General features: G+C 67.6%; 48 protein-coding genes and 1 pseudogene (1 of these 49 only partly in view). 23 read left to right on the top strand and 26 right to left on the bottom strand.

Annotated features, from left to right (window positions below; genetic code table 11):
- Nucleotides 1-527: 527 nt before the first annotated feature.
- The 6 genes from C1924_RS00690 to glnA all read right to left on the bottom strand — a co-directional run bounded on the left by C1924_RS00690 (nucleotide 528) and on the right by glnA (nucleotide 6626).
- The gene (locus tag C1924_RS00690; protein WP_108745661.1) at nucleotides 528-821 is read right to left on the bottom strand and encodes a hypothetical protein; all 294 of its coding nucleotides are present in this window, start codon (nucleotides 819-821) and stop codon (nucleotides 528-530) included.
- A gap of 120 nt (nucleotides 822-941) precedes the next feature.
- Entirely contained in the window at nucleotides 942-2099 is a 1158-nt protein-coding gene (locus C1924_RS00685) for an MltA domain-containing protein (protein ID WP_108763627.1), read from the bottom strand.
- Nucleotides 2100-2180: 81 nt separating this feature from the next.
- Nucleotides 2181-2927: an N-acetylmuramoyl-L-alanine amidase gene (locus tag C1924_RS00680; RefSeq protein ID WP_108763626.1), complete on the bottom strand. Its 747-nt coding sequence runs from the start codon at nucleotides 2925-2927 to the stop codon at nucleotides 2181-2183.
- Between the two features lie 102 nt (nucleotides 2928-3029).
- Nucleotides 3030-4457 (bottom strand): ammonium transporter, encoded by a 1428-nt coding sequence (amt, locus tag C1924_RS00675; RefSeq protein WP_108763625.1) that lies wholly within the window; start codon nucleotides 4455-4457, stop codon nucleotides 3030-3032.
- A 22-nt stretch (nucleotides 4458-4479) separates the two neighbouring features.
- Nucleotides 4480-4818 carry a P-II family nitrogen regulator gene (locus C1924_RS00670; protein ID WP_004134334.1) on the bottom strand — a complete coding sequence of 113 codons (339 nt, stop codon included), beginning with the start codon at nucleotides 4816-4818 and terminating at the stop codon, nucleotides 4480-4482.
- Nucleotides 4819-5216: 398 nt separating this feature from the next.
- Nucleotides 5217-6626, bottom strand: coding sequence for a type I glutamate--ammonia ligase (gene glnA / locus C1924_RS00665; protein ID WP_108763624.1), 1410 nt, complete (start codon nucleotides 6624-6626; stop codon nucleotides 5217-5219).
- Between the two features lie 223 nt (nucleotides 6627-6849).
- Here glnA and C1924_RS00660 point away from each other — a divergent pair, with 223 nt between their 5' ends.
- Nucleotides 6850-7644, top strand: a complete 795-nt coding sequence (locus C1924_RS00660) for an undecaprenyl-diphosphate phosphatase (RefSeq protein ID WP_108763623.1) — start codon at nucleotides 6850-6852, stop codon at nucleotides 7642-7644.
- Between the two features lie 74 nt (nucleotides 7645-7718).
- Nucleotides 7719-8543, top strand: coding sequence for an META and DUF4377 domain-containing protein (locus C1924_RS00655; protein ID WP_108763622.1), 825 nt, complete (start codon nucleotides 7719-7721; stop codon nucleotides 8541-8543).
- Nucleotides 8544-8787: 244 nt separating this feature from the next.
- On the opposite strand, the gene C1924_RS00650 is transcribed toward C1924_RS00655, so the two are convergent.
- The 9 genes from C1924_RS00650 to C1924_RS00610 all read right to left on the bottom strand — a co-directional run bounded on the left by C1924_RS00650 (nucleotide 8788) and on the right by C1924_RS00610 (nucleotide 18006).
- Nucleotides 8788-9396 (bottom strand): YbhB/YbcL family Raf kinase inhibitor-like protein, encoded by a 609-nt coding sequence (locus C1924_RS00650; RefSeq protein WP_108763621.1) that lies wholly within the window; start codon nucleotides 9394-9396, stop codon nucleotides 8788-8790.
- Between the two features lie 11 nt (nucleotides 9397-9407).
- A complete protein-coding gene (locus tag C1924_RS00645) occupies nucleotides 9408-11480 on the bottom strand; it encodes a tetratricopeptide repeat protein (protein WP_108763620.1) in 2073 nt (690 codons plus the stop codon).
- Nucleotides 11481-11536: 56 nt separating this feature from the next.
- Nucleotides 11537-12526 carry an alpha/beta fold hydrolase gene (locus tag C1924_RS00640; protein ID WP_174208980.1) on the bottom strand — a complete coding sequence of 330 codons (990 nt, stop codon included), beginning with the start codon at nucleotides 12524-12526 and terminating at the stop codon, nucleotides 11537-11539.
- A gap of 52 nt (nucleotides 12527-12578) precedes the next feature.
- Nucleotides 12579-13370 (bottom strand): lysophospholipid acyltransferase family protein, encoded by a 792-nt coding sequence (locus C1924_RS00635; RefSeq protein WP_108763618.1) that lies wholly within the window; start codon nucleotides 13368-13370, stop codon nucleotides 12579-12581.
- 327 nt (nucleotides 13371-13697) lie between these two features.
- Nucleotides 13698-14132: a hotdog fold thioesterase gene (locus C1924_RS00630; protein WP_108763617.1), complete on the bottom strand. Its 435-nt coding sequence runs from the start codon at nucleotides 14130-14132 to the stop codon at nucleotides 13698-13700.
- A 10-nt stretch (nucleotides 14133-14142) separates the two neighbouring features.
- Nucleotides 14143-16221 (bottom strand): phospholipase D family protein, encoded by a 2079-nt coding sequence (locus C1924_RS00625; protein WP_108763616.1) that lies wholly within the window; start codon nucleotides 16219-16221, stop codon nucleotides 14143-14145.
- Nucleotides 16218-16847 carry a YceI family protein gene (locus C1924_RS00620; protein WP_108763615.1) on the bottom strand — a complete coding sequence of 210 codons (630 nt, stop codon included), beginning with the start codon at nucleotides 16845-16847 and terminating at the stop codon, nucleotides 16218-16220. The genes C1924_RS00625 and C1924_RS00620 overlap by 4 nt, the downstream gene beginning before the upstream one ends.
- Nucleotides 16848-16851: 4 nt before the next feature.
- Nucleotides 16852-17328, bottom strand: coding sequence for a histidine phosphatase family protein (locus C1924_RS00615; RefSeq protein WP_108763614.1), 477 nt, complete (start codon nucleotides 17326-17328; stop codon nucleotides 16852-16854).
- A gap of 48 nt (nucleotides 17329-17376) precedes the next feature.
- On the bottom strand, nucleotides 17377-18006 hold the full coding sequence (locus C1924_RS00610) for a ParA family protein (RefSeq protein ID WP_108763613.1): 630 nt from the start codon (nucleotides 18004-18006) through the stop codon (nucleotides 17377-17379).
- Between the two features lie 123 nt (nucleotides 18007-18129).
- Between C1924_RS00610 and C1924_RS00605 the strand changes: the two genes are divergently transcribed.
- Nucleotides 18130-19614, top strand: coding sequence for an AAA family ATPase (locus C1924_RS00605; protein WP_108763612.1), 1485 nt, complete (start codon nucleotides 18130-18132; stop codon nucleotides 19612-19614).
- 202 nt (nucleotides 19615-19816) lie between these two features.
- On the opposite strand, the gene C1924_RS00600 is transcribed toward C1924_RS00605, so the two are convergent.
- Together C1924_RS00600 and C1924_RS00595 are read right to left on the bottom strand one after the other, a co-directional pair.
- Entirely contained in the window at nucleotides 19817-20722 is a 906-nt protein-coding gene (locus C1924_RS00600) for an AEC family transporter (RefSeq protein ID WP_108763611.1), read from the bottom strand.
- Between the two features lie 85 nt (nucleotides 20723-20807).
- Nucleotides 20808-21443, bottom strand: a complete 636-nt coding sequence (locus C1924_RS00595; protein WP_108763610.1) for a hypothetical protein — start codon at nucleotides 21441-21443, stop codon at nucleotides 20808-20810.
- A gap of 170 nt (nucleotides 21444-21613) precedes the next feature.
- Between C1924_RS00595 and C1924_RS00590 the strand changes: the two genes are divergently transcribed.
- Nucleotides 21614-25300, top strand: a complete 3687-nt coding sequence (locus tag C1924_RS00590) for an indolepyruvate ferredoxin oxidoreductase family protein (protein ID WP_108763609.1) — start codon at nucleotides 21614-21616, stop codon at nucleotides 25298-25300.
- A gap of 72 nt (nucleotides 25301-25372) precedes the next feature.
- Here C1924_RS00590 and C1924_RS00585 read toward each other — a convergent pair whose 3' ends face one another.
- The gene (locus C1924_RS00585; RefSeq protein ID WP_108763608.1) at nucleotides 25373-25987 is read right to left on the bottom strand and encodes a DUF938 domain-containing protein; all 615 of its coding nucleotides are present in this window, start codon (nucleotides 25985-25987) and stop codon (nucleotides 25373-25375) included.
- Between the two features lie 669 nt (nucleotides 25988-26656).
- Here C1924_RS00585 and C1924_RS00580 point away from each other — a divergent pair.
- The 9 genes from C1924_RS00580 to C1924_RS00540 are packed head-to-tail and all read left to right on the top strand — an operon-like array spanning nucleotide 26657 to nucleotide 38973.
- Complete coding sequence (locus tag C1924_RS00580; RefSeq protein ID WP_174208923.1) at nucleotides 26657-28288, top strand: TldD/PmbA family protein; 1632 nt, start codon at nucleotides 26657-26659, stop codon at nucleotides 28286-28288.
- A gap of 31 nt (nucleotides 28289-28319) precedes the next feature.
- Nucleotides 28320-29954 (top strand): TldD/PmbA family protein, encoded by a 1635-nt coding sequence (locus tag C1924_RS00575; protein ID WP_108763607.1) that lies wholly within the window; start codon nucleotides 28320-28322, stop codon nucleotides 29952-29954.
- A gap of 21 nt (nucleotides 29955-29975) precedes the next feature.
- Complete coding sequence (locus C1924_RS00570; RefSeq protein ID WP_108763606.1) at nucleotides 29976-31310, top strand: TldD/PmbA family protein; 1335 nt, start codon at nucleotides 29976-29978, stop codon at nucleotides 31308-31310.
- The gene (locus tag C1924_RS00565; protein WP_108763605.1) at nucleotides 31310-32017 is read left to right on the top strand and encodes a DUF4159 domain-containing protein; all 708 of its coding nucleotides are present in this window, start codon (nucleotides 31310-31312) and stop codon (nucleotides 32015-32017) included. The genes C1924_RS00570 and C1924_RS00565 overlap by 1 nt, the downstream gene beginning before the upstream one ends.
- A 13-nt stretch (nucleotides 32018-32030) precedes the next feature.
- Nucleotides 32031-33014 carry a MoxR family ATPase gene (locus C1924_RS00560; RefSeq protein WP_108763604.1) on the top strand — a complete coding sequence of 328 codons (984 nt, stop codon included), beginning with the start codon at nucleotides 32031-32033 and terminating at the stop codon, nucleotides 33012-33014.
- Nucleotides 33015-33021: 7 nt separating this feature from the next.
- Nucleotides 33022-33918: a DUF58 domain-containing protein gene (locus tag C1924_RS00555; protein ID WP_108763603.1), complete on the top strand. Its 897-nt coding sequence runs from the start codon at nucleotides 33022-33024 to the stop codon at nucleotides 33916-33918.
- Nucleotides 33915-35030, top strand: coding sequence for a BatA domain-containing protein (locus C1924_RS00550; RefSeq protein WP_108763602.1), 1116 nt, complete (start codon nucleotides 33915-33917; stop codon nucleotides 35028-35030). The genes C1924_RS00555 and C1924_RS00550 overlap by 4 nt, the downstream gene beginning before the upstream one ends.
- Nucleotides 35027-37168: a hypothetical protein gene (locus tag C1924_RS00545; protein WP_108763601.1), complete on the top strand. Its 2142-nt coding sequence runs from the start codon at nucleotides 35027-35029 to the stop codon at nucleotides 37166-37168. The genes C1924_RS00550 and C1924_RS00545 overlap by 4 nt, the downstream gene beginning before the upstream one ends.
- Complete coding sequence (locus tag C1924_RS00540; protein WP_108763600.1) at nucleotides 37165-38973, top strand: hypothetical protein; 1809 nt, start codon at nucleotides 37165-37167, stop codon at nucleotides 38971-38973. Before C1924_RS00545 ends, C1924_RS00540 begins: the two co-directional genes overlap by 4 nt.
- 143 nt (nucleotides 38974-39116) lie before the next feature.
- On the opposite strand, the gene C1924_RS00535 is transcribed toward C1924_RS00540, so the two are convergent.
- Together C1924_RS00535 and C1924_RS00530 are read right to left on the bottom strand one after the other, a co-directional pair.
- A complete protein-coding gene (locus C1924_RS00535) occupies nucleotides 39117-39791 on the bottom strand; it encodes a hypothetical protein (protein ID WP_108763599.1) in 675 nt (224 codons plus the stop codon).
- 37 nt (nucleotides 39792-39828) lie between these two features.
- Nucleotides 39829-40299 carry a hypothetical protein gene (locus tag C1924_RS00530; RefSeq protein ID WP_108763598.1) on the bottom strand — a complete coding sequence of 157 codons (471 nt, stop codon included), beginning with the start codon at nucleotides 40297-40299 and terminating at the stop codon, nucleotides 39829-39831.
- Between the two features lie 264 nt (nucleotides 40300-40563).
- Here C1924_RS00530 and C1924_RS00525 point away from each other — a divergent pair, with 264 nt between their 5' ends.
- From C1924_RS00525 to C1924_RS00515, 3 genes are all read left to right on the top strand, one after another.
- Nucleotides 40564-43053, top strand: coding sequence for a DEAD/DEAH box helicase (locus C1924_RS00525; RefSeq protein WP_108763597.1), 2490 nt, complete (start codon nucleotides 40564-40566; stop codon nucleotides 43051-43053).
- Nucleotides 43050-44072 (top strand): ribonuclease H-like domain-containing protein, encoded by a 1023-nt coding sequence (locus tag C1924_RS00520; RefSeq protein ID WP_108763596.1) that lies wholly within the window; start codon nucleotides 43050-43052, stop codon nucleotides 44070-44072. The genes C1924_RS00525 and C1924_RS00520 overlap by 4 nt, the downstream gene beginning before the upstream one ends.
- A gap of 84 nt (nucleotides 44073-44156) precedes the next feature.
- On the top strand, nucleotides 44157-44480 hold the full coding sequence (locus C1924_RS00515) for an I78 family peptidase inhibitor (RefSeq protein WP_108763595.1): 324 nt from the start codon (nucleotides 44157-44159) through the stop codon (nucleotides 44478-44480).
- Nucleotides 44481-44546: 66 nt separating this feature from the next.
- On the opposite strand, the gene C1924_RS00510 is transcribed toward C1924_RS00515, so the two are convergent.
- The 3 genes from C1924_RS00510 to C1924_RS00500 form a co-directional block, all read right to left on the bottom strand.
- Complete coding sequence (locus tag C1924_RS00510) at nucleotides 44547-46463, bottom strand: M56 family metallopeptidase (protein WP_108763594.1); 1917 nt, start codon at nucleotides 46461-46463, stop codon at nucleotides 44547-44549.
- Nucleotides 46464-46466: 3 nt separating this feature from the next.
- Entirely contained in the window at nucleotides 46467-46853 is a 387-nt protein-coding gene (locus tag C1924_RS00505) for a BlaI/MecI/CopY family transcriptional regulator (protein ID WP_108763593.1), read from the bottom strand.
- 381 nt (nucleotides 46854-47234) lie between these two features.
- Nucleotides 47235-48140: a LysR family transcriptional regulator gene (locus tag C1924_RS00500; RefSeq protein WP_108763592.1), complete on the bottom strand. Its 906-nt coding sequence runs from the start codon at nucleotides 48138-48140 to the stop codon at nucleotides 47235-47237.
- Nucleotides 48141-48380: 240 nt separating this feature from the next.
- Between C1924_RS00500 and C1924_RS00495 the strand changes: the two genes are divergently transcribed.
- The 3 genes from C1924_RS00495 (at nucleotide 48381) to C1924_RS00485 (ending at nucleotide 51816) form a co-directional block, all read left to right on the top strand.
- Nucleotides 48381-49565 carry an MFS transporter gene (locus C1924_RS00495; RefSeq protein WP_174208922.1) on the top strand — a complete coding sequence of 395 codons (1185 nt, stop codon included), beginning with the start codon at nucleotides 48381-48383 and terminating at the stop codon, nucleotides 49563-49565.
- A gap of 89 nt (nucleotides 49566-49654) precedes the next feature.
- The gene (locus C1924_RS00490; RefSeq protein ID WP_216821568.1) at nucleotides 49655-50491 is read left to right on the top strand and encodes an SDR family oxidoreductase; all 837 of its coding nucleotides are present in this window, start codon (nucleotides 49655-49657) and stop codon (nucleotides 50489-50491) included.
- A gap of 173 nt (nucleotides 50492-50664) precedes the next feature.
- Nucleotides 50665-51816 carry a metallophosphoesterase gene (locus C1924_RS00485; RefSeq protein WP_108763589.1) on the top strand — a complete coding sequence of 384 codons (1152 nt, stop codon included), beginning with the start codon at nucleotides 50665-50667 and terminating at the stop codon, nucleotides 51814-51816.
- 66 nt (nucleotides 51817-51882) lie between these two features.
- Here the strand turns inward: C1924_RS00485 and C1924_RS00480 are convergent, their stop codons facing one another.
- The gene (locus C1924_RS00480; RefSeq protein ID WP_108763588.1) at nucleotides 51883-52089 is read right to left on the bottom strand and encodes a hypothetical protein; all 207 of its coding nucleotides are present in this window, start codon (nucleotides 52087-52089) and stop codon (nucleotides 51883-51885) included.
- On the opposite strand from C1924_RS00480, the pseudogene C1924_RS20480 reads away from it, so the two are divergent.
- Nucleotides 52073-52204, top strand: a pseudogene (locus C1924_RS20480) (serine hydrolase); the annotation flags it as partial. The gene C1924_RS00480 and the pseudogene C1924_RS20480 sit on opposite strands and share 17 nt — an antisense overlap.
- Before the next feature lie 77 nt (nucleotides 52205-52281).
- Here the strand turns inward: C1924_RS20480 and C1924_RS00470 are convergent.
- Nucleotides 52282-53388 carry an SDR family oxidoreductase gene (locus tag C1924_RS00470; RefSeq protein ID WP_108763587.1) on the bottom strand — a complete coding sequence of 369 codons (1107 nt, stop codon included), beginning with the start codon at nucleotides 53386-53388 and terminating at the stop codon, nucleotides 52282-52284.
- A 196-nt stretch (nucleotides 53389-53584) separates the two neighbouring features.
- Here C1924_RS00470 and C1924_RS00465 point away from each other — a divergent pair, with 196 nt between their 5' ends.
- Entirely contained in the window at nucleotides 53585-53929 is a 345-nt protein-coding gene (locus C1924_RS00465) for a hypothetical protein (protein ID WP_108763586.1), read from the top strand.
- A 33-nt stretch (nucleotides 53930-53962) separates the two neighbouring features.
- On the opposite strand, the gene C1924_RS00460 is transcribed toward C1924_RS00465, so the two are convergent.
- Nucleotides 53963-55015 carry a DNA topoisomerase IB gene (locus tag C1924_RS00460; protein ID WP_108763585.1) on the bottom strand — a complete coding sequence of 351 codons (1053 nt, stop codon included), beginning with the start codon at nucleotides 55013-55015 and terminating at the stop codon, nucleotides 53963-53965.
- A 116-nt stretch (nucleotides 55016-55131) separates the two neighbouring features.
- Here C1924_RS00460 and C1924_RS00455 point away from each other — a divergent pair, with 116 nt between their 5' ends.
- Both C1924_RS00455 and gltB read left to right on the top strand, forming a co-directional pair.
- On the top strand, nucleotides 55132-55521 hold the full coding sequence (locus C1924_RS00455) for an I78 family peptidase inhibitor (protein ID WP_108763584.1): 390 nt from the start codon (nucleotides 55132-55134) through the stop codon (nucleotides 55519-55521).
- A 173-nt stretch (nucleotides 55522-55694) separates the two neighbouring features.
- Nucleotides 55695-56873 carry the 5' end (the start) of a glutamate synthase large subunit gene (gene gltB, locus C1924_RS00450; protein WP_108763583.1) on the top strand. The gene runs 3276 nt beyond the window's last position, so only the first 1179 of its 4455 coding nucleotides appear in the window; its start codon is at nucleotides 55695-55697; its stop codon lies off the right edge, out of view.

Below are 56873 nucleotides of genomic sequence, written 5' to 3'. Positions count from 1 at the left end.
GAGCCATCTGGCGATGCCAGCCTTGGTGTTCGGGATTCTGTCACCCGCCTTGCAGTCGGCCACCGCTGGCACGAGCTCCTTGGAGTCAACGTCCAGGCCAATATCAAGAGAATCGGACATTTGCACTGCTCCCAGCTATCCTTAAGGGGCTGGGGTGGTACCGCACCGACGTTAGCTTGCCTACATCGACGATCCCCTTTTGGGGGCCGTACGATCCTTTATCGACGTTCGTGTGCGGGATGGGGATCGCTCGACTCGTCTGTCGGCTCGATTCCGCAGATGCTTGCTTGACGGTCCCTCCACCCTGGCTCCTACATACCTCGTAGGAGCCGGCGGGAACATACAAGCTTGCTCGACTGCTGTTGCCAAGAGCAGTCGAGCAAGCTCGACTCTACGAGAGCGGTGAAGCAGTCGAGCAAGCTCGACTCTACGAGAGCGGTGAAGCAGTCGAGCAAGCTCGACTCTACGAGAGCGGTGAAGCAGTCGAGCAGGGCTCGACTCTACAAAGGCAGGTGTTGCGCGGGGGCTTACACCGGGTAGCCGGTGGCTTCCCTGGCCTTCTTCCAGGCGCTTTCAAATTCGCGGGCGGAGATTTCGTCGTCCTCGTCGAAATCCAGGAACGAGACCGGCTGGTCGGCCAGCAGGAAGCGGTCATCGCTCTGGCCGTGCTCATCGGCCCAGACCAGCTTGGTGCCGTAGATTTCAACCTGCCGCACGATCTTCTCGCCGCGGGCTTCCATCAGCACGTTGCCCTTGCCCAGGCCCGATTCGGCCCAGTGCTTGTAGTACTTCTTGGCGGTGTTGTTCTTGATGTTCTTCATTACTGCGGCCGGAAGGTTCGGAATGGCGCCATTATCAGGCATTTGGGGTCAGAGCCCTTTCCTGCGGGGCATATGGGGTCAGAGCCCTTTCCTGCGGAAAGGGATCCGACCCCTGCCGGTTCAGTTCGGCAGGGGGGCGCCCTTCGGCCACAGCATCCAGATATTGCCCTTCTGCTTCATGTCGCCGGCCAGCTTGCCGGCGGCATCGCCACTGCCCCAGTACAGATCGGCGCGCACTTCGCCGGCAATGGCACCACCGGTGTCCTGTGCGGCCACCGGGCGCACCACCGGGCTGCCATCCGGGCGCGTGGTGGACAGCCACAGCAGGCTGCCCAGCGGCACCACGCTGCGGTCCACCGCGACGCTGTAGCCGGCGGTGAGCGGCACATTCAGGGAACCGCGCGGGCCTTCCGGGCTGTCGGCGCTGCGCACGAAGAACACGTAGCTGGGGTTGCTGCGCAGCAGCTCCGGCACGCGCGCGGGGTGCGCCTTCGCCCAGGCGCGGATCGCATCCATGGTGACGTCTTCCTTCTTCAGCTCGCCCTGGTCCACCAGCCAGCGGCCGATGGCGCGGTAGGGGTGGCCGTTCTGTTCGGCATAGGCCAGCCGCACCTGCGTGCCGTCGGCCAGGCGCACCCGGCCCGAACCCTGGATCTGCAGCAGCTGCAGGTCCATCGGGTCGGTCAGCCAGGCCAGCACGGGCGCCTTGGCACCCTTGCCGGCAATGGTGCCTGCATCGTCATAGGGCTTGAGGACCTTGCCATCGAGGCGGCCGCGCAGGCGCTTGCCCTTCAGTTCCGGGTAGAGACTGTCCAGCTGCACCACGATCAGATCGTCGGGCGTGCCATACACCGGCACGGTGGCGGTCGCGGTGCGGGTGAGGCTGCCGGAGTAGATGGGTTCGTAGTAGCCGGTGATCAGGCCATCGGCCTGGTGGCCCCCGGCGCGCAATGCGTACACGTCGAGGTCGCGCTGCAGGAACTGGCGGATCGCCGCCGAATCCTTGTCGGACACCGTGGCTGCAGTCGCGCAGGGCTGGGCCCAGACCGCATCGCTCTTCAGGCGGGTGCAGCTGCTGCGCCAGGCGCTGAAGCCGGCCAGCAGGTCGACATCGGCGACGGCCGGCAGCGCCTTCCAGTCCACCCTGGCGTAGGTGGCGGCAGCGGGCTTGGACTGGGCGGGTGATCCAGGACGGGTGCCCGTGGTGGCGCAGCCCGCGAGCGCGGCGACGGCCAGGAGGGTGAGGAGCGCGCGCGGCGACGACGGAAAAGTGATCATCGTCGCAATGTAGTGGGGCCGATGGTGGCGGGGCAACCGTGCGCGTGGGTCGCGCCGAGGGTTGCGCGACGGGTGTTCAGGCTACGGCGTCTGCAGCAGCAGCGAATGCAGGATGCGGGCGTCTTCAGCGTCCAGTGTCTTTGGCAGATCGTCGCTGCCCCGGAAGCGGCGATGGAACGCGGCGACGGCCGCGTCGCGATCTTCCAGCGGATAACCGAAACGCGCCATCGCATTCCAGGCGTCGAAGCCTTCCGGCGCGGGACCATCGCTGGCACGCGGCCACACGCCGAAACCTGCTTCGGCCAGCTGCTGCCACGGGAAGAAACGGCTGGGGTCGGCCTTGCGCGTCGGCGCGAGATCGGCATGGCCGATCACCTGCCGTGGCGGGATGTTCAGACGCTCGGTAAGGTCACGCAGCAGCAGGATCAGCGAAGCGATCTGCGCGGGCGCGAACGGCGTGCTGCCGTTGTTGTCCAGTTCGATGCCGATGGAGGCTGAGTTGAGATCGGTGAGCGTACCCCAGCGGCCGGAGCCGGCATGCCAGGCGCGGCGCTCGTCGCTGACCAGCTGGTAGCGATGGCCATCGGCACCGATGAGGTAATGCGCGCTGACCCGGCCACCGCTGTTGGCGGTCCGCAGGGTATGCAGGCTCTGCTGCACCGAATCCTGTTCGGTGTGGTGGATGACGATGATGACCGGCCCGCGCGCGTTCTGGTTCGGCGATGGCACCCAGGTGGCCAGAGGGTTGCGGCTTGGCTGCGGCGCAGAAGCGCAGGCGGCCAGCAGCAGGCAGGCCGAGAGCATCAGGGAGGTGCGGATCGGGTGCATGTGCCCGATTGTGCGCGATCACGCGCGATGATGCATGCCCATGGAGCAGATCCACGCCATGCGTGGATGGCGGGCGACCTTCGCAGGCCGCCCGCCGTTGAATCAGGCCTCGTAGGCCGATTCGCCGTGCGAGGTGACATCCAGGCCAGTGCGTTCGGCCTCTTCGGTCACGCGCAGGCCGACCACCACCTTCACCAGCAGCAGGATGGCCGCGGTGACCACCGCCGACCACACCACGGTGAGGCCGACGCTGACCACCTGCACCCACACCTGGTGGCCGATATCCAGATCGGCCTTGGTGCCGCCCAGCGACTGCGCGCTGAACACACCGGTGAGGATGGCGCCGACGATGCCGCCCACGCCGTGCACACCGAACACGTCGGCGGTGTCATCCACCTTCAGCAGGCGCTTCAGGCCGGTCACACCCCACACGCAGACCACGCCGGCCACGAAACCAATGACGATCGCACCGAGCGGGCCGACGGTACCGCAGGCCGGAGTAATGCCGACCAGACCGGCCACCGCACCCGACGCTGCACCCAGCGCCGACGGCTTGCCCTTGGTGATGGCTTCCACCAGGGTCCAGCCCAGCACCGCCGCAGCGGTGGCCAGCACGGTGTTGAGGAAGGCCAGCGAGGCGACGGTATCAGCGGCAGCGGCGGAGCCGGCGTTGAAGCCGAACCAGCCGACCCACAGCAGCATCGCGCCGATGTAGGTGAACGGTACGTTGTGCGGCTTCAGCGCGGTCTGGCCATAGCCCAGGCGCTTGCCCAGGAACCAGGCGCCGACCAGGCCGGCCACACCGGCGTTGATGTGCACCACGGTGCCGCCGGCGAAGTCGATGGCTCCCATTTCACCCAGGTAGCCACCACCCCAGACGATGTGTGCCATCGGGATGTAGCTGAAGGTGAACCACAGTGCCGAGAACAGCAGCACCGCGCGGAACTTGATGCGTTCGGCGAAGGCGCCGACGATCAGTGCGGTGGTGATGCCGGCAAAGGTCGACTGGAAGGCTACGAACAGGTAATCCGGCAGGCCCGCGATGGGCGTGTTGCCGACCGAATCAGGCGTGAAGCCCTTGAGGAATGCGAACTCGGTGAACGAACCGAAGAACGGATTGCCGGCGCTGAACACCGCGCTGTAGCCGTAGGACACCCACAGCAGCAGCACCAGCGAGAACACCACCAGGATCTGGCTGAGCACCGACAGTACATTCTTCGAGCGCACCAGACCGCCATAGAACAGGGCCAGGCCCGGCACCACCATCAGCAGCACCAGCAGGGTGGACGTGAGCATCCAGGCCACGTCGCCGTGGTCGAAGGCCGGGGCCGCGGCTTCAGCTGCGGCGGGAGCCGCCGCTGCCGGGGCCTGCAGCGGCTCGACCGCAACCGGTTCGGTGGGCAGCGGCGAAACCTGGGCCTGGGCGTGGGCCGTGCCCGGCCAGGCACCTGCAGCCAGGGCACTGAGCAGCATCAGCAGGCACACCAGATGGAACCGGGCTTGCCACCCGGTGAAAAGGCGCATCTTCATTTGGGGGAGTCTCCGGAAGGGGTTACAGCGCGTCAGCACCGATTTCGCCGGTGCGGATACGGATGACCTGCTCGACGGCAGTGACGAAGATCTTGCCGTCGCCGATCTTGCCGGTGCCTGCAGACGACTGGATCGCTTCGATCACCGCGTCGGCACGCTCGTCGGTGACCACGGTTTCGATCTTGATCTTGGGCAGGAAATCGACGACGTACTCGGCGCCGCGATACAGCTCGGTGTGGCCCTTCTGGCGACCGAAACCTTTCACTTCGGTCACGGTGATGCCCGACACGCCAGCGTCGGAAAGGGCCTCGCGGACCTCGTCGAGCTTGAACGGTCGGATGATTGCGGAGATCAGTTTCATGCGCATGTCCCGATGGTGGATGGGGCCAACGCGCGAATGCGCGATGGCATCAGGCAACCACGGGCCATCGTGATGATGGCCGTGGCTGTTGCACCGGACACGAACCGGGCCGGGACAGCCGTGCCTCTCTCCTTGCACGGCCGACGCGGGAGGGAGGGCGGCCCATGTCGCGTATCCGGTCTCTCTTGCCCCTGGATCAGCGGACTGACAGTCCGCTCTACCAAAGCGGACCAACCGTCCGCTCTGCCAAAACGGACCAATGGCCCGCGTTCCCAATGCAGCGGACCAACGGTCCGCTCTACCAAGGCGGGCACAGGCCCGCCATGCGGCTCCCCAGCCGCAGAGAAAGGAGGTGATGGCGGCGGGTGGGAGGGGTACCCACCGCCATCACCGTCCGATCAGCTTGCGTAGTACAACTGGTATTCCAGCGGGTGGGTCGCCGCGCGGAACTTGGTCACTTCCTGCATCTTCAGTGCGATGTAGCCGTCGATGAAGTCATCGCTCATCACGCCACCGGCCTTGAGGAACTCGCGGTCCTTGTCCAGTGCTTCCAGGGCCTGGTCCAGCGAGGAGCAGACCTGCGGGATCAGCTTCTCTTCTTCCGGCGGCAGGTCGTACAGATCCTTGTCGCTCGGTGCGCCCGGGTCGATCTGGTTCTTGATGCCGTCCAGGCCGGCCATCATCAGCGCGGTGAAGGTCAGGTAGCCCGACTGGATCGGATCGGGGAAGCGCATTTCGATGCGGCGCGCCTTCGGGTTGGACACCCACGGAATGCGGCAGGAGGCCGAACGGTTACGGGCCGAGTAGGCCAGCATGACCGGGGCTTCAAAGCCCGGCACCAGGCGCTTGTAGCTGTTGGTGCCCGAGTTGGCGAAGGCGTTGATGGCCTTGGCGTGCTTGAAGATGCCGCCGATGTACCACAGCGCCAGCTGGCTCAGGCCGCCGTAGCCATCACCGGAGAACAGGTTGGTGCCGCCCTTGGACAGCGACTGGTGCACGTGCATGCCGCTGCCGTTGTCGCCGACGATCGGCTTGGGCATGAAGGTGACGGTCTTGCCGTTGCGGTGCGCCACGTTCTTGATGACGTACTTCATGCGCAGCAGTTCGTCGGCCTTCTGCACCAGGGTGCTGAACTTGGTGCCGATCTCGCACTGGCCGGCGGTGGCCACTTCGTGGTGCTGCACTTCAACTTCAATGCCGACCTGTTCCAGGGTCTTGCACATTTCAGCGCGCAGGTCATGCAGGGTGTCGGTCGGCGGAACCGGGAAGTAGCCGCCCTTCACCGCCGGACGGTAGCCGCTGTTGGCGCCGTCATACTTGGCGCCGGTGTTCCAGGCCGCTTCTTCCGAATCGACCTTGAAGAAGGTGTTGCCCATTTCGTTGGCGAAACGGACCGAATCGAAGATGAAGAATTCCGGCTCCGGGCCGAAGAACGCGGCTTCGGCGATGCCGGAGGACTTCAGGTAGGCCTCGGCGCGCTTGGCGATGCCGCGCGGGCAGCGGCCGTACGGCTGCATGGTGGCCGGGTCGAGGATGTCGCAGCTGATCACGATGGTCGGATCGGCATAGAACGGATCGACGTAGGCGCTGGTGGTGTCGGGCAGCAGGACCATGTCCGATTCATTGATGCCCTTCCAGCCGGCGATCGAGCTGCCGTCGAACATCTTGCCTTCTTCAAACAGCGACGGTTCGATGATGCTGACCGGGAAGGTGACGTGCTGTTCGACGCCACGCATATCCACGAAACGCAGATCGACGAACTCGATCTGGTTGTCCTTGATCAGCTTCTCAACGGTTTCCACGGACATCGGTACGACCTCGGATGGGGATGAATGCCTACTGAGGTAGAGCAATGACCGTGCCAACTTTTATGGATACGCAAGTTGTTGATTTGAAACAGCGCGCTCCGTCACGGTGCACGGCGGTGCGCACCAAAGGGGTGCATGGGTGGCATCGCGCACCCGATTGGTGCGGCAGGGATCGTCTATCCTCTCGACCTTCTTCCTTCCGCTGCCGGCGCCCATTTCCTCCATGTCCGATCTGCTCTCCGCCCTGTTGCTGGGCATCCTTGAAGGCCTCACCGAATTCCTGCCGATCTCCAGCACCGGCCATCTGCTGATCGCCCAGCATTGGCTGGGCGCGCGTTCGGACTTCTTCAACATCATCATCCAGGCCGGCGCGATCCTGGCCGTGGTGCTGGTGTTCCGCCAGCGCCTGCTGCAGCTGGCCACCGGCTTTGGCCAGCGCGAGAACCGCGAGTACGTGTTCAAGCTGGGCGCCGCCTTCCTGGTGACCGCGGTGGTCGGCCTGGTGGTGCGCAAGGCCGGCTGGTCGCTGCCGGAAACCGTGGGCCCGGTGGCCTGGGCGCTGATCATCGGTGGCGTCTGGATGCTGCTGGTGGAGGCCTATACCGCACGCCTGCCCGACCGTGACCAGGTGACCTGGACGGTAGCCATCGGCGTCGGCCTGGCGCAGGTGGTGGCCGGCGTGTTCCCCGGCACCTCGCGCTCGGCCTCAGCGATCTTCCTGGCCATGCTGCTGGGCCTGAGCCGCCGCGCGGCCGCCGCCGAGTTCGTGTTCCTGCTGGGCATCCCCACCATGTTCGCCGCCAGCGCCTACACCTTCCTGGAACTGGCCAAGGACGGAAACCTGGCCAGCGAGAACTGGGCCGACGTGGGCGTGGCCTTCGTTGCCGCCGCCATCACCGGCTTCGTCGTAGTGAAGTGGCTGATGGGTTACATCAAGTCGCACCGGTTCACTGCCTTTGCGGTCTACCGCATCGCCCTCGGCGCGGCGCTGCTGCTGTGGTTGCCCGCCGGCAGCTGAACAACGCCGGGACCGGGCAACCCCATTCCCGGTCCCGACCCGTTTTTCCAGGTTCCTCAAGGAGACTCACCACCATGAACCGCACGCTCACCCTGCTCCTCCCGCTGGCCCTGCTGGCCGCCTGCAGCCAGACCCCGGCACCCGCCGGCACCGGCGGCGACGATGTGGCCCCGGCCGCGACCAAGGCCGCGGACCAGCAGACGATGGCGCACCTGGATGTGCAGCGCCTGCAGAGCCAGCACTGGTTGCTGAAGCAGGCCACCGCGGCCGACGGCACGCGCATCGATGCGCTGTTCGCCCGCGCTGACAAGCCGGTCACGCTGGACTTCGCCGATGGCCGCCTGTCGGTGAGCAATACCTGCAACCGCTTGGGCGGCGGTTACACGCTGGACGGCGGCACGTTGAAGGTAAGCGCGCTGGCATCGACCCTGATGGCCTGCACCGACAAGGCGCTGATGGCGCTGGACGAAGCGGTATCCAGCCGCCTGCAGGGCGAGCTGAAGGCCGCGCAGGGTGCCGATGGCGCACTGACCCTGACCACCGCCCAGGGCGACGTGCTGGTGTTTGCGGCGGAGCCGACGGCTGAAACCCGTTACGGTGGACCGGGCGAAACCGTGTTCCTGGAAGTGGCCGCGAAGACCGCGAAGTGCTCGCACCCGCTGATTCCGGATTACCAGTGCCTGCAGGTGCGTGAAGTGAAGTTCGACGACAAGGGCCTGAAGCAGGGTGAGCCGGGCGCGTTCGAGAACTTCTACGGCAACATCGAGGGTTACACCCACGAAGACGGCGTGCGCAATGTGGTGCGCGTGAAGCGCTTCGCAGTGAAGAACCCGCCGGCCGACGCGCCCTCGCAGGCGTACGTGCTGGACATGGTGGTCGAGTCGGCCACCGAGAAGTAACGCCGGCCAACGCGCGGTAGAGCCGACTGTCAGTCGGCTTGCTCGACGGGGTTTTGTGGCGTCGAGCTTGCTCGACTGTCTGGAAAGCAGCCGAGCATGGCTCGGCTCTACAAAGAGCGAAGCCGGCCAACGGCCGGCTCTACCAGAAGCGAAGCCGGCCAGCGGCCGGCTCTACCAGAAGCGAAGCCGGCCAACGGCCGGCTCTACCGGAAGCGAAGCCGGCCAGCGGCCGGCTCTACCAGGGTTACAGCGCGGGGTTCAGCGTGTAGGTGCCGTGCAGCGCCGCTTCGGCCAGCACGTGGCCGTGCATGGCGCGGTAGGCATCGGCGGCGGTGAAACGTGGCGGCAGGTCCAGCGTCGCCACGTCCAGCGCAAACACGCGGAAGAAATAACGGTGCACGCGCTCGTCGTTGAACGGCGGGTACGGGCCGTCATAGCCCAGGTAATCGCCGGCCATGTCCGGGTTGCCGGCAAACCAGCCGGTAAAGTCGTTCACGCCCTGGCGGCTGCCCGCCGGGCCGGCCGGCGCCGGCTTGCCCTTGACCACGAAGCCATCGCTGCAGCTGCCGGCAGCGATTTCCCGCACCTCCGCCGGAATATCGGCCATCACCCAGTGCACGAAATCGCAGCGCGGCTGGTCGCGCGGCACGGTCACGTCGCTGCGCCCAACCGTCTCAGGCACGGTCGGCACGTCCGGGTCCACGCACACCAGCAGGAACGAGCGGGTGCCGTCGGGCACGCCGCTCCACGCCAGGTGCGGGTTGCGGTCGGGGGCGAAGCCGTCGGCATCACCGGCAGCGAATTCGCGGTCGATGGGTGCTGCGGGGGTGAGGCTGTTGCTGCTCAACTGCATGCGGGGACTCCTTACGCTTCGGGATAGCCCAGCCGCACCGCGACCGGGGTCAACAGTTCAAACGCTGCACCCATCACGTCCGCATACTGGCGCCAGTGGCCGGCCGGGAAACGCGGCGGGCCGATGCGCTGGGCCGGTGGGATCGGGGTATTGAACAGCTCCTGCAGCATGCCGGCGACCACGCGCGGATCATCGCGTACCTCGTCGATGCGCATCAGGATGTGCGGGTACAGATCCTGCTCGTGCAGGGTGGCCACCTGGGCCATCGAGCGCGCCAGCCACTCGGCCACTTCGGCCACGTTGTTCACCACGAACGGGGCCGGCGCACCGTAGGCGATCCAGTCCAGCAGCATGTCGCGCGGGTCGCGCAGCACCACCAGCAGGCGGCCCTGCGGCAGGTGCGGGCGCAGCGACCACAGCAGGGCGTTGTCCCACCACAGCAGCCAGTCGATCACCGTGTCGTTCTGTACGCCGCGCTTGCGCAGCGCGTCACGCCAGCCACTCACCAGGCCCTCGGGGCTGAGGTCGCCCGAGGCCAGCTTCTGCAGGGTGAAGTAGTTCTGGAAGGCGTCATCCGGCGGGGTCTGTGCGAAACGATCGCTGCGCATCACCGGGCTGGCCCCGGTGAGGGTGACCGCCACGCGCTCGACGCCCGAACCCGGCGCACCCCACAGGAAGATCGGCGCGGCGGCGGCGGCCTCGGCATCGACCTCACCAAGGTCGGGCCAGCTCGGCGGTGCCTTGGCCTGCGGCGGCAGCGGCACGCGCTGTGCGTTCTGGTCGGCGTGCAGATCCAGCCAGGTACGCAGCGCTTCGCGCGGCTGGCCGGCCTGGTCCTGTACTTCGCCCAGCCAGGTGCGCAGCTCGCGGCGGCGCTCTTCGGGCGCAGCGTCGATCATGCCCTGCACGTGAGCGATGGCGGCCGCCGGATCACGCGCCAGCAGCGCGCCGACCAGGCGGGTCTCGCCGCTGATGCGGCCCGGCTCCAGTGCGATGATGCGACGTGCAATCGCCTCCACGGCGTCGGCTTCGCCGGCCGCTTCATGCAGGCGCAGGCGGGCTTCCAGCGCCGGCACGAACGTGGGCATGGCTTCGATCCAGCGCTCGGCCACCGCAATCGCGCCCGGACTGCCGAAGCCCTCCGGCGCCAACCGCGCCAGCCACAGGTGCGGCAGCTGCGGGTGCTCGGCCAGGACGGCATCCAGTTCGGTACGTGCTTCTTCCTCGCGGCCCAGGCGCTGCCAGCAGGCCAGCAGCAGCTCGACCACGCGACGGTCCTCCGGGGCGGCCTTCAGCATCGGCCGCAGCTGTTCCAGCGCCTGCATCGGCTGGTCGGCCTGCAGCGCGATCTCCGCACCCAGCCGCTGCAGCGCCGGCGTATCCAGGCCCGGCACCTGCAGCGCCTGCTGCAGCTGCTGGTGGGCGGCCTCGACGTTGCCCTGGCGCAGTGCCAGCTGCACCACCAGGCCGTGCAGGCTGCTCATCTTCGGGTTGATCTCCAGCACGCGGCGGAACGCCTGTTCGGCGAAGGCCAGCATGTCCTTGGCCTGGTAGGCCGAACCCAGGGCATACAGCACGCGCGGGTCGTTGGGCATCTGCCGGGCGGCTTCGGACAGCAGCTGCAGGGCGCGGTCGGCATCGTCGCGATACAGGGCCACCATGCCCTGCAGCGCCATCACTTCCGGATGGTCCGGCTCCAGCCTGGCAGCCATGGTGGTCTGCCGCGCGGCCGTGTCGATGTCATTGCGGCCGATCGCCAGATGCGCCTGCATCAGGTAGGCCTCGAACGCGTTCGGGTTGAGATCGGTGGTGCGCAGCAGCGCCTCATCGGCGCCTTCGTACCGGTGCAGGGCCAGCATCAGGCCGGCCTGCTGCAGGTGGAGCTGCGCGTCCTCCGGGGCCAGCAGCAGCGCCTGCTGCAGGGCGCCCATTGCAGCCTCGGGCTGGTCCTGCTGCTGCAGCGCAAGCGCCAGCCAGCGGTGGGCCTGGGACTGGGTGGGTTCGTCGTGCACCCACGCCTGGGCCAGCTGCACGGCCTGTGCGGTGTCGTTCTGGCGCAGGGCCTGGAGGATCTGGTCTTGCATGGCAGTCCGGTTCAATGGCAAACCCGCATTGTAGCGGGCTGCGCGCCGGCGCCGGTTCAGCCCGCCAGCACCCGCTGCAGGCGCTGGGCCACCCAGCGTTCGGAGAAGCCGTCACCGCGCCAGTTTTCCAGGAACCCGCAGTGCCCCCCCCAGCAGGCCGTTTCCAGCCGCGCCTGCTGCGGCAACTGCCAGTCGCTGAAGGTGGAATAGGGAATGACCGGATCGTCCTGGGCCATCAGGATGTCGGCCGGCACCTGCAGGGTCGACAGGCGATCCCCCGCAATCGAGTAACCATCGAAATACGCCTGCAGCGAGCCGAAATCGGTATGCCGCTCGACCAGCCAGGCGGTCAGCGCGCGGATGTCCAGCTTCAGCACGCGGTCGTCGCAGTCGCTCAGTTCCGGGAACAGGTCGCGCTTGCGGCGCAGCGAACCGGCCCACTTGCGGCGGAAGTACCAGTCGTACATCGCCGGGCCACTCTGGATGCTGTCCATGGTCAGCGCCGGGTCCAGCACCGGGCAGACCGACGCCACTCGCTGCAGCGGCACGCCGGCCGCCGGTGCACGCAGCGCCAGGCGCAGCACGAAGTTGCCGCCCAGCGAATAGCCGGCCGCGACCAGCGGCAGATCCGGCCAGCGCCGGGCGATGTCGCCGGCCGCCTGCACCACTTCATCGATGCGGTTGGAGTGGAAGATGCCGGGGTTGAGATGGTGGGTGTTGCCGTGGTCGCGGAAGTTCAGCCGCACCACGTCGAAGCCCTGGTCGATCATGCGCGCAGCCGCCATGCGCATGTAGCTGGATTCGGCGCTGCCTTCCCAGCCATGCAGCAGCAGGGCCATGCCCTTCGGCTCGCGGCCTTCGATGTGGCTGTGCCAGCCCTGCAGGCGCACGCCGTCGCCACCATCGAGGATCAGTTCTTCGCTGACCGCACCGGTGGCGGCCAGCAGCAGCAGGCCGCGCTGCAGGCGCATGCGGCTGGAGCTGAGCATGGACTGCAGGTGCGGGTTGCGCAGCCAGCGCGGCGGCTGGTAGTCAGCCGCATGCAGCGTCGGCGTACCGGCGTCCAGGAGAGGTGGCGGGATCAGGGCCACCGCACTCTCACTCCCCGCTCATGGCTGCCACGATGCGCGCGCGCGAGGTTTCCGCGATGCGTCGACGGCCTTCCAGGTCCTGGGCACCGATCGGTGCCAGGAAGTGCACTTCCGCACGTCGCGCCGGCTCACCGAGCAGGCGCAGGAAATTGGCGAAGAAACTCTCGCCCGGGCCGAAGGCCACGATGGTCTGGGCATCGCCACCGGCGCCGTAGACCAGCGCCACCGGCTGCACCGGCACGCCGGTTTCGACCGCGGCCTGGAAGATGCGGGCGTGGAACGGACCCACTTCGTGGCCGCCACGGGTACGCCCTTCCGGGAACACCCCCACCGCCCTGCCATCACGCAGGCGGTCGGCCATGACCTGCATCACCCCACCGAGCGATTCGGTGTTGCCGCGCTGGTGGAAGATGGTCTGCCCGCGTGCGGCCAGCCAGCCTACCAGCGGCCAGCTGGCAATCTCACGCTTGGCCACGAAACCCATCATGCGCTGGCTGTGCAGGATGGAGATATCGACCCAGCTGACGTGGTTGGCAACGAACAGTACCGCACCCGGCAGCGGCCGGCCGATCTGCACCAGTCGGAATCCGAAGATCCACATCAGGCCGCCCTGCCACCAGTTCACCACTTTGGCGCCGAAGGTGGCCTCGCCCACGCGCAGCTCGCCCCACGGCGGAAGCATGCCGATCAGGATCAACGGCAGGAACACGACGATGTGGACCAACAGCAGCGGTACGCGGTACAGGTAACGGCACACACGCGCCACGCCGCCACGGGGGGCCGGAGTGGGGGAAGTCATCCGCGCACGATACCCGAGGGCCGCAGCGGCTGCCAGCCGATTCTGGCCATAAGTCCTATTGACCGGGGCCATCGGCGGGAACACGGTGTCCTGTTGGCGGGGATGGTGGGGCGACCGGCCGGGCCGCATACCTGCCGGCGCGGCGGTTGCGGCTGGCCCGGGATGGGGCCAATGGACGCGTCGGCGGGGCTGGCCCCGGATGCGTAGAGTCGAGCTTGCTCGACTGCTCCTGGCGCGAAATCAACAGCAGTCGAGCATGGCTCGACTCTACTGGGTGGCGGCCGGCGAACGGCAGTCGAGCAAGCTCGACGCTACCGGGTGGTGGCCTCAGCCGTGGCCGGCAGCCACCACCGCCAGGGTCAGCCGCGAGATGCACACCAGCCGGCCCTGTTCGTCTTCGATGCGGATCTCCCACAGCTGGGTGCTGCGGCCCACGTGTACCGCACGCGCAGTGCCGGTGACGGTGCCGCTGCGAACGGCGCGCACATGGTTGGCATTGATTTCCAGACCCACGCAGACCTGCTTGCCGGTATCCACGCAGAGGTTGCCGGCGCTGCTGCCCAGGGTTTCGGCCAGCACCACCGAGGCACCGCCATGCAGGATGCCGTACGGCTGGCGGGTGCGCTCATCGACCGGCATGGTGGCCTGCAGCCAGTCATCGCCGGCGGCCGTGAACACGATGCCCAGGGTATCGATGGCCGTGCCACGGCTGAGCGTATTGAGCTGTTCGATGGAAACGGCTTCGCGGAACACCGGGGTCATGCAAGCACCTTCAGAGGATGGGGACGAGGCCGGCGCCGAATGCGGTCAGCATGCGCACCAGCAGCCATTTCGGGCCGACGTTCACTTCGGGGAAATCACCGACGGCCACGTAGCAACGGTGGAAATCCGGGCTCTGCCGCGGCAGCGGCTGCGGGCAGTCCACGCCGGGCTGGAACTCGTAATCGGTGGCGTAGCGCCACGGCCAGAAATCCAGGATCGGCAGTGCCTCGGACGCCTTGCCCACGCTGTAGTTCAAGCCCGACAGCACCGGCGGCTTGGCGCGCGGCGCCACCGTCCAGGAATTCTGCGGATGGGTATCACGCAGGATGCTCTGCGCCAGCTGCTCGGCGAATACCGGGTCGTCGATGATCACCGCGCCTTCGGTGTTGTAGTTCTCGCTGCGCGGATCGAAGTTGTGGGTGCCGACCACGCCGATACGGCGATCGACCACCAGCGACTTGGCATGCAGGCCCATGCGCGCGCCCTTGCGGGTGACCGGCAGCGGCTTGTTGACCGCCTTGCTGCCCAGGAACGAGGGCCGGGTTTCGGTACGCAGCAGCCGCGTTTCCACTTCGCTGCCGGCGGCGCGACGGCGCGCCCGGCTGTTCTCGTAGGCACTGCCCAGGCGCGGGTGTTCCACCGCCGGGCGCGTGGCCGGCGCTTCGTCTTCCGCCGCCAGCGTTGACGGTGCATCGCCCTGGCCGCCCCCGGCATTGCTGCCCGCAGCGCTGCCGCCGATCAGCGGATTGCGCACGCCCTGCCCGCCCCCGGTGCTGCCACCGCTGCCCAGCGGGTCGGGCAGCAGGTTGCGGTAATCAACCGGCGCATCCAGCGGGAACGGCTTGTACTCGAAGATGTTGAAGCCCAGTTCGCGCATGTTGCGTCGCTTGTACTTGTACGACAGCGCATAGACGATCGGGTTGTCGGTGGCCGCCAGGCTGTTGCTGGACACCACCACGCGCGGCGGCTCGGGCCGCTTGCGCAGCTCGCGGAACAGTTTCTGCGCCGGCTTGGACAGCACCAGGTACGGCGTCTGCAGGATCACTTCCTTCTGCGCACTCGAGATGAGTGCATCCAGCTGCGGTTCGGTGACGTGCTGGCCAGCCAACGGCGCATCGGCGCGTTCGCGGCGGTGCTTGCGTGGCAGGTCGGCCACGTAACGCACCGAGTGCACGGGCAGCGCGGTGTCGACGAACGAACGGGTGACGAACTCGGTGTCGTTGGCTTCCTCGCTGACCCGCTCCACGCGCTCGGGGCGGCGGAACTGCGCCGGCGGCATGGCGGGCACGCCCTCCTTGAGCAGGGTGCGGCCGACATCGTTCAGGCGTTCGGCAGGCACGCTGCGCGGCGCGCGCCAGAACGCGTCGAAATTGGCGGCCATCGCCCGCGCTTCCGGCCCGGCAATCAGCACATCGCGGTCGCGGAAGTTGTACTCGCGGTCCCAGTCGTAATAGTCGTCCTGGTAGTTACGCCCGCCGACCACGCCGATGGCATCGTCGATGACCAGCAGCTTGTTGTGCATGCGCTGGTTGAAGCGCCGGAAGCAGCACAGCACGCTGCCGGCGTAGTCGAAGTAGTTCAGCCGGGCTTTGCCGAAGGTCGGGTTGTACACCCGCAGCTCGAAGTTCTGGTGGGCACCGGACAGGGCACCGAGGATCTGCAGATCGGAGATGGCCGACAGCTGGTCGATCAGCACCCGTACCTTCACCCCGCGGCGCGCGGCGGCCAGCAGCTCGTCGATGACCAGCCGGGCACTGTCATCCTTATCGAAGATGTAGGTCTGCAGGTCGATGCTGCGGGTGGCGCTGCGCAGCAGGTTCAGGCGGGCGACCAGCGCGCCCTCGCCTTCATCCAGCAACGTGGCGTAGTGCTGCGGCTGCGCCTGGGTGGATTCGCTGAATGCACGACCGGCCAAGGCCCGCAGCGGCGAATCCTGCGCGCAGCGGTCGGCACGCTGGCAGTCCACCTGGGCCGAACGGGCCTGCACGGCAATGGCCTGGGCACGGTCGCGCTCGGCGTGCGACAACGACGCGCAGCCGCTGCCCAGCAACACCGTTGCCAGCGCCAGTACACGCAGCAGCAGGTTCACGGTTTCGGCGCCTCGCTCAGGCGGGCTCGTAGTACGAAGGTCACTCGGTCACTCAGGGCAAGCTGCCAGCTGTCCATGCCGTACCGGCCTCGTTGCACGGTACCGCGGCTGACGACATCGCAATCATAGCCGGGTCGGGCGCAATCCGCCTTCTCCACCCGCAGGGTTTCCGGGTGGCTGACCCCGCGCAGGGTCAGCCGGCCCTGGATGTCGCCGCCGTCGCCGACGGTGTCCGGCCAATACGGCAGCGAGTCGAACTCCACCGATGGGTAGCGCCCGGCGTCGAAGAACTCCGGACCGCGCATCCAGCCGGTGTAGCGGTCCTTGCCGGGAATCTCCACCGACCGGGTGAACATCTTCAGGTGAACCTGGTGCCGGCCATCGGACAGCACCTCCACGCGCCCCTCGAAATGCGGGAACAGCCCTTCAATGCGCTGTCCGAAACGGGTGCGCACCTCGAACCCGATCCGGGAACGCTGCAGGTCCAGGTACAGCACGCGCGGCGATTCGGCCGACGCCAGCGCCGATACCGGCGGCAGCGAGGTGGGGGGTGGGGGGGCGGCCCACGCCGGGCTGCAGGCCAGCAGCACCGGCAGCAGGCAGCGGCCGGGCCGTGCCAGACTCATCGACTCACGGCCACCAGAACGCGTTCAGGCTCGCCACGCCCGGCTCGATCGCCGCCTCGCGCGGGAACCCAAGCACCGCCACGGCCGCCGGCGGCATGCCGCGGTAATCGCTGCTGGTGCCTTCGGTCATCAGCGCCACCAGCCTTTCCAGGCCGGGGTTGTGGCCGACGATCAGCACCCGGTCAAGGTCGCGGCGCTCATCCACCAGCGCGGCCAGGGTGCCGGGGGTGGCTTCATAGATGCGGTCTTCCAGGCGTTTTTCGACATAGCCGATGGTCGCCAGCACCGCTTCCAGGGTCTCGCGGGTGCGCCGTGACGGCGAGCACAGCACACAGTCGGGCAGCAGGTTGTTTTCCTTCAGCCACTTGCCGGCCGCCTCGGCTTCGGCAAGACCCACCGGCGACAGCGGCCGATCAAGATCGGCCTGGCCGGGGGTGGCCGGTTCGGCATGGGCATGGCGCAGCAGGATCAGTTCACGCATCGCGGGTTTCCATGAAGAGAGGGTGCAGCACAAAGGGTGACGTACGCGTCACAGCTTCAACCAGGCCAGCAGCGGTTCCCAGTCCGCCTGGTGCTCGCGCACCTGGGCTGATCGGTAATCGAACAGACTGCGGCCCAGGCCGGTCATCACCACGTAGCTCTGGCTGTCGCGCAGCTGGGCCACCACCGGGTAGGGCCATTCGCCCAGCATCTGCAGCGCCTGCTGCGAGGTCTGGGTCCACGGCTTGGTGCGGTTGAGGACCAGGCCGACCGGCAGCTTGCGGCTGTGCACGCGGGGGTTCTGCGCCAGGCTGTTGAGGAAGCCGACGATGGCTTCGATGTCCAGCGCCGAGGGCAGCACAGGAACCACCACGGCATCGGCAGCGTCGAGGAAATGGGGGATATCGTCGGCCAGCGCGCCGGCCGGTGCGTCGATGATGACGGTATCGGTGCCGTCGGGCAGCTTCTGCGCCCACTGCTTCTTCCGGTACACGTCGATGGGCAGGACGGCGCTCTCCAGCCCGGCCCGGCGCTGGGCCCAGCGGGTGCTGGAACCCTGCGGGTCGGCATCGGCGATGACCGTGGCCTGGCCCTGCAATGCCGCGTATGCGGCCAGGTGGGTGGCGACGGTGGTCTTGCCCACCCCGCCCTTGGAACCGGCCACCAGGATCGTCTTCATGCCAGCCTCGCTTCCGGGTACGTGCCCCGAGCGTACACCGGCGATGGTGACGGAAGGTAGAGACGGCCTGAATCAATCTGCGCCGGCTTTGCTATCGTGGCGCCCCCGAAGGATCGAACCGGCATGAGCGAACTGCAGGACCTGAGCGCGCTGATCCGCGCCAACACCCCCCTGATCGTGATCGAGACCCAGGATGAGGCTCGCATCGTTGAACTGTTCCGGCAGACGCTCATGCATGTCTGGCGCGCCCTGCACCGCTGGTCGATCACCGAGGGGCTGCGCCGCATCGATCTGGAGCGCGAGGACGACGCGATCGGCCCGCCCGATGCGAGCGCGGCATTGCAGATGATCCGCCAGGCCGAACAGCGCGGCATCTACCTGCTGCTCGATTTCCACCCCTACCTTGGGTACGCCAGCCACCAGCGTGCGCTGCGCGACCTGATCCAGCGCCGCCACAGCCAGCCGCACGTGCTGGTGCTGATCGGCGCCAAGGTCGAACTGCCGGCCGAGCTGGAAGCGCTGGCGGTACGCTTCAACCCGCGCCTGCCCGATGCCAATGCGCTGCTGAAGATGCTGCGCGAGGAGGCCGATGCGTATGCCCGCGAGCATGGCGGCCGGCGCGTGGAAGTGGACAGCGAGGCGGTCAGGAAAATCCTGAAGAACCTGCAGGGCCTGAGCCTGGTCGATGCCCGGCGCATTGCCCGGCAGCTGATATACGCCGATGGTGCGCTGCGCGACGACGACCTGCCGCAGCTGGCACGGTTGAAGTTCGAGCTGCTCAACCGCAGTGGCCACCTGTTCTTCGAGCATGACAGCGCGCGCTTCGGCGACGTGGCGGGCGCCAACCGGCTCAAGCGCTGGATCAACCAGCGCCGGGTGGCCTTCATTGCCGGCTCGGCCCCGGCCGGCCTCGACCCACCACGCGGCATGCTGCTGCTGGGCGTGCAGGGCTGCGGCAAGTCGATGCTGGCCAAGGCCACCGCCGCCGGCTTCGGCGTGCCGCTGCTGCGCCTGGATGTGGGTGCGCTGTACAACAAGTACCACGGCGAGACCGAAGCCAACCTGCGCCAGGCGCTGGCGTCGGCCGAGCAGCTGGCCCCCTGCGTGCTGTGGATGGACGAGATCGAAAAGGGGCTGGCCAGCGGCGGCGACGATGGGGGCGTATCGCGGCGCGTGCTGGGCCACCTGCTGACCTGGATGGCCGAGCGCAAGGCGCCGGTGTTCATCGTGGCCACCGCCAACCAGGTGCACGAGCTGCCGGCCGAGCTGCTGCGCAAGGGACGCTTTGACGAGATCTTCTTTGTCGACCTGCCCCCGCCGGACGTGCGGGTGGAGCTGCTGCGGCTGCATCTGGGCCGGCGCCAGCTCAACGCCGATGATTTCGCCCTGCCAGCGCTGGCGGCGGCGGCGAACGGGTTTTCCGGCGCGGAGATCGAGCAGGGGATCGTGGCGGGGCTGTATTCGGCCCATGCCGAGGGGCGGCCGCTGGATACCGAGCTGCTGATGACCGAGATCCGCGCGACGCGGCCGCTGTCGGTGCTGATGGCCGAACAGGTGGCGGCCTTGCGCGAGTGGGCGTCGGGACGGACGGTTTCCGCGGACGACTGAGGGTTTCCGGCCAACGGCGGGGCCCCTCGTGGCTGGTGGTAGGTGTCGACCTTGGTCGACACATCTGTCAGATATCGAATGAATTCATCCACGCATGGCGTGGATCTACCGTGTCGACCAAGGTCGACACCTACCAGAGCAGACATGGGGTCAGAGCCCGTTGCCAAGCAACGGGATCCGACCCCTTGCCGTTCCGGAGCCATCACCCCAGGACCCACACCCACGCCGGCAGCGTGACCAGCGACAGCACGATGCCATACCCCACCAATGCGGCCGCCAACCGGGGCGCCAGCCGGTGCGAGATCGCCAGCGCGGCGGCAGTGATCATCGTCGGCATCGCCGACTCAAGAACATTGGCCTTCAACATCAGGCCCTGCATGCCCAGCGCCCACGACAGCGGCAAGGCCAGCGCCGGCAGCACCAGCAGCTTCAGCAACAGGCCCACCGCCAGCGGCCGCAGCTCCTCGCGGCGCAGTCGCAGCTGGATCGACAGCCCTACCGCCAGCATCACCAGGGGCAACATCGCATCGGCCAGCTGCTTCAACGCCGTGCCGATCCATGACGGTGGCTGCGCCGGCATCACCAGCAGTGCAAACACCAGCGCCCACAACGGCGGGAAACGGCCGATGCGTGCCAGCACCTGCAGTGCCGTCGGCGGGCGGTCGCCGCTGTAGCGTGCCAGCACCAGCAGGCCGAAGGTGGACAACAGCAGGAACGTGCCGAACTGATCGTAGACCACGGCATAAGGCAAAGCCGCATCGCCCAGCAGCGCACGCACCATCGGGTAGCCGATGAAGCTGGAATTGGCCAGGGCCACGCAGATCAGCAGCACCGCGTGCACGTCGCGGGCAAAGCCGAACACGCGGGTGGCCAGGCTGACCAGCGCCCACGTGGCCAGCATCAACAGCCACGGCGTCGCCATCAACCCCAGCACACTGGCATCCAGCTGCAGGTGAGGCACATAGGTCAGCACCGCTGCGGGCAGGCAGACGTACAGCACCAGCTTGTTGAGCGTCTCGGCGGCGTTGTCCGGCAGCGCACGCAGGCGGGCGAACAGCATGCCCAGCCCCAACATGGCCAGGATCAGGGCGAAGGCATCGAAGGCCATGGGCGGCTCCCCGTCAGGCACAGGCCTGCGACCGTTTCGATTGTGCGATGCAGCACCGCAGGCGGCAAGCGCCTGCGGTCATGCCTCACGGCCAGGCCGGCGGCGCAGCAACCCAGGCCTGCTGCACTTCCGCCAGGCTGGCACGCTCGTCTTCGCGCCAGCCCGGCAGCAGCTGTGCATAGCGGCTGCTGTCGCTCCATTGGCCGGGCTCGGTGCGCACGGCGGCGGCATACCACTTCACCGCCTCCTGCTGCTGGCCGGCCCGCCACAACGCCAGCGCGTAAGTGGGCGGTATCCAGGCCGCGTTGCTGCGCAGGTTGTTGGCCACCGACTGCCACTGTTCCAGTGCGGCCAGCGCCTGGCCCTGGCGCAGCAGGTCCCAGCCGTAGTTCCAGCGCACGCTGCGGCCCAGGCTGCTCTGCACCGGCGCTTCGGCCAAGGCCTCGCGGTAGAGCTGATCGCCCAGTTCTGCCCGGCCCTGCGCGATGGCCACCGAGGCCAGCTGCACGGACGCCTCCAGCGCTTTGCGGCCGCGTTCGCGCTGTTTCACCAGCTGCGCGACCAGGTCGTCGCCGGAGCCGTTCACCACGATGATCGGTGCGGCGGCGGCATCATTGTCGAAATAGAACTCCTGCGGTGCCGGCAACGCCGGTGCGGCCCACGCGGCGGCCGCGCCCGAGACCAGCAGCACGCCGGCCACGAACTTTCCTGCAACTGACATCAAAAATCCCCCAGGTTGAAACACCAACCTCCCCTCTCTCACCCCGATCCTAACCCCAGCAAGGCCACCGAGGCGAGTGCCGGGCCTTCCGGGCCCCACTGTTACAATTCGCGCCTTTCCCGCCGCGTGCCCGCACGCGGCCGGTGCCAGCCGATCCCACCGGGCCAGCCATGACCAGTACCGCGCAACTCACTTCGCCCTCTTCCGCCGACCTGATCGACCGTGATTACACGCTCGACCACAAGTACACCCGCAACGAGGGGCGGATCTACCTGAGTGGCGTGCAGGCGCTGGTGCGGCTGCCGCTGATGCAGCGCCTGCGCGATGCGCACGAGGGCATCGACAGCGCCGGCTTCGTCAGTGGTTATCGCGGCAGCCCGCTGGGCGGCTTCGACCTGGAACTGTGGCGCGCGCGCAAGCACCTGGAAGCGGCCAAGGTGAAGTTCACCCCGGGCCTGAACGAGGACCTGGGCGCCACCATGGTGTGGGGCACGCAGCAGACCAACCTGTTCCCCGGCGCCAACGTGCAGGGCGTGTTCGGCATGTGGTACGGCAAGGGCCCCGGCGTGGACCGCTGCGGTGACGTGTTCAAGCACGCCAACGCCGCCGGTACTTCGCGATACGGCGGCGTGCTGGCGCTGGCGGCCGATGACCACGCCTGCCGCAGCTCGACCCTGCCGCATGGCAGCGAAGACGAGTTCGTCAGCGCGATGATGCCGGTGCTGAACCCGGCAGGCGTGCAGGACATCCTCGACATGGGCCTGCTGGGCTGGGCGATGAGCCGCTACACCGGGCGCTGGGTCGGCTTCAAGACCATCGCCGAAACGGTGGAATCGTCGGCTTCGGTGGAAGTCGATCCGCTGGCCCGGCGCATCGTGCTGCCGGAAGACTTCGACATGCCCAGCGGCGGCCTCAACATCCGCTGGCCGGACCCGCCGCTGGACCAGGAAATGCGCCTGCACCGCTATGCGGTGAAGGCCGCACAGGCGTTCGCCCGCGCCAACGGCATCGACAAGGTGGTGATGGACGCGCCGCGTGCGCGGCTGGGCATCGTCACCACCGGCAAGAGCTATCTGGACGTGCTGCAGGCGCTGGAATACCTGGGCCTGGATGAAGCGGCATGTGCCGACATCGGCATCCGCGTGTACAAGGTCGGCATGACCTGGCCGCTGGAGCCGGAGGGCATCGCGCGCTTCGCGCAGGGCCTGGAAGACATCATCGTGGTGGAGGAGAAGCGTGCCTTCATCGAGCGCCAGATGAAGGAACAGTTCTTCAACTGGCCGGCCAGCTGGGGCCAGCGTCCGTCCATCGTCGGCAAGTACGACGAGAGCGGTGAGTGGATCCTGCCGTCCACCGGCGAACTGACGCCGGCCACCATCGCCGGCGTGATCGGCCGCCGCATCCAGAAGTTCTTCAACAACGAATCCATCGAACAGCGCCTGCAGTGGATGCAGGAGAAGGAAGCCGAGCTTGCGCTGCCGCGCGCCAGCTTCCCGCGCGTGCCGCACTACTGCTCCGGCTGCCCGCACAACACCTCCACCCAGGTGCCGGAAGGTTCGCGTGCGCTGGCCGGCATCGGCTGCCATTACATGGTGACCTGGATGGACCGCAGCACCGACACCTTCACCCACATGGGCGGCGAAGGCGTGACCTGGGCCGGGCAGGCGCCGTTCACCGACACCCCGCACGTGTTCCAGAACCTGGGCGACGGCACGTATTTCCACAGCGGTTCGCTGGCGATCCGCCAGGCGGTCGCGGCCGGCGTCAACATCACCTACAAGATCCTCTACAACGATGCGGTGGCGATGACCGGCGGCCAGCCGGTGGACGGTCCGCTGAGCGTGCCCGACATTGCAAAGCAGATGCGCGCCGAAGGCATCCACACCATCGTGGTGCTGTCGGACAACATCGGCAAGTGGACCGGCCAGCGCGAACACTTCCCCAGCGACGTCGAGTTCCACGACCGCAGCGAACTGGATGCCGTGCAGAAGCGCCTGCGCGAGGTGAAGGGTGTTTCCATCCTGATCTACGAACAGACCTGTGCCACCGAGAAGCGCCGTCGCCGCAAGCGCGGCAAGCTGGAAGACCCGCAGAAGCGCGTGCTGATCAACTCGCTGGTGTGCGAAGGCTGCGGCGACTGCGGCAAGAAGAGCTTCTGCGTGTCGGTACTGCCGAAGGAAACCGAATTCGGACGCAAGCGCGAGATCGACCAGTCCAACTGCAACAAGGACTATTCGTGCGTGAATGGCTTCTGCCCGAGCTTCGTCACCGTGCACGGTGGCCAGCCGCGCAAGGGCAGCAAGCGCGATGCCTCCACCCTGCTGGACAACCTGCCGGCACCGACGATCCGCGGCACGCTGGAACAGCCCTGGAACATTCTCATCACCGGCGTCGGCGGGACCGGCGTGGTCACCATCGGCGCCCTGCTGGGCATGGCCGGCCACCTGGAAGGCAAGGGGGCCACCGTGCTCGACCAGACCGGCCTGGCCCAGAAGGGTGGCGCGGTGACCACCCACATCCGCATTGCCCGTCGCCCGGATGACATCCACGCCGTGCGCATCGCCGCCGGCGAGGCCGACCTGGTGCTGGGCTGCGACATGGTGGTGGTGAATGACTACTGGGCGCTGTCGAAGGTCCGCGCCGGCCGTTCGCAGGTGGTACTGAACACCTACGAGGCGATGCCGGGCACCTTCACCACGCGTCCGGACATGCAGTTCCCCGCCGCCGACATCGTGGCCGGCGTGCGCGTGGCCCTGGGTGGGCAGGAGCCGCTGCAGCTGGATGCCACCCAGCTGGCCACCGCCCTGCTGGGCGATGCCATCGCCGCCAACCTCTTCATCCTCGGCTACGCGTGGCAGCAGGGCCTGGTGCCGCTGTCGTTCGACTCGCTGATGCGTGCCATCGAACTGAACGGCGCGGCCGTGGCGATGAACCAGCAGGCCTTCGCCTGGGGCCGCCTGGCTGCAGTCGATCCGCAGGCCGTGCAGCAGGCGGCTGGCCTGGTGCGCAACCGCCACACCGATACCGAATCCACCCCGGGCCCGCTGCACCCGCTGCCACCGGGCGAGTGGGAAGGCAACGAATGGGGCGCCACCGCCGCACCGCGCAACACGGCCGACGAGCGCGAGCTGCGTGGCCTGCCGTCGCACGGTGGCGACGTGGCCTTCCTGCCGCTGGATGACGCGCGCCTGTCGCGTTCGCTGGACGAGATGATCGAGCGCCGCGCCGCGTTCCTGGTGGAGTACCAGGATGCCGCCTACGCCACCCGCTACCGTGATCTGGTGGCGCGCGTGCGCGCGGCCGAAGCCGAGCGCATCGGCGGTTCCACCGCGCTGACCGAAACCGTGGCCCGCTATCTGTTCAAGCTGATGGCGTACAAGGACGAGTACGAAGTGGCCCGCCTGTACACCAGCGGCGACTTCCAGCGCCGCCTGCAGCAGCAGTTCGAGGGCGACTACCAGCTGCGCTTCCATCTGGCACCGCCGCTGTTTGCGAAGAAGGACGAACAGGGCCGCCTGCTGAAGAAGGAGTACGGCCCGTGGATGTTCAAGGCGTTCGGCCTGCTGGCAAAGCTGAAGTTCCTGCGCGGCGGCCGCTTCGATGTGTTCGGCCGTACCGCAGAACGACGCATGGAGCGCCAGCTTATTGCCGATTACGAGGCGACGGTGCAGCAGCTGCTGGAAGGCCTGGAAGACGGCCGCCTGGCCCTGGCCGTGGAAATCGCCAGTGTGCCCGAGCACATCCGCGGCTTCGGCCACGTCAAGGAAGCGCACTTCGCGCAGGCCAAGGCGCGTGAAGCTGCCCTGCTGGCGCAGTGGCGCAACCCGAAGGCACTGCATATCGTGCAGGTGGCTTGAAGGTAGTGCCGGCCGCTGGCCGGCATCGTTCTGGGAATTGATTGCCGGCCAGCGGCCGGCACTACCGGCGGTTCACCCCAGCCGCCACAGCAGCAGCCGGTTGTTGGCCGGCATGGCCACATCGCGCAGGCGGGTGAAGCCGTTGTCCTCGGCCAACGCCTGCACGGCCTCCACGTCGCGGATGCCGCTGCGCGGCTCACGGGCCTTCAGCCAGCCATCGAACTGCGCGTTGCTGTCGCTGGTGTAGCGGCCGCCGTAGTTGAACGGCCCGTACACCGCCAGCAACGCACCATGGCGCAGCAGCGGCGGCAGCGCGGCAAACAGCGCCTGCACATGCTCCCAGCTCATGATGTGCAGGGTATTGGCAGTGAACGCCGCATCGAACGAGCTGCCCTCGGGCAGGGTCAGGCCCGGTGCCGGCGGCAGTTCCACCTGCAGCGCCACGGGCGGCAGCAGATTGAGCAGCGCCGCTTCAGCGCGCCATGCCTCGATACCGCCCAGATGGTCGGGGTGATCGCTGGGCTGCCAGCGCAGCCACGGCCATCGCTCGGCGAAGAAGGCCGCATGCTGGCCGGTGCCGCTGCCGATCTCCAGCACCCGGTGGCGATCGCCCATCCACGGATCGAGCGCGGCCGCGATCGGCTCGCGGTTGCGTTCGCAGGCTTCTGAATACGGCTTGCTCGACATCGGGGGCGTCCAGGCGGGGTCGCCCCATTGTGCACGAGGGGGGTGTTCCGGGCAGGGCTTGCAGCCCTGCACCTGCTTCAAGCCACGACAACGTCAACGTCAACGTCAAAAGCCTGCATTCCGTGGGTTGGCGGGGCGGGTCCGGTTGAGGGGGACGCCGTAAACCCATCCATGGGGGCTTGGTCGCCGCATCCATGCGGCTCACACCCCCTCAACCGGACCCACCCCGCCTTCGACAGACCTCCGCGATCTGTCGGAGCGGCGTTCTGCTCTGGTGGGTGCCGACCGTTGGTCGGCACGGATGAATTCATTCGATATCTGACAGATGTGCCGACCAACGGTCGGCACCCACCAACAGCACACGGAAACTGTCAGAGGTGGGGCGGTGTGGGTGGGCAGGACCGTTGGCGCCATGGATGGCGCCATCGAGCCCCCAAGGATGGGTTTACGGCGTGTCCTGCCCACCCACACCGCCCCGCCATCCCACGGATAGCCCGCTTTTGAATTTGACGTTGCCTCTGCAGGTGCAGGGCGCAGCCCTGCCGAAACCCTCCCCTACCATGACTGCAGTCACTTGCCCGATCACCCCGCGCTGGCGAAAGTCGGACAGTTCAAGTGATCGGAGTGGTCCTTTGCCCTCCGCACAGGTGTGAAAGAGAGAGAGACGCTGTGCAACGACGTGAGTTCCTGGCTTTTTCCGGTCTGGGCCTGGCCGGCCTGGTGCTGCCGCAGTCGCGGCTGATCGCGGCCGAGCAGCTGCTCGCGCCGGTGGATACCGCCCAGCGCCGGCGCCTGGCCGAGGTCGCCCTCGCCGCCGCGCGTGCGGCCAAGGCCAGCTACTGCGACGTGCGCATCGGCCGCTACCTCAACCAGTCAGTGGTCACCCGCGAACACCAGGTCGGCAACGTAACCAACCGCGAGTCGTCCGGCGTGGGCGTGCGGGTCCTGGTCAACGGCGCCTGGGGCTTTGCCGCCACCCATCAGCAGACCGACGCAGCCGTGCGCGGCGCGGTCGAGCAGGCCACGGCCATCGCCCGTGCCAACGCCAGCATCCAGAGCCGGCCGGTGCAGCTGGCACCGACGCCCGCGGTCGGTGAGGTGCGCTGGCAGACCCCGGTGCGGAAGAACGCCATGGAAGTGCCGATCCAGGACAAGATCGAACTGCTGCTGGCGCTCAACAGCGCCGCGCTCGATGCCGGCGCCGACTTCATCAACTCCACCCTGTTCCTGGTCAACGAGCAGAAGTACTTCGCCTCCAGCGATGGCTCCTTCATCGACCAGGACATCCATCGCATCTGGCTGCCCTTCACCGCCACCGCCATCGACAAGGCCAGCGGCAAGTTCCGCACCCGCGCCGGGCTGTCCTCGCCGATGGGCATGGGCTATGAGTTCCTCGATGGCGATGCGCGCGGCAAGGTACAGCTGCCCGGTGGGATCACCGCCTACCGCGATTCCTACGACCCGGTCGAGGACGCCATCGCCGCTGCCCGCCACGCCCGCGAGAAACTGAAGGCGCCGTCGGTGAAGGCGGGCAAGTACGATCTGGTGCTGGACCCGTCCAACCTGTTCCTCACCATCCACGAAAACGTCGGCCACCCGCTGGAGCTGGACCGCGTGCTCGGCTACGAGGCCAACTACGCCGGTACCAGCTTCGCCACGCTGGACAAGCGCGATGCCGGTTTCCGCTGGGGCAGCGACCTCGTCACCTTCTTCGCCGACAAGACCCAGCCGGGCAGCCTCGGCGCGGTCGGCTACGACGATGAAGGGGTGAAGACGCAGCGCTGGGACCTGGTGCGCGATGGCGTGCTGGTCGATTACCAGGCCACCCGCGACGAAGCCCACATTCTCGGCCGCGAGGCGTCGCACGGCTGCAGTTACGCCGATTCCTGGTCCAGCGTGCAGTTCCAGCGCATGGCCAATGTCTCGCTGGCACCGGGCAAGGCGCCGCTGAGCGTGGACGACATGATCAAGGACGTGGAGAACGGCATCTGGATCCACGGCCGCGGCTCCTACTCCATCGACCAGCAGCGCTACAACGCGCAGTTCGGTGGCCAGCTGTACTACCAGATCAAGGATGGAAAGATCACCGGCATGGTGGAGGATGCGGCCTACCAGATCCGCACGCCGGAGTTCTGGAATGCGTGCACCGCCATCTGCGATGAACGTGATTTCCGCCTCGGCGGTTCCTTCTTCGACGGCAAGGGCCAGCCCGCGCAGGTCTCGGCGGTCTCGCACGGGTCGTCCACCACCCGCTTCAACGGCATCAACATCATCAACACCGCGCGCAGTCTCGGCGCCTGAGTCGTCCCAACCTTCGACGTGGAGAGCAGCCTTGCAGAGACGTGACTTCCTCGCCCTCACCGGGCTTACCGCAGGCGGCCTGATCGTGCCGTCGTTCTTCGGCAAGGCGATCGCCGCCGAGCAGCTGCAGAGCACGCTGGACCTGGGCCTGAAGAAGCGCCTGGCCGATGCTGCGCTGGCCGCTGCCCGCCAAGCCGGCGCCACCTACTGCGATGTACGCATCGGCCGCTACCTGCGGCAGTTCGTCATCACCCGCGAGGACAAGGTGCAGAACGTGGTCAACACCGAGTCCACCGGCGTCGGCATCCGCGTGATCGTCAACGGCGCCTGGGGCTTTGCCGCCACCAATGCGCTGGGCACAGCCGACGTAGCGCGTGCCGCGCAGCAGGCCGCGGCCATCGCCAAGGCCAACGCGGGCGTGCAGACCGCACCGGTACAGCTGGCCAAGGCCCCGGGCGTGGGTGAAGTGAGCTGGCGCACGCCCATCCGCAAGAACGCCATGGAGGTGCCGATCAAGGAAAAGGTCGACCTGCTGCTGGACGTCAATGCCGCCGCGCTGGGTGCCGGCGCCAGTTTCGTCAATTCGATGCTGTTCCTGGTCAACGAGCAGAAGTATTTCGCCTCCACCGATGGCTCCTACATCGACCAGGACGTGCACCGCATCTGGGCACCGATGACGGTCACCGCCATCGACAAGGCCAGCGGCAAGTTCCGCACCCGCGAAGGCCTGTCCGCGCCGATGGGCCTGGGCTACGAATACCTGGACGGCGCTGCCGCCGGCAAGGTGCTCACCCCCAACGGCGTGGTGAACTACGGCTCCTCCTACGACATGAAGGAAGATGCCATCGCTGCAGCGAAGCAGGCACAGGAAAAATTGAAGGCACCGTCGGTGAAGCCCGGCAAGTACGACCTGATCCTCGATCCGTCGCACACCTGGCTGACCATCCACGAGTCGATCGGCCACCCGCTGGAACTGGACCGCGTACTCGGCTACGAAGCCAACTACGCCGGCACCAGCTTCGCCACCCTGGACAAGCGCGAGCAGCATTTCCAGTACGGCAGCGAGCACGTCAACATCTTCGCCGACAAGACCCAGCCGGGCAGCCTCGGCGCGGTCGCTTACGACGATGAAGGCGTGAAGTGCAAGCGCTGGGACCTGATCAGCAACGGCAAGCTGGTCGACTACCAGACCATCCGCGACCAGGCCCATATCCTCGGCAAGACCGAGTCCGATGGCTGCTGCTACGCCGATTCCTGGTCCAGCGTGCAGTTCCAGCGCATGGCCAACGTGTCGATGGCGCCGGGCAAGACCCCGCTCAGCGTCCCGGACATGATCAAGGACGTCGAGAACGGCATCTACATCATCGGCGACGGCTCGTTCTCCATCGACCAGCAGCGCTACAACGCGCAGTTCGGCGGCCAGCTGTTCTACGAGATCAAGAACGGCAGGATCACCCGCATGCTGGAAGACGTGGCCTACCAGATCCGCACGCCGGAGTTCTGGAACGCCTGCACCGCCGTGGCCGACGAGCGCGACTACCGCCTGGGCGGTTCGTTCTTCGACGGCAAGGGCCAGCCGGGCCAGGTCTCGGCGGTCTCGCATGGCTCGTCCACCGCGCGCTTCAACGGCATCAACGTCATCAACACCGCACGCAGCCTCGGCTGACCGGTCAGGAGCCCTTACACCATGAGTATCTTCACCGAAGCCCAGGCCAAGGCCATCCTCGACAAGGTCATTGCCCTGTCCAAGGCCGATGAGTGCACCGCCGTGCTGGCCGGTTCGATCAACGGCAACATCCGTTTCGCCCTGAACAACGTGTCCACCAGTGGCATCGTGGACAACACCGAACTGGCTGTCACCGTGGCCTTCGGCAAGCGCGTGGGCACCGCCTCGATCAACGAGTTCGACGATGCCGCGCTGGAACGCGTGGTGCGCCGCGCCGAGGACCTGGCCCGCCTGGCCCCGGAGAACCCGGAGTTCATGCCGGCCATCGGCAAGCAGACCTACCGCGCCAGCCCCACCTTCAGCGAATCCACCGCTGCCATCGATCCGGCGTTCCGCGCCAAGGTCGCCGCCGATTCCATTGCGCCGTGCCGTGGCAACGGCCTGATCGCCGCCGGCTTCCTGGAAGATGGCCAGGGCTTCTATGCCACCGCCAACAGCAACGGCAACTTCGGCTACCAGCGCAGCACCAGCTTCGACTACACCTGCACCGTGCGCACCGAAGACGGCCGTGGTTCGGGCTGGGTCGGCCGCAACCTGAAGGACGCGGCGGACTTCAAGGCCGACCAGGACATCCGCATCGCCATGCGCAAGGCCACCGAATCCTCGGAAGCCAAGGCGCTGGAACCGGGCAAGTACACGGTCATTCTCGAGCCGGCCGCCGCTGCAGGCCTGATCAGCTTCATGATGAACTTCTTCAGCGCACGCTCGGCCGATGAAGGCCGCAGCTTCCTGTCCAAGAAGGGCGGCGGCAACAAGCTGGGCGAACAGGTCTATGACCCGCGTGTGAGCATGTACGCCGACCCGTGGCATGCCGAGGCACCGGTACTGCCGTGGGATGGCGAGGGCATGCCGCGCGAGCGCATGGCCATCATCGAGAACGGCAAGGTCGCCAACCTGGATTACTCGCGCTTCTGGGCGCAGAAGCAGGGCAAGACCGCCAAGGCCACGCCGGGCAACCTGCTCATGAGTGGTGGCGACAAGAGCACCGCCGACCTGGTCCGCGGCACCCAGAAGGGCATCCTGGTCACGCGCACCTGGTACATCCGCATGGTCGACCCGCAGACCGTGCTGCTGACCGGCCTGACCCGCGATGGCACCTTCTACATCGAGAACGGCCAGATCAAGCACCCGGTGAAGAACTTCCGCTTCAACGAATCGCCGGTGATCATGCTCAACAACATCGAAGAACTGGGCAAGCCGGTGCGCGTGGCCGGTGATGAATCCAGCTTCGTGATGATGATTCCGCCGATGAAGCTGCGCGATTTCACCTTCACCTCGCTGTCCGACGCCGTCTGATGGATCGCCGGGCCTGCCTGCGCTGGTTGGCCGCTGCCGCTTCGGCGGCAGCGCTGCCAGCCTTCGCACAGGCAGGCCCGCGCAGTTCGCGTTACGACTTCTGGTTCACCCGCCTGCAGTACGACTCCGGCGACTGGGACGTGGACGCGCGCATGCCGTCCAACCTCATCACCTCGCTGATCGACTACACCTCGCTGCGGGTGGACCCGCAGGAGCACGTGGTGGCGCTGGCCGACCCGCGCATGCTCGAAGCCCCGTTCTGCTACCTGGCCGGGCACACCCTGGTGGAGTTCAACGCCGCCGAACGGCAGAACTTCGTGCGCTACGTGCGCAACGGCGGCTTCGTCTTCGTCGACGACTGCAACCATGACATCGACGGCCTGTTCGCCACCTCGTTCGAGGCGCAGATGGGTCGGCTGTTCGGGCCCAGGGCCCTGCAGAAGCTGCCCAACAGCCATGCGCTGTACCGCAGCTTCTTCCGCTTCCCCGACGGCCCGCCCGCCACCGGCTTCGAGCTCAATGGCTGGGGCGATGACCTGGTGCACGATTACCTGAAGGGCATTGAGGTCGATGGCCGCCTGGGCGTGCTCTACAGCAACAAGGATTACGGCTGCGAGTGGGACTACGACTGGCGCAACAAGCGTTTCCTGGCCGAAGACAACACCCGCTTCGGCGTCAACATCGTGATGTACGCATTGAACAATTGAACGGACCACGCCCATGACCGCGCTCGACCTTGATTCCCTGCTGCCACGCCTGGATGCGCTGCGCAGTGCCCTGGCCCGTGCCGTGGTCGGCCAGCACACGGTGGTCGAGCAGCTGCTGATCGGCCTGCTGGCCGGTGGCCACTGCCTGCTGGAAGGCGCACCCGGCCTGGGCAAGACCCTGCTGGTACGCTCGCTGGGGCAGGCACTGGAGCTGAAGTTCCGCCGCGTGCAGTTCACGCCGGACCTGATGCCCAGCGACATCCTGGGCACCGAGCTGCTGGAAGAAGACCACGGCACCGGCCATCGCCATTTCCGCTTCCAGCAGGGCCCCATCTTCACGAATCTTCTGCTGGCCGACGAACTCAACCGCACCCCGCCCAAGACCCAGGCGGCGCTGCTGGAAGCGATGCAGGAGCGCACGGTCAGCTACGCGGGCACCACCTATGCGCTGCCCGCGCCGTTCTTCGTGCTGGCCACCCAGAACCCGATCGAGCAGGCCGGCACCTACCCGCTGCCCGAAGCGCAGCTGGACCGCTTCCTGCTGCACGTGCTGGTGGACTACCCCAGCGAGGACGAGGAGCGCCGGATCCTGGAACAGACCACGGGCGGCGCGACCGAAGCCGTGCCCAAGGTGCTGGACGCCGAGGCGGTGATCGCGCTGCAGGCGGCCGTACGCCAGGTGCATGTCAGCCCCGATGTCCTGGCCTGGATCACCCGTCTGGTGCGCGCCAGCCGCCCCGGCGAGGGTGCACCGGCCGCCATCAACCAGTGGGTGAAATGGGGTGCCGGCCCGCGCGCGGGACAGTCGCTGGTACTGGCCGCCAAGGCGCGTGCGCTGCTGCAGGGGCGCTTCGCCGCCACCCGCGAGGACGTGCAGGCACTGGCCGCACCGGTCATGCGCCATCGCCTGCTGCTGTCCTTTGCCGCCGAAGCCGAACAGAAGCGGGCCGACGACGTGGTCGCCGCCCTGCTGCAGGCCGTGCCGTTCCCGGGGTGAGGCGCGCGTGAGCACCGCAACGCCGTTGACCCTGCCACCGGAACTGCGTGCGCGCCTGCGCGCGTTGCGCCTGCGGCCGCGCCTGGCCAGTGGCGCCAGCGGCATCGGCCAGCACGCCAGCCGCAGCCGCGGTGCCGGGCTGGAATTCGCCCAGTACCGCGCCTACGAACCCGGCGACGAACTGCGGCAGATCGACTGGAAACTCTACGCGCGCTCGGATCGCTTCTTCGTGCGCGAATCCGAACGCGAAAGCCCGATCACCGTCTGGCTGCTGCTCGACGCCACCGCTTCGGCCGGGCAGGCCGACCGCGCGGTGCCGCAGCGCACCCGCCTGGACCACATGCGCGGCCTGGCCGCCTGCGTGGTCGAACTGGCCCTGCAGCAGGGTGATCGGTTCGGCCTGCTGGCGATCAATGGCGACGGTCTGCAGCTGGTGCCGGCCGGCAACGGCGCACGCCAGCGCGACCGCGTGCACCTGCAGCTGCATGCCCTGCAGGCACGCGGTGGCTGGCCGGCGGCCGAGCGCCTGCGCCCGTTGTGGGAACGCGTACGCCCGGGCGATCTGCTGCTGGCCATCGGCGATGGCTTCGATGAGGCAGGCATCGTGCTGCTGGAGCAGCTGGCCAGTGCGCGCCGCGAGGTGATGCTGCTGCAGGTGCTGACTGCCGACGAGCGCGACTTCCCGTTCGACGCCGGCCATCGTTTCCGCGATCCGGAAACCGGTGACGAACTGCTGGGTGATGGCGCGGCCATCCGCGCCGACTACCTGCAGCGCTTCGCTGCCGCGCATAGTGCGCTGCAATCGCGCCTGCAGGCCGGCGGCATCGCCAGCGCCACCGGCTGGCTCGACCAGCCATTGGACCAGCCGCTGCAGGCGCTGTTCGGGCGCGGGGGCGGCGCATGAACCTGCTGTTCCCGCTGGGCCTGGCGGCGCTGGCAGCGTGGCTGTTGCCGCTGCTGATCCACCTGGCCCGCCGCCATCCCTATACGCCACTGGACTTCGCGGCACTGCGCTGGCTGCGCGCGCAGATCCGCCCACGCCAACGCATCCGCTTCGATGATTGGCCCCTGCTGCTGGTACGCCTGCTGTTGCTGGCCGCGTTGGCGTTGCTGCTGGCACGCCCGGCTCTGAGTGGCAGCGCGCCCTGGCCCGGCACGTGGACGGTGGTGGCGCCCGGGCTGGATGCCAGCGCACTGCGCGGCCGCAGTGAAGACAGCCACTGGCATTGGCTGGCGCCAGGTTTCCCGACCACCGACCAGCCCGCTCCCGACGCATCCGCGCCGTTGCCCAGCTTGTTGCGCGAACTCGATGCGCAGCTGCCCGCCGGCACGGCGCTGACCGTGCATGTGCCCGATCCGCTGCCGGGCCTGGAGGGTGCACGCCTGCAGCTGTCACGTCCCGTGCAGTGGCAGCCCCATGCCATGCCCCTCCCCAGCACCCCGGCGGCCGTGGCCGCACCGCGCCTGCGCGTGCATGCCGAGGCACCGGCCAGCGCCCGGCATTGGATCGGTGCGCTGCAGCGCGCGTGGAGCAGCCAAGCCGCCAACGATCTGCCCGCCGGTACGCTGCCCGCGCGTGGTGAGATCGCCGTGTGGGGCCGGGGCGATGCCCTGCCGGCGGAGTGGCAGGCCTGGCTGCGCGACGGTGGCAGCGTGCTCACCGCGGCCACGCCTGCGCCGCAGGCCGGCATCCTGCTGCGGAGTGCCGAAGGTGCCCCGCTGCTGTGGCAGCAACGCGTCGGCCAGGGTCGCCTGCTGTCGCTGCCCGGCGAATGGGACGCCGCGGGCAACGCGGCACTGCGTGATGCCCGCCTGCCACAGGCCCTGCTGCTGGCCCTGCAGCCGCCAGCACCGCCGCGCGTGGGCGCTGCGCAGGACCAGGCACCGCTGCAGGTGGCCCTGCCGGCAGCCACCGCCCCACCGCGCGAGCTGACCCCATGGCTGCTGCTGGCCATCGTGCTGCTGTTCGCACTGGAACGCGTGGTGGCCAGCCGCGCGGCGCGGAGGCCGGCATGAACGCACTGCAGCGCACCTGGCAACGCGCACGCCGCCGCCGCGCCAGCATCACCCTGCTGCTCGGCCTGCCGTGGGCCCTGGCCGCCACCGCGCTGGCCCTGCGCCTGACCGGTTTCGATGCGGCCTGCGTGGTTGCCACGTTGGCGCTGCTCGCCTGCGCGGGCATGGCTGTGGCAGGCGCGCGCCACCTGGACCGGCGTTGGCTGCAACGCCAGCTCGATGGCAGCGGCCGCAGCGAAGACAGCGCCGATCTACTGTTCACCGATGCCGCCCGGCTCAACCCGCTGCAGCAGCGCCAGCGCGCGCATGTGCTGGCCGCGCTGGAACATGCGATGCCGGACCTGCGGCCACGCTGGCCGCGCGCGGCACTGGCGCTGTGCTGGATCGGCGGCATGGCCATCGCTCTGCTGGCGTTGGGCTGGCCGCGCAGCACCGGCATACCGGCGGAACCCGGCAGCACGGCATCGGCACCCGCTGTGGCGGCAGGCCCGCTGCAGCTGCAGTCCACCCGCCTGCAGATTGATGCGCCGGCCTACACCGGGCAGGGCACGCTCACCCGCAACGCACTGGACGCCAAAGTCGCCGCCGACAGCCGGCTGTCCTGGTCACTGCGCTTCGACCGCCGCCCCGCCACGGCATGGCTGCAGTTCCACGATGGGCGCCGGCTGCCCCTGCACGAACGCGATGGCCAGTGGCAGGCGCAGGATGTGGCACGCGCGCCGGCGCTGTACCGCGTGGTGAGCGAACCGGCGCTGGCCAGCACGCGTCTGTACCGGCTGGACGTCGTGGCCGACCGCGCACCCAGCGTGCGCGTGCTGGAACCCGCTGCCAGCCTGGTGCTGGGCACGCCTGGGCAGCGGCAGTGGACGCTGCGCTTCGAGGCCACCGATGACTACGGCGTGGCCGCGCAGGCGAAGCTGTCCATCACCACCACCCAGGGCAGCGGCGAGAACATCACGTTCGTCCAGCGCAGCGTGACCCTCAGCGGCAGCGGCGAACCGACCGCGCGGCGCTTCGCCCACACGCTGGATCTGGCCGCGCTGGGTGCGCAGCCCGGCAACGATGTGATCGCCCAGCTGGAGGTGCGCGACAACCATACCCCCAGCGCGCAGACCGGCCGCAGCAGCAGCGTGATCCTGCGCCTGCCGACCACGGAGGTAGCGCTGGGTGCCGAACTGGAAGGCCGCATCAAGAAGACGCTGCCCGCCTACTTCCGCAGCCAGCGGCAGATCATCATCGATGCCGAAGCACTCATCCGCCAACGCCGCAGCCTGGCCGCCGACACCTTTGTCAGCCGCAGCGATGCCATCGGCGTCGACCAGCGCATCCTGCGCCTGCGCTATGGCCAGTTCCTCGGCGAAGAAAGCGAAGGCGCAGCGAAGCCTCCACCGACCAGCGATCTGCCCACCAGCGATGCGCCCACCGCAGACGCGCACGATCACGAGGACCACGGCGACAGCGACGGCCACGACCACGGCGGCACGGCCAGCAGCGCCGATACGCCACCGGTCTTCGGCAGCGCCACCGACGTGCTGTCCGAGTATGGCCACACCCACGACCACGCCGAAGCGGCCACGCTGCTCGACCCACAGACGCGCGCCACGCTGAAGGCCGCGCTGGACCAGATGTGGTCGGCAGAAGGCGAGCTGCGCCAGGGTCGGCCCGAGCAGGCGCTGCCGTTCGCCTACAAGGCACTGGCCTTCATCAAACAGGTCCAGCAGGCCGAACGCATCTACCTGGCCCGGGTGGGTCCGGAACTGCCGCCCATCGACGAAAGCCGACGCCTGAGTGGCGACCGCAGCGGACTGGCCAGCCGTGAACTGCCGTTGGCCGCGCGCACGCCGCCCGACCCGGCCATCGTCGAGGCATGGCAGCGGCTGGGCGACGGCGATGGCATGCCCGACCTGGATGCGCTGGCCGGCTGGCAGCAGCGCAACGCCGCCTTCCTGCCCGATGCACTGGACCTGGCCGCCGCCATCGAACAACTGCGGATCGAACCGGACTGCCTCAACTGCCGCCAACAACTGCGTGCGCAGCTGTGGCGCGCCCTGCAGCGGCCGCTGCCGCAGGTGATGCGACGCACGGCCGCCGACGCGATGGGCCAGCGCTACCTGGATGCGCTGGAGACTCAGCCATGAATGCCACCTCGTTGAACCTGTGGCTGGCCCTCGCCCTGGCAGCCATCGTCCTCATCGCCAGCGTGCTGCAGCTGCGCGCACCGACCGCGCATCGCGGCCGACGCGCGGTGCGGCTGGCCCTGCAGGCCGGCGCCGCCGTGCTGCTGTACTTCTGCCTGCTGCCGCCCAGCCAGCAGCGGCCTGCGGGGGGGCTGGTCGTGTTCGCTGCAGATGCGAACGCCGCCGGCGCATTCCCGGCCAGCGATGGTCCGCTGCTGTTGTTGCCGGAGGCCGCGGATGCAGCCGGTGGCCAGCGCGTGCCTGATCTGGCCACGGCCTTGCGTCAGCACCCGGCGTCCATGCTCACCCTGGTCGGCGCCGGGCTGGACGCGCGCGATCGCGATGCCGTGCTGCCGATGAATGTGCAATGGCAGGCCGCGCCTGCGCCGCGTGGCTGGATCGCGCTGCAGCCGCCCGCAGATGCCGCGCCCGGTGCGCGCTTCGAGGTGCACGCACAGGCGCAGGGCGTACCGGATGGACGCGCCGAACTGCTGGACCCGGCCGGCACCGTGGTGGATCGTGCGGCACTGGCCGCCGATGGCCGCGTGCAGCTCAGCGGCATCGCCCGCGCGCCTGGCCGCAGCGTGTTCCGTCTGCGCCTGCTGGATACCCAGGCACACGTGCTGGACAGCGTGCCGGTGCCGCAGCAGACACAGCCGAGCGCCGCGCTGCAGCTGTTGGTACGCGCCAGCGCACCCGGCCCGGAACTGAAGTACCTGCGCCGCTGGGCCACCGATGCCGGCCTGCAGGTGCAGGTGCAGGCCGATGCCGGCGCAGGCCTCAGCGTGGGCGACGGCGCCGTGCCGCTGGATGCCGCCGCGCTCGCGCGCAGCGATCTGCTGCTGCTGGACGAACGCAGCCTGGCCGCGCTCAGCGGCGGGCAGCTTGCCGCCGTGCGCCAGGCCCTGCGCGATGGCATCGGCGTGCTTGTACGCAGCGCAGGCGCACCCTCGGCCAGCGCGCGCCAACGCCTGCGCGATCTCGGCCTGCCGTTGCAGGGTGATGGCAGCAGCCACCTGGTCGAACTGCCCGGCGACGGTGAAAGCACGATGCTCGCCGCGCGGCGCGGGCCACTTGCGTCCAGCACCCTGCCCACCGCCGATGGCGATGCGGCAGATCGCAGCTCGCACAGCGCTGCGCTCCCCGCGCTGGAAGCGCTGGCGCTGCAGGTCACCGGCAGTACGGCCCTGCTGCACGACACTGCGGGCAAGGCACTTGGGGGATGGCGCAGCGTCGGCAAGGGCCGCATCGGCCTGCTGCCCATCACCGACAGCTGGCGCTGGGTGCTGGCCGGTCGTGATGATCGCCATGGTGAACTCTGGAGCGATGTGATCAGCGCGCTGGCGCGCGCGCAGGCCGACGCCCGTCCGCTGTGGTCACCGCAGCCGCAGGCCTGGGCGGGCGAGCGCGTTGCCCTGTGTGGCGTGCAGGCGCCGCTGCAGGCCTTCGATGCGAAGGGTGCGGGTGTGCCGCTGCTCGTGGATGGCGCCACGGCATCCCAGCGCTGCGCCGGCTGGTGGCCGCGCGATGCCGGCTGGCAGCGCCTGCAGCATGGCGACATGACCATCTGGCGCTATGTGTTCGACCCGAAGGACGCACCGGCCCTGCATCGGCAGGCAATGATCGATGCAACGACACGCGCGCTGTCCACGGCCGCCCAGGTGAATGCCGCGGCGATGCAACCCGTACCCGGCCCGCGCTGGCCGTGGTGGCTGGCGTTCGTGCTGTGCGCATCGCTGCTGTGGTGGCTGGAACGGCGCATATGAAAACCGGGGTCAGATCCCTTTCGCCTGCGAAAGGGCTCTGACCCTGCCACACGGAACGCGAACAGCATCCACGCATGGCGTGGATCTACTGCGCGGTAAGGATTCCTTTCGCTCGCGAAAGGGCTCTGACCCCACTGTTCACCTCAACGCGCCCCGGTACGCCGGTACACCCCGTCGAACCGCACGTTCATGCCGCCGCATTCGCTGTTGTCCGATACTACCAGCACATCCCCCAGCAACTGGGCGTGCACCGTGCAGCTGTCCTCGACGAAATCCACCTGGCTGCCGCGCGGCGTGGCCTGCGCTTCCACCTGCCCCATGTTCGGCCCATACGGCCGCTGTTGCGGCGTGGGGTTGGCCGAGGGCCAGTAGGCATCGCCCTCCACCTGCAGCTGGTTGCCACGCACGCGGATACGCAGCCCGTTGTCGCCATCTTTCCAGTCACCGGCCCAGCGCTGCAGCGTTGGCGTCACCTGCGCTACCGGCTGCAGCTTGCTGCGGTCCACCCAGCCGGCGCTGCCGCCCACCTTGTTGGGGAAAAACGCGCAGCGGTACGGTCCCAGGTCACGGCCGGTCACCACCGTGTCTCCGCTCACCACGTAGCTGCGCTGGCGGCAGGCGGGCTCGCCCTTGGCCGGGCAGCCGTCCGTGTCACCCAGCAGATACAAGCGCTGCGTGCCCACCACCTTGGCCACGGCGAAATCCGATTGGGCGGAAGGAAACGCGCCGTTGCGGCACGAGCCGTCATCGGCCAGGTCGCTGGCAGCGGCGGCCAGCGGGCTCAACGCGGCAAGCAGGAGAAGGGAGCGCAGCAGCATCCAGGCAGCCTCGAAAGGAAAGGCGGCAGGATAGCGCCTACCTCCCGACCGGGGAGTCGCAGCCATCCTGCTGCTCGCAGAACTGCTGTGCACGACGCTGCTGTTCGGCGGTCAGTTCCGGCGGTGGCCGGGCAATGGCGGACTGGATCTGGTCGGGGCCTCCGGTCAGCTTGTTCAGACCGCGGCCCGCCGCCAGCACGCCCTTCACCACACCCATCATGATGTAGCCACCGCCCATGCTCACCTGCTCGGGCGACGGCGGCTCGCTCCAGTCGCGGCTGAAGCGGTTGTCGCCGAACTTCACCGGGTTCTTGAAGCGGTACAGATCCACGGGTTCATCGTCTTCGGGCTTGATCGCGCGCACTTCGCCCAACGTGGTGACATCATCCTGCGGCGGCGCGGCCAACGGTGATGGCGCAGCGGGCTCGACCACCGGCGGGGCGGCCGTGGGGGCGGGCTCGGCCAGTGGCGCAGACTGCTGCGCATGCGCGGTGACGGCCAGCATCATGCCGGCCAGAAGTGCTCCCTGCGGGTTCCGTCGTGCCACAGCCCTTGCCCTGTCTGTTGCGTGCAACCCCCGAGGATACGCATCGCAGCTTCAGATTTCGTTTGCCGCAGTGCAGGCGTTCAGCCCGCGATGGCGAAGGCCCCGCGGTGCGGCAGCGGGCCAACGCACTGAATGGTTCACTGCATCCCGGCACGTTGTCTCACACCCTGAGACCCATCTGTGGTGCCATGTGACCCCTCGCAATCCGTACTGGCTCCATCTTCCATGGCCTACGAACTCGCCAAGCGCACGGCCGACGCCGAGCAGAAACTCGCCACCCGCGACGGCCTGCCCGCCCGCGATGGCGCCCTGCTCAGCGCGCGCCTGCAGCGCCGCTACCACGATCGCATCACCGGCAGTTTCGCCATTCCCGGCCGCGAGGGCCGCTACGCGCCCATTCCCGATTCGGTGCCGCCGGCCCTGGCCGCCGCGCTGAAGGCGCGCGGCATCGAGCAGCTCTACAGCCACCAGGCTGAAGCGTGGGATGCCAGCCAGCGCGGCGAACACGTGGCCATCGTCACCCCCACCGCCAGCGGCAAGTCGCTGTGCTACACCCTGCCGGTGGTCAGCGCGGCCACGCAGGACAAGGCCAAAGCGCTGTATCTGTTCCCCACCAAGGCCCTGGCCCAGGACCAGGTGGCCGAACTGCTGGAACTCAACCGTGCAGGTGATCTGGGGGTCAAGGCCTTCACCTTCGATGGTGACACCCCCGGTGATGCGCGCCAGGCCATCCGCCTGCACGGCGACATCGTGGTGTCCAACCCGGACATGCTGCACCAGGCCATCCTGCCCCACCACACCAAGTGGGCGCAGTTCTTCGAGAACCTGCGTTACATCGTCATCGACGAGGTGCACACCTATCGCGGTGTGTTCGGCAGCCATGTCACCAACGTGCTGCGCCGGCTCAAGCGCATCTGCGCGTTCTACGGCGTGCAACCACAGTTCATCCTGTGCTCGGCCACCATCGGCAACCCGCAGGCGCATGCCGAAGCATTGATCGAGGCGCCGGTCACCGCCATCACCGAATCGGGCGCACCCAGCGGGCCCAAGCAGGTGCTGTTGTGGAACCCGCCTGTGGTCAATCCGGACCTGGGCCTGCGCGCCTCGGCACGCTCGCAGAGCAACCGCATCGCCCGCATCGCGATCAAATCCGGGCTGAAGACCCTGGTGTTCGCGCAGACGCGGTTGATGGTGGAAGTGCTGACCAAGTACCTGAAGGACATCTTCGACCACGACCCGCGCAAGCCGCCCCGCATCCGCGCCTACCGCGGTGGCTACCTGCCCACCGAACGCCGCGAGACCGAACGGGCGATGCGCGCGGGCAACATCGACGGCATCGTCAGCACGTCGGCGCTGGAACTGGGCGTGGATATCGGCAGCCTGGACGTGGTCATCCTCAACGGCTACCCCGGCAGCGTGGCCGCCACCTGGCAGCGCTTCGGCCGCGCCGGCCGCCGCCAGCAACCCGCGCTGGGGGTGATGGTGGCCAGTTCACAGCCGCTGGACCAGTACGTGGTGCGGCACCCGGATTTTTTTGCCGAAGCCTCGCCCGAACACGCGCGCATCGCTCCGGACCAGCCGCTGATCCTGTTCGACCATATCCGCTGCGCGGCGTTCGAGCTGCCGTTCCGGGTCGGTGATGGCTTCGGCCCGATCGACCCGGAAGTGTTCCTGGAAGCGCTGGCCGAAACCGAAGTCATCCATCGCGAAGGCGAGCGCTGGGAATGGATCGCCGACAGCTATCCGGCCAACGCGGTCAGCCTGCGCGCAGTGGCCGACGGCAACTTCGTGGTGGTCGACCGCAGCGATGGCCGCCAGCAGATCATTGCCGAAGTCGACTATTCGGCTGCCGCGCTCACCTTGTACGAAGGTGCCATCCACATGGTGCAGTCCACCCCGTACCAGGTGGAAACGCTGGACTGGGAGGGCCGCAAGGCCTACGTCACGCGCACCCATGTGGATTACTACACCGACAGCATCGACTTCACCAAGCTCAAGGTGCTGGACCGTTTCGATGGTGGTGTGGCCGGGCGTGGCGATTCCCATCACGGCGAAGTGCACGTGGTGCGCCGCGTGGCCGGCTACAAGAAGATCCGCTACTACACGCACGAAAACATCGGCTACGGCCCGGTGAACCTGCCGGACCAGGAGCTGCATACCACCGCGGTCTGGTGGCAGCTGCCGCAGGCTCTGCTGCTGCGCGCGTTCGCCAGCAAGCAGGATGCGCTGGATGGTTTTCTTGGCGCCGCCTATGCGCTGCACATCGTCGCTACCGTGGCGGTGATGGCCGATGCGCGTGACCTGCAGAAGTCGGTCGGCAACGGCGATGGTTCCTGGTTCGCGATCGCCGACCAGAGTGGCCGTGGCCAGCTGCGCGGCAGCGAGGGGGATCCCGGCATCGTCGAACTACTGCAGGAATTCGTGCCGACCGTGTACCTGTACGACAATTTCCCCGGCGGTGTCGGCCTCAGCGAACCGCTGTGGCAGCGCCAGGCCGAGCTGGTGCAGCGCGCGCGCGAGCTGGTGCAGCGCTGCGACTGCAAGGCCGGCTGCCCGGCCTGCGTCGGACCGGTGCTGGCCGCGCAGGAAGAAGATGAAACCTCGCCGCGTGCGCTGGCGCTGCGCGTGCTCGACCTGTTCGATGCGCAGGCCTGCCAGCACGTGCGCGACGTGGTGGTGACCAGCCGCGACCCGATGGAGCTGCTGGCACCGTGAGCCTCAGCCTGGACAAACTGCGCCTGCTGCGGAAGCAGGCCGGCGACCCGAAGGCGGGCACGCCGGCCGTGCCCGAGGCGCCGCCCGCCGCACCGCCGCCGGTGGCCGCCAACGATGCACGGCAACCTGCGGCCGAACGTTCGGTGTTTGCGTGGGTGGAACAGGAGATACGCCACAAGCCGACCGGCGCGGCCGCACCTGCCACGGCATCCGCACCGCTGCGTCGTCCGGAGGTGGGCAGCCTGCATCGCCTGCTCGGCCTGCGCACACGGGGGGCGGCCGCGCCAGCACGCGCCAACGCCCAGGACCGGCAGCTGCCCGGCGAGGAGATCGCACCGGGCCTGTTCCTGATCGAGTCGCTGCAGCCCCAGCCGATTCCTGCGCAGCCGTTGTCGCTGGGTTTCGCCCGCCGCGAAGGCGAGCACGTGGCAGCGCGCGATCTGCTGTTCTTCGATACCGAAACCACTGGCCTGGCCGGCGGCACCGGCACCCGCGCCTTCATGATCGGCGCCGCCGACTGGCATGCGTGCCCGCAGCGCGGCGAAGGCCTGCGCATCCGCCAGCTGCTGATGTCCACCATGGCCGCCGAGGACGCGATGCTGGCTACCTTCGCCAGCTGGCTGCAGCCGTCCACCGTGTTCTGCAGCTACAACGGCCGCAGCTATGACGCACCGCTGCTGAAGGCGCGTTACCGGCTGGCCCGGCAGCGTTGCCCGATCACCGCACTGGACCATGTGGACCTGCTCTACCCCACCCGCAGGCGTTATCGCGGCAGCTGGGAGAACTGCAAGCTGTCCACCATCGAGCGCCAGCTGCTGCGCGTGGTGCGCGAGGATGACCTGCCCGGTTCGGAAGCGCCTGCGGCATGGCTGCGCTACCTGCGCGGCGGCGATGCAGTGAACCTGCGCCGCGTGGCCGACCACAACCACCAGGACGTGGTGACCCTGGCCCTGCTGCTGCAGCGGCTGATCCGCGAGGAACAGCGCGAGCGCGAAACGCTGGCGCTGGTGCAGCCCTAGCCACGCGCGGATTCAGGCGGCGTTGACACTACTGACACGCGCAGCGGCGACACTGCCCGCTGTCCCTACACCGGAGCCGTACCCATGCGTCCGACCTCAATGCTGCTGCTGGCCAGCATCCTGCCGCTCGCAGCCTGCAGTCACGCGGGTGCCAACAGCACCGCCGATACCGGCAGCCTGCCGGCCAAGGTCTCCGATGGCCCGCAGGAATGCCGTCCCGACGCACTGGAAGCGTTCACCGGCAAAACCGCCGATGAGGCCACGATCAAAAAACTGGTGGCTGACAGCGGCGCTCGCAATGCCCGGGTGGTGAAGCCGGGCATGGCGGTGACGATGGATTTCCGTCAGGACCGGGTGACCGTGCACGTGGACGCGCAGAACAAGATCGAACGCGCCAGCTGCGGTTGATGTTCCCGGCCAGCGGCCGGCACTACCCCATCTGCTGGTAGTGCCGGCCGCTGGCCGGCATTTCCTTCAGAGCTGCTGCGCCTTGCCACTGGCCATCGCGCGGGCGATCACCTGCTTCACCTGCGCCGAGGCCTGCGCCTGCAGTTTGGCCTGCTGTTCACCCAGCACCGCCTGCTTGTTGCCCAGCGCCGCCTGGCGCAGGCCGAGCGTAGCCTGCTGGTCAGCCAGTTCGCTGATGTCCTTGCTGTGCGCATCCTGCACGGCCTGTACTTCGCGCATTGCCAGACGCGCCTCGGCGGCGGCCTGGCGGGCAATCGCCGCGTCATCCATCGAGCCGCTTGCCGCCCTCGCCGCTTCGGCCGCGGCCTGGCGGTTGATGTCGGTTTCGCGCAGGGCCTTGCTGGCGGCCTGCGTTGCCGCACGGCTGATCTCCCGTGCATGCACCGCCTGCTTGCGGCCCAGTTCCCCCTGCTGACGCCCCAGGGCGCCCTGCTCGCGGCCGAGCTGGCCCTGCTGCCGGCCCAGTTCCGCCGACTGCGCGTAGACGCGCTGCAGCGGTTCGATCAGCGCCGGGTCACGCACGGCATAGCGCTTGTTGCCTTCGCGGAACCACAGCACCGGGCCATCGCGGCCGACATCGCGGCGGGCCTGCTGGATGTCGTCGATCGTCGCGCTGGCATAGCTGCGGCCATGGTCGATCAGCACGTGGCCACGTTCCAGGTCGTTGCCCAGGTGCAGCTCGCCCACCGTGGTGTAGCTGTCGTCATCCTCGGCCGGCGGTGCCGGAGGCGCGGGCGGCGCAGGCGTTGCATCGGCGGCGGCCGGCGGAGTTGGCGGCGTCGGCGGGGTCGGCATCACCACGTGGGTGGCATTGGCCGGCACTGCAGGCGCGGCCGGCGGTGCGGGTACCACCTTCGGCGGTGCAGGCGGCGCCGGCGGTGCCGGGGCGGCCACCAGGCGCATCGGTGCCACGCCCACAGCAACCACCAGGGCGGTCAGGCCGATGGCGAGCAGGCGCGGACAGGCACGACGAGGCTGCAGGCTGAGCAGGCGGCGCTTGAGACTGGTGGTGCTCGGCGCGGCACTGGCCACGCCCAGATGCGGCTGCGGCGCCACGCCCAGCTGCAGCAACAGACGGCCATAGGCATGGCGGCTGGCACCGTGCTGGCCGACCACCGCCGCATCCACCGCCTCTTCGCGGGCCTGGGCATATTCACGCACGGCCAGGCGCAGCAGCGGATGGAAGAAGAACAGGTGCTGGGCCAGTGCGGGCAACAGGCCCCACTGCAGGTCACGGCGCTGCATGTGCTGCAGTTCATGGGTCAGCGCCAGATCCAGCGCATCGCCCTGCAGCGCAGTGGCACCGGCCGGCAGCAGCAGCACCGGGCGCAGAGGACCGACCAGCTGCGGTGCATCAACCTGTTCGCTCATCCACAGGCCGGGTGCACGGCGCAGGCCATGGGCATCGGCCGCCAACTGCAGCGCCTGCACCAGGGCAGCATCTTCGCAGGGGTGCGAGGCCGCCAACAGCGCGCGGCACTGGCGCCACTCGCCGAAGGTGCGCCATGCCATCACCAGCACGCCGGACAGCCACAGCGCGGCCAGCGCCATCGCCCACCAGGCCATCGACGATACGCCGCTGCCGATCGACGCGGCGATGTCAGGGGCCTGGTTGATCGGCGCGGTGGCCAGCAGGTTCGCCGAGAGTTCCGGCGCCACCGGATGGATCGCATCGGCGGCCAGGTCGGTGGCGCTCATCGCCACGGCCTGCGGCGCCGGCAGCCAGGCCAGCTGCAACGGCTGGCTCCAGAACAGGCCCAGCACTGCCTGCAGCGACACCAGCCACCACAGGCGGCAGCGGGTGCTGGCCGACAGTGACGGCAGCGCGCGGCACAGCCCGTACACCAGGGCCACCAGCAGCACGGTCTGCAGGCTGGTCCAGCCCAGGCGTTCCAACAGGGGAATCAGCATCGTTGTGTCCATGGCTCAGCCCTCGTCGCGACGCGATTGAAGTTGGGCAACCAGCGCTTCCAGTTCGGCCAGCTCGTTGTCGCTGACCTGCTGGCGCTGCGACAGATAGGCCACGAACGGCGACACCGAGCCCTGCAGGGTGTTGTCGACGAACTGGGCCACCGCGCCCTGCAGCACGCTTTCCGGGCCACGGGTGGCCTGGTAGCGGTAGACGCCGTCCTGCTGCTGGCGCTGAAGATACCCCTTGGCGCGCAGCCGCTCCATCATCGTCAGCACGGTGGAACGGGCCAGCCCGCGGGCCTCGCCATAGCCACTGGCGACCTCGCCGACACTGGCCGGCGCATGCTCATCGATGTACTGCAGCAGGGCCAGCTCCTGGTCCCCGATGGTCTTGCCACGCATGACGCATCTCCATTGACTACACGTGTAGCTACTGTCGATGTGACGACACGTGTAGTCAACCCCCCGGAAGTCATGGGCCGACGAACGGTAGGGGCGTGCGAAGCCCGATATGCAGACGCATAAAGATTGGCTCCTGCGCCAAACATGGCTACTCCCACGGGAAGTCAGGCCCAGATTCGCAAGCCCCGAGTAAAGGCCTTGGGTGTGGCGCCAGCCTCTCCGAAAATCACCAACTGGATATTGGCGCTCAGGCACCGTCAATACGCAAAGTTCTGCGTCTCAGAGCGAGTGCAATGAGCGCCAGCATGATCCCCATCGTCGGAGGACGTGATGCGATCAGGCTTCTGGCACACCGGCGTGCCGCATTCGATATTGCCTTTGTCAGGAAGCACTCTGGGCTTGGATGAGCCGCAGGAGTGCCCGCAACGCCTCTGGCAGCTGGCGCCGGCTGGGGTAGTAGAGATGAAACGCTGGTCCCATCGAGGTCCATTCGGGCAGCACCCGTTGAAGACGGCCCTCGGCCAACTGTGTGGTGACTCTGTTCTCCAGGCAGTAGGCAATGCCTCCGCCGGTCTCTGCCAGCTCGATGGCCAGAATCGTCTCGTTGAGTATTGCCACCCACTCCACCGAAACCACTTCCGACCGATCACCGGATTCAAGCTCCCAGTGATAGATCTGCTTGTTGCCCATCCGGATACCCAGGCATCGGTGGTTCGCCAGGTCGGCGGGACTTTCCAGAAGAGCGCTTTCCTTCAGATAGCCTGGGGAGGCGACCATGATCCATCTGAGCCGCTGGCCCAACGGGATGGCCACCATGTCCTCCGGTACCAGCCCGCCGTAGCGGATGCCTGCATCAAAACCATCGTTGACGATGTCCACGACTTCGTCCTGGACCACCACTTCCATCCGCACATCGGGAAAGGCCTGGATGTAGCGGGCAAGGATTGGGGCCAGGATCAGGCGCGCAGCGTCGCTGAGGACATTCACCCGCAGCTGGCCGATCGGGCGGTCCCGATATCGATTGAGCGTCTCAAGACCCGACTCGATCTCACCGAACCCTGTGTTGAGACGTACCAGCAGTTCTTGCCCCGCCGGCGTCAGGGTCACGCTTCTGTTGGTGCGATTGAACAGGCGTACACCTTGGCGGGTCTCCAGCCCCCGCATGGCGTGGCTGAGCGCCGAGGGCGACACATCGAGCTGCGCGGCGGCGCGCCGGAAGCCGCCCGACTCGGCGATCTGACGAAACATGTTCAGGTCGCCCAAATCCCCCCTGGTCAGCTTGGCCATCTTCGTTGCTCTGTGTCCCGTGTGACATGCACCGTACACCGGGCCATAAGCGCCCGGTGTTTAGGAGCGCTCATGAATACGATCCACGCAGTTCAACACAGAGCAAGTCTTTGAGGCGGCAGGATTTTCCCTATTTTGTGCAATTCAGTTCATCGAATTGTTGAATCCTACTCAGCCAATCCTTGCGCCGCTAATCCCACCATTGCCCACAGCAAAAGGCTGAGCAGATGCGGGATCGCAATGAAGAACACATACAAGAACCCCGCACCGATGGGGGTGGTGCCCGCCCAGGTCGTTCTGGCGCTTGGTGGACTGTTCATCGGAACGGCGGAGTTCGCTGCCATGGGCTTGTTGCCGGACATGGCCAAGACCTATGCCGTTGATGTTCCTACGGCCGGACATCTGATCAGCGCTTATGCCATCGGCGTTGTCGTGGGTGCGCCTCTGCTGGCCATGCTCACCGCCAGGATGGAGCGGCGCCGGATCCTGATGGGCCTCGCTGTGCTGGTGTTGGTCGGCAACGCGCTCTCGGCCATGGCAAGCAGCTTTGGCCTGAACGCCATTGCCAGGTTCGTCTCGGGCCTCCCCCATGGCGCCTATTACGGAACGGCAGGCCTGCTGGCGGCGTCGATGGTTCCTGCCAGCCAGCGCACCCAGGCCATCGGGCGGGTGATGCTGGGTCTTGCCGCAGCCAATCTGATCGGCGTACCGCTGGTGACCTGGATGGGCCAGAGCTTTGGCTGGCGGTCAGCGTTTGGCCTGGTCGCTGCCGGCGGGGCGCTGATGCTGGTGCTGCTGCCCATCACGGTGCCCACGCTGCAGCCGGAGCCCGGCGCATCCCCGAAGACGGAGCTGTCAGCCCTGACGTCCCGGCAGGTCTGGATGACGCTGGCCACGGCAGCGATCGGGTTTGGTGGCATGTTCGCGGTGTACAGCTACATCACCCCGACGCTGACAGAGGTGACCCGGCAGCCGGCGTCCAATGTTCCATGGTTCCTGGCCCTGTGGGGTCTGGGGATGGTTGTTGGCAACGTCGTTGGTGCCTGGCTGGCCGACAGGTCGCTCAACAAGGCCATCGTGGGGTTCCTGATCTGGAACGCCGTGTTCCTTGGGATCTTCACCTGGACCGCAGGCAGCCCCGTTCCAGCAGCGGCGACGCTGTTCCTGATCGGCATTGGCTTTGCGTTGGTACCGGCTCTGCAGGCGCGCCTGATGGACGCAGCACCCAAAGCCCAATCGCTGGCATCGGCGCTGAATCACTCGGCCTTCAACACCTCCAACGCCATTGGCGCCTGGACCGGCGGCCTGGCCATTTCACTGGGCTTTGGATGGGCCTCGACGGGACTGGTCGGCACTGCGCTTGCCGCAGCCGGTCTTGCCATCTTCGCGGTCGCACTCTCCCAAACGCGCTCAACCCGGCCCTAACGCGGCGCACCCCACTACCAGCCCGATCCAATCAACAGAAGGCGCCCCGTTGCGCTATCCGCTCAGGAGACCATTCAATGACTCAGCGTATGAACAAGGTTGTCGCCAAGAACAACGTCGCCGTCATCACTGGCGCCGCCAAGGGCATCGGCGCGGCACTCGCACGCGAACTGCATGCGCGGGGCATGAAGCTGGCCCTGTTGGATAGTGATGCCGAAGGAGTGAGTGCCCTCGCCGCAGAGCTGGGTGAGAACGTGGTGCCCTATCAAGGGGATGTCACATCGGAGCGTGAGTTCACTGCCTTCAGGGATGCGGTGATCGAGCGCTTCGGCAGCGTCCATCTGCTGGTCAACAACGTGGGCGCCACATGCCATGCGGGACCTTGGGACGCGCTGGGCACATGGCGCCGCGCCATGGCGGTGAACTTTGAATCGGCCCTGCTTGCGCAGCATCTGTTTGTTCCAGCAATGATTGCCGGCAGTGACGCGGCGGCTGTCGTGAACCTGGGATCCAAAGAAGGCATTACAACGCCCCCGGGCAACGCGGGGTACTCGACGGCCAAGGCCGCCCTCAACGCAGTCACTGAACAGCTGGCCCATGAGCTTCACCAGACCACACAGGGGCGTGTCTCGGCCCATCTTCTCGTTCCTGGCTACACCTGGACGCCGATGAACTTCCCCGGCTTGGACGCATCCATCGACGCCAAGCCTGCAGCTCCATGGACCGCAGAGCAGGTCGTCGACTACTTCCTGGCCCGGCTGTTGAATGAAGACTTCTACATCATTTGTCCGGACAACGAGGTCTCTGCCGAGTTGGACGCCAAGCGTTTCCGCTGGTCAGTAGAGGACATGATCCAGAACCGGCCGGCGCTCTCCCGCTGGCACCCGGCCTGGCAAGCGCGATTTGCAGATTGGCTCAAAAGCTGATCGTCGGATGTCCCCGGCAGGTGCCCCGGAACCCTTGCATGCAGAGTGGGGGATCCGGCGTCTCTGTTGCGCGGGCGGGATAGCCAGACAGACAAAGAGGGAAAGCATGATCCGCCCAACCTCATCGCTCAAGTCAGTCCCCGCCCGTGTTCCTCAGCCCAAATGGTGCGCCAGTGTTTCACGTCTACTGCTTCCTGCTTTTCGCCTATGTCGCCGTCCGAGTGATCTACCCGATTCGGGTACAACTGATCTATCGGATCGTCGCACTATCGATCCTCCTGATCGGCTCGATGAACCGCCTGCTGAGCCAGGTTTCATTTGGCGACATGTTCTCCCCCGAACTCCCCGGCTGGATCGTTCTGGCGGCAGGTGCTGTCATGGGTGCAGTCCTGTTCATGGCCGCACTTGGGTTGCTCACAGACCTTACAGCTCTGTTATTGCTCGCTTCGCGGGGCAAGGGGGCAGCTAAGCAATGGTTGCTGCGGGTGCGTCCTTTCGTCGTTGGGATTGCGCTTCCTCTGGCCGCAATCGCCGCGTACCACGGGAAAAAGGCGCCTCAGGTCAATGAGATTGAGGTCCGGATCGAGCACCTGCCAAAGGAGCTTGACGGCCTGCGCGTGGTCCAACTTTCAGATCTGCACGTAAGCAGGCTTCTGGGCAAGCAGTGGCTGCACGACGTGGTAGTGCGCGCGAACGCTCTCAATCCGGATATCGTCGTCATCACCGGTGATTTGATCGACGGCTACGTTCCGGCTCGCGACAACGACATCAGTCCTCTAGGCCAGCTTCGGGCCAAGGAGGGCGTGTTCGTGTCGCTGGGAAACCACGAGTACTACTTCGATCACAAAGCTTGGACACGTAAGTTCCAGGCCCAAGGGCTACACGTGCTGATCAACGAACATGTGCTGATTGGGCAAAGGAAAAAGCATCTGGTACTGGCTGCGGTCACCGACGAAGCAGCGGAGAAGGTGCGCGCAGAGATGCCAGATCTGCGCAAGGCACTTGATGGGGTCACTGCTGCGGAGCCGATCGTCCTCCTCCGTCACCGCCCCAATGGCGTCACCGAGAGCCAGAAGCTTGGTGTTGACCTTCAGCTGGCCGGCCATACGCACGGCGGAATGATTCTGGGCGTGGACAGGGTGGTCGCGAACGCAAACCACGGCTTGGTATCAGGGATGTATAAGCGCGGCAGCACGAACATCTACGTCAATAACGGTACAGGGATCTGGAACGGATTCCCGCTTCGTTTAGGCCGCCCGTCTGAGATCACCCTTTTCACGCTGGTGAAGAAGCCGCGCAGCCGCGACTCAGCACATGGGCTGTGATATTCAGGGCGAATCTCACTGAACCCTACTGTGAGCTCACATCAAAGCAAACGCTCTGATGGAGACTCATGCAATCCTGAGCTCGCCCAGTTGCTGCTGCGCTGCCTGCAATGTATTGGCGTCGCCGTGGGAGCGATATGCCAAGGAGCGACTTAGGTCCAGTAATGACCGATCCTGCGCAGCCAGCGTCTCCATCGAAGTGTTGAACGACTCCTGCTGCTTGGTGAAGTAGAAGAACCGCTCCAGGATGCGCAACGCGCGGGCTGCCTTCATCGTCTACCCCGACTGCGGTGTGGCGGTGGTGGAGATGACCAACCGGGTCGGCGCCAACCCGCATCGGTTCATTCCACGCTTTGCTGATCTTCATGCGCCTGTTGCCCCGCCCTGAGCACAGCGGCCGGCCAGCGGCCGGCACTACCGCCGGGTGAGCGGCGCCGTCCACGCATTACCGGCAGAATCGCCGCGTCAGCCGCGCGGCCCACCCATCACCGGCAGGATCGCGCCGCTGATGTAGCTGGCGCACGCGGGCGAAGCCAGGAACACATAGGCCGGTGACAGCTCCTCCGGCTGCGCCGGGCGGCCCATGTCGCTGTCCTTGCCGAACTCGGCAACGTCCTCGGCCTGCTTGTCGGCGGGATTCAGCGGCGTCCACACCGGGCCCGGCGCCACGCAGTTGACCCGGATACCTCGCGGCAACAGCTGGCTGGCCAGCGCCTTGGTGAAGGCGTGAATGGCGCCCTTGGTCGCCGAATAATCGATCAGTGCCTTGCTGCCGAACAAGCCGGTTTCCGAGCCAGTGTTGATGATGCTGGCGCCCTCGCCCAGGTACGGCAGCACGGCCCGCGCCATCTGGATGTAGCCGCCGATGTTGGTCTGCAGCGTTTCCTGCAGGTGCGCGTCTTCCAGGTCTTCCAGGCGCCCGCAATGCAGCTGGAAGGCTGCGTTGTTGACCAGGATGTCGATCCCACCGAAGGCCTTGGCCACCTGCTTCACCGCCTTGTTGCAGAAGCGCGGGTCGCGCACGTCGCCGGCGATCACCACACAGCGCCCGCCTTCGCGTTCCACATGCTGGCGGGTGATGTCCGCATCCTCCGCCTCATCGAGGTGCAGCACGGCGACATCGGCGCCTTCGCGGGCGTACAGCACGGCCACAGCGCGGCCAATGCCGGAATCGCCGCCGGTGATGATCGCGCGCATGCCCTGCAGTTTGCCGCTGCCCACATAGTCCGGTGCAAGGAAGCGCGGCGCCAGTTCGAGTGCGTGCTCATGACCGGGCTTGGCCAGGTGTTGGGCCGGCATCGTTTCCGGCTGCCTGCGTGCACCGGCCTGGGTGGCGGTTTTCTTGGTGGCTTTCTTGGCGGCGCGCGCGTCCTTGGCCTTCTCCTGGTCCTGCAGGCGGCGCTGCCGCGAGGCCACACGAGCGGCGCGCGGGTCGCTGGCGGCGGCCTTGCGGGTGGCGGTCTTCACCACGCGCGGGCGATCAGGGTCGGCAACCGTCTTGGCGACGGTGCTGCCTTTGCGCACTTTGGGCGACGCCTTGCGGCGGGTGGGGGACTTCTTCGTGGTGGCCATGCAGGTCTCCTCGGGGGAACAGGGTTGCCGGCCAGCGGCCGGCACTACCGGGACGGCGTACGCCGCTCGTGCAGTGTCGCCATCCGCGTTGTCGGTGGCAGTGAGCGTGCCGTGTCCATCGCGTGCACGGCATTCATTCCGCCACCACGCGTGTCGTCGCACCCTGCCAGCAACAACACTCATCAGGGATGCCCCCATGAAGCACCTCATTGCCACCGCCGCCGTCTGTTTCTCCCTGGCTGCCTGCAGCAGCAGCCCGGTCGCCCAGATCCAGCCCATCGACGGCGTGATTTCCGGCCAGTGCCATACCAACATGGTGCGCGGCGCGGTCGGCCTGGCCGCGTCGGACATGACTGTCGAACGTGCGCGCGTGGACAGCGACAGCCTGCACGTGCAGGTCACCCGGGGCAGCCGTGAGCACAGCGGCAACACGGCCAGCGGCACTGCCGACCCGGCGGCGGGTGCGGCGCAGGAAGGCGGTGATCGCCTGACCATCGAGACCGGCCGGACCAACAACATCACCGCCATTTATTGCGGGTAACCGCCGACGGGCAAGCTCGACGCTACGCAGGGCTCACGTACTGCGCTTTGCCAGCCGCCGTGCGCGGCGCAGCACCTTCAGCGTGGCCTGCTCCCACTGCCGCGGGCCGCGCAGGCCCGCCAGCGCGTTCAGTTCGCCGCGTTCCCAGCCGGCAAACACGCAGGGGTCGATGTAGGCCTTGCGGCAGACGGCAGGCGTGTTGCCCAGCCGCGCGGCCACCTGGCACACCACCTCGCGCTGCGCCTTGGCCAGCGCACGCTGGCTGGCCGGTTCGGGCAGTTCGGTGGCGGCGAAGGTCTGCACCGCCGCCAGGGTGCCACCCCAGGTGCGGAAATCCTTGGCGGTGAAATCCTCGCCCATCACCTCGCGCAGGTAGTCATTCACCGCCCCGGAATCGACCGGTTGGATGACCCCCTCGTCGTCGCGGTACTGGAACAGCGCCTGCCCCGGCAGCTGCTGCACGCCGCGCACCAGCGTGCCCAGCCGGCGGTCGCCCACAGTCACCTCGTGCAGCTGCCCGGATTTGCCACGGAAACGCATGCGCACGCGCCCGCCTCGCAGAAGGTCCAGATGGCGGTTGCGCAGCGTGGTCAGGCCAAACGACTTGTTCTCTTTGGCATAGGTTTCATTGCCCACCCGCACCAGGGTGTCGGCCAGCAGCGCGACCACCACGGCCAGCACCTTGTCCCGCGGGAAACCGCGCTGCTTGAGATCGCGGCTGAGCCGGCGCCGCAGTCCCGGCAATGCTTCGCCGAAAGCGATGGTGCGATCGAACTTGCCTGAATCGCGCACCGCCGCCCAGTCAGCGTGGTAGCGGTACTGCTTGCGCCCGCGCGCATCGCGGCCGGTCGCCTGCAGGTGGCCATTGGCATGGGCACAGATCCACACGGCGGTATAGGCCGGGGGGATGGCCAGCGCGCGGATGCGCTGCAGGGTGGCGGCATCGCGCACCGGGTGCCCATCGGCATCACGGTAGGCAAAGCCCTGGCCTGCGCGGCGCCGGCTGAAGCCGGGCTGGGTGTCATCGACATAGCGCAGGCCCGCCGCGCGCGCGGCCTGTCGTTCGGGGGTGGGGGCAGAGGACATGGCACCAGTGTGGCGTTCAGCGCGGCGTGGCCACGTCAATAACGCAAGACAAACACGTGAGCGGCCACGGGCGGCTATGCTCAGGTCTTCACAGTCCCTTCCGTTCCGGAGTCATGATGCCGTTCCACATTCGCGCCCGTTCGCTCTCCGCCCTGCTGCTGCCGGCCGTGCTGGCGTTGTCCGCCTGCCAGGCGCCGGCGCTGGACGAGCAGGATTCGGCCACCGCCCACGCCCAGCAGGCCGCCGAAGCCGCCAAGGCCCCGGCCGATGAAGCCGGCAAGGCCACCGAAGCACCGCCGGCCGGCAACTGCGATGCCAGCCAGGTGCAGAGCCTGGTCGGGCAGACCTACACCGACGCACTGGGCAAGCAGGCCCAGGAAGATGCCGCCGCCACCCAGGTGCGCGTGCTGAAGCCCAACGACATGGCCACCATGGAGTTCCTGGGCGACCGCCTGAACATCGAAGTGGATGAAAAGGGCCTGGTCAGCGGTGCGCGCTGCGGTTGACTGAAAGCCAGCGCCGGCAAGGGTTTGCCGGCGTTTTGGTTGCACGCGCAACCGTGTATTGCGGCGTTGCAACAACTGTGATCTAGTCGAGGCATCCGGTGGCCTCATGATGCGCTCCAGGGAATGAGCGGGCACGAGTGTCCCTGCTCATTTCATTACGCATCGAGGTAGAGATGGCCCCCCGCAACCGCCAAGGGCTTTACGACCCGCGCTCCGAGCGCGATGCCTGTGGCTTCGGCATGGTCGCCCAGCTTGACGATCAGCCCTCACGCCTGCTGGTCGACACCGCCATTGCCGCGCTGTCGCGCATGACCCACCGTGGCGGCGTGGCCGCCGACGGCCTCACCGGCGATGGTTGCGGCCTGCTGCTGCGCCGTCCCGATGCGTTCCTGAAACTGCTGGCTGCCGAAGCCGGCATTGCCGTCGGCGCGCGCTTCGCTGCCGGCCTGGTGTTCCTGCCGCACGACGCCGACGCCGCCCAGGCCTGCCGTAGCCAGCTGCAGGCGCAGGTGGAAGCGGTGGGCTGCAAGGTGGCCGGCTGGCGCGACGTGCCGACCGACGACAGCGTCTGCGGCCAGCTGGCCCGCGATACGCTGCCGCGCATCGAACAGGTGTTCGTCGATGCCGGTGTCGGCCAGGACGATGGCGGCTTCGCGCTGGCCCTGTTCCTGGCCCGCCGCCGCAGCGAACAGCAGCTGCGCGGACACGCCGATTTCTACGTCACCACCCTCAGCCCCAACGCGATCAGCTACAAGGGCATGGTGCTGCCGGACAAGCTGAGCCGCTTCTTCCCGGACCTGCAGCGCCGCGAACTGGCTTCCAGTGCCATCGTGTTCCACCAGCGCTTCTCCACCAACACGCTGCCGCGCTGGCCGCTGGCGCATCCGTTCCGCATGCTCGCCCACAACGGCGAGATCAACACCATCGAAGGCAACCGCCGCTGGGCGCAGGCGCGCAGCAAGGTGTGGAAGACCCCGCGCTTCGACATCGCCGAGTTCGATCCGGTCATCTCCATGCACGGCTCCGATTCGCAGAGCCTGGACAACATGCTGGAACTGATGGTGTCCGGTGGCATGGAGCTGATCCAGGCGCTGCGCATCCTGGTGCCGCCGGCCACCCAGTCGCTGGAATTCAAGGATCCGGACCTGGCCGCGTTCTACGAATTCCATGGCCTTAACAGCGAGCCGTGGGACGGCCCGGCCGGCATCGTCGCCTGCGACAACCGCTACGCCGTGTGTACGCTGGACCGCAATGGCCTGCGTCCGGCGCGCTGGATGCTGACCGCCGACCGCCATTTCCTGGTCGCCTCCGAGGCGGGTGTATGGGAAGTGCCGACCGAACGCGTGGTGCGC

Origin of the sequence: Stenotrophomonas sp. ESTM1D_MKCIP4_1 (assembly GCF_003086895.1) — a bacterium.
In the GTDB taxonomy this organism is placed as follows: Bacteria; Pseudomonadota; Gammaproteobacteria; order Xanthomonadales; family Xanthomonadaceae; genus Stenotrophomonas.
This window is presented reverse-complemented; position numbering and strand designations above follow the sequence as displayed.

Excerpts from the sequence above, each read along its gene's own strand:
- C1924_RS00600 (WP_108763611.1), bottom strand. The coding sequence starts at position 20,722 with ATGGCCTTCGATGCCTTCGCCCTGATCCTGGCCATGTTGGGGCTGGGC.
- C1924_RS00460 (WP_108763585.1), bottom strand. The coding sequence starts at position 55,015 with ATGTCCTCTGCCCCCACCCCCGAACGACAGGCCGCGCGCGCGGCGGGC.
- C1924_RS00620 (WP_108763615.1), bottom strand. The coding sequence starts at position 16,847 with ATGAGTCTGGCACGGCCCGGCCGCTGCCTGCTGCCGGTGCTGCTGGCC.
- C1924_RS00470 (WP_108763587.1), bottom strand. The coding sequence starts at position 53,388 with ATGGCCACCACGAAGAAGTCCCCCACCCGCCGCAAGGCGTCGCCCAAA.
- C1924_RS00560 (WP_108763604.1), top strand. The coding sequence starts at position 32,031 with ATGACCGCGCTCGACCTTGATTCCCTGCTGCCACGCCTGGATGCGCTG.
- C1924_RS00540 (WP_108763600.1), top strand. The coding sequence starts at position 37,165 with ATGAATGCCACCTCGTTGAACCTGTGGCTGGCCCTCGCCCTGGCAGCC.
- C1924_RS00480 (WP_108763588.1), bottom strand. The coding sequence starts at position 52,089 with ATGAAGGCAGCCCGCGCGTTGCGCATCCTGGAGCGGTTCTTCTACTTC.
- C1924_RS00670 (WP_004134334.1), bottom strand. The coding sequence starts at position 4,818 with ATGAAACTGATCTCCGCAATCATCCGACCGTTCAAGCTCGACGAGGTC.
- C1924_RS00650 (WP_108763621.1), bottom strand. The coding sequence starts at position 9,396 with ATGCAGTTGAGCAGCAACAGCCTCACCCCCGCAGCACCCATCGACCGC.
- C1924_RS00550 (WP_108763602.1), top strand. The coding sequence starts at position 33,915 with ATGAACCTGCTGTTCCCGCTGGGCCTGGCGGCGCTGGCAGCGTGGCTG.
- C1924_RS00645 (WP_108763620.1), bottom strand. The coding sequence starts at position 11,480 with ATGCAAGACCAGATCCTCCAGGCCCTGCGCCAGAACGACACCGCACAG.
- C1924_RS00605 (WP_108763612.1), top strand. The coding sequence starts at position 18,130 with ATGAGCGAACTGCAGGACCTGAGCGCGCTGATCCGCGCCAACACCCCC.
- C1924_RS00655 (WP_108763622.1), top strand. The coding sequence starts at position 7,719 with ATGAACCGCACGCTCACCCTGCTCCTCCCGCTGGCCCTGCTGGCCGCC.
- C1924_RS00465 (WP_108763586.1), top strand. The coding sequence starts at position 53,585 with ATGAAGCACCTCATTGCCACCGCCGCCGTCTGTTTCTCCCTGGCTGCC.
- amt (WP_108763625.1), bottom strand. The coding sequence starts at position 4,457 with ATGAAGATGCGCCTTTTCACCGGGTGGCAAGCCCGGTTCCATCTGGTG.
- glnA (WP_108763624.1), bottom strand. The coding sequence starts at position 6,626 with ATGTCCGTGGAAACCGTTGAGAAGCTGATCAAGGACAACCAGATCGAG.
- C1924_RS00565 (WP_108763605.1), top strand. The coding sequence starts at position 31,310 with ATGGATCGCCGGGCCTGCCTGCGCTGGTTGGCCGCTGCCGCTTCGGCG.
- C1924_RS00500 (WP_108763592.1), bottom strand. The coding sequence starts at position 48,140 with ATGGCCAAGCTGACCAGGGGGGATTTGGGCGACCTGAACATGTTTCGT.
- C1924_RS00680 (WP_108763626.1), bottom strand. The coding sequence starts at position 2,927 with ATGCACCCGATCCGCACCTCCCTGATGCTCTCGGCCTGCCTGCTGCTG.
- C1924_RS00510 (WP_108763594.1), bottom strand. The coding sequence starts at position 46,463 with ATGGACACAACGATGCTGATTCCCCTGTTGGAACGCCTGGGCTGGACC.
- C1924_RS00570 (WP_108763606.1), top strand. The coding sequence starts at position 29,976 with ATGAGTATCTTCACCGAAGCCCAGGCCAAGGCCATCCTCGACAAGGTC.
- C1924_RS00590 (WP_108763609.1), top strand. The coding sequence starts at position 21,614 with ATGACCAGTACCGCGCAACTCACTTCGCCCTCTTCCGCCGACCTGATC.
- C1924_RS00585 (WP_108763608.1), bottom strand. The coding sequence starts at position 25,987 with ATGTCGAGCAAGCCGTATTCAGAAGCCTGCGAACGCAACCGCGAGCCG.
- C1924_RS00525 (WP_108763597.1), top strand. The coding sequence starts at position 40,564 with ATGGCCTACGAACTCGCCAAGCGCACGGCCGACGCCGAGCAGAAACTC.
- C1924_RS00635 (WP_108763618.1), bottom strand. The coding sequence starts at position 13,370 with ATGACTTCCCCCACTCCGGCCCCCCGTGGCGGCGTGGCGCGTGTGTGC.
- C1924_RS00495 (WP_174208922.1), top strand. The coding sequence starts at position 48,381 with ATGAAGAACACATACAAGAACCCCGCACCGATGGGGGTGGTGCCCGCC.
- C1924_RS00545 (WP_108763601.1), top strand. The coding sequence starts at position 35,027 with ATGAACGCACTGCAGCGCACCTGGCAACGCGCACGCCGCCGCCGCGCC.
- C1924_RS00610 (WP_108763613.1), bottom strand. The coding sequence starts at position 18,006 with ATGAAGACGATCCTGGTGGCCGGTTCCAAGGGCGGGGTGGGCAAGACC.
- C1924_RS00690 (WP_108745661.1), bottom strand. The coding sequence starts at position 821 with ATGAAGAACATCAAGAACAACACCGCCAAGAAGTACTACAAGCACTGG.
- C1924_RS00490 (WP_216821568.1), top strand. The coding sequence starts at position 49,655 with ATGAACAAGGTTGTCGCCAAGAACAACGTCGCCGTCATCACTGGCGCC.
- C1924_RS00505 (WP_108763593.1), bottom strand. The coding sequence starts at position 46,853 with ATGCGTGGCAAGACCATCGGGGACCAGGAGCTGGCCCTGCTGCAGTAC.
- C1924_RS00455 (WP_108763584.1), top strand. The coding sequence starts at position 55,132 with ATGCCGTTCCACATTCGCGCCCGTTCGCTCTCCGCCCTGCTGCTGCCG.
- C1924_RS00595 (WP_108763610.1), bottom strand. The coding sequence starts at position 21,443 with ATGTCAGTTGCAGGAAAGTTCGTGGCCGGCGTGCTGCTGGTCTCGGGC.
- C1924_RS00660 (WP_108763623.1), top strand. The coding sequence starts at position 6,850 with ATGTCCGATCTGCTCTCCGCCCTGTTGCTGGGCATCCTTGAAGGCCTC.
- C1924_RS00535 (WP_108763599.1), bottom strand. The coding sequence starts at position 39,791 with ATGCTGCTGCGCTCCCTTCTCCTGCTTGCCGCGTTGAGCCCGCTGGCC.
- C1924_RS00530 (WP_108763598.1), bottom strand. The coding sequence starts at position 40,299 with ATGATGCTGGCCGTCACCGCGCATGCGCAGCAGTCTGCGCCACTGGCC.
- C1924_RS00630 (WP_108763617.1), bottom strand. The coding sequence starts at position 14,132 with ATGACCCCGGTGTTCCGCGAAGCCGTTTCCATCGAACAGCTCAATACG.
- C1924_RS00515 (WP_108763595.1), top strand. The coding sequence starts at position 44,157 with ATGCGTCCGACCTCAATGCTGCTGCTGGCCAGCATCCTGCCGCTCGCA.
- C1924_RS00615 (WP_108763614.1), bottom strand. The coding sequence starts at position 17,328 with ATGCGTGAACTGATCCTGCTGCGCCATGCCCATGCCGAACCGGCCACC.
- C1924_RS00685 (WP_108763627.1), bottom strand. The coding sequence starts at position 2,099 with ATGATCACTTTTCCGTCGTCGCCGCGCGCGCTCCTCACCCTCCTGGCC.